Here is a 56911-nt window from a genome sequence, read left to right as displayed (position 1 = left end):
AACGGTCATCTCGGTGTTGTCACCGGGCATGACCATCTCGGTGCCCTCGGGCAGCTCGACCACACCGGTCACGTCGGTGGTGCGGAAGTAGAACTGCGGCGAGTAGTTGGAGAAGAACGGCTTGTGACGGCCACCCTCCTCCTTGTTCAGGACGTAGACCGAGCCCTCGAAGTCGGTGTGAGGGGTGGTCGAACCCGGCTTGATGACGACCATGCCGCGCTCCACGTCCTCCTTCTTGGTGCCACGGAGCAGCAGGCCGACGTTCTCACCAGCGCGACCCTCATCGAGGATCTTGCGGAACATCTCGACACCGGTGATGGTGGTGGTCTGCTTGTCCTCGCGGATGCCGACGATGTCGACGGTCTCACCGGTGCGGACGATGCCGCGCTCGATACGACCGGTGACAACGGTGCCACGGCCGGTGATGGTGAAGACGTCCTCGACGGGCATCAGGAAGGGCTTGTCGGTCTCGCGCTCGGGCTGCGGGATGTACTCATCCACGGCATCCATGAGCTCGACGATCGAATCGGCCCACTTGGCATCGCCATTGAGGGCTGGGAAGGCGGCAACGCGGACGACGGGGCAGTCGTCACCGTCGAACTCCTGGGAGGACAGCAGCTCGCGGACCTCCATCTCGACGAGCTCGATGAGCTCCTCGTCGTCAACCATGTCGCACTTGTTCAGGGCAACCACGATCGAGGGCACGCCGACCTGGCGGGCGAGCAGGACGTGCTCGCGAGTCTGCGGCATCGGGCCATCGGTGGCGGCCACGACGAGGATCGCGCCGTCCATCTGGGCAGCACCGGTGATCATGTTCTTGACGTAGTCGGCGTGGCCGGGGCAGTCAACGTGCGCGTAGTGACGCTTCTCGGTCTGGTACTCGATGTGCGAGATCGAGATGGTGATGCCGCGCTGACGCTCCTCGGGAGCCTTGTCCACCTTGTCGAAGGGGGTGGCCTCGTTGAGGTCGGGGTACTTGTCGTGGAGCACCTTCGAGATCGCCGCGGTCAGAGTGGTCTTGCCGTGGTCGATGTGCCCGATGGTGCCGATGTTGGCGTGCGGCTTGGTCCGCTCGAACTTGGCCTTTGCCACTGGGGCTCCTTCTGGATGTAGCCCACGCCGAGTGCGCAGGCTTCGATTTCTCTGGCGGGACCTGTTCCCGACAGCGGTTTGTGGACGTACTCCTGCCTCGAACATCAAGGCAGGGTCACCCGCCCCATTCTTCCGGGGCGGTGGCCGCGAGTCAAACCCGTACGGTTCGACCCGCGCATCCGGGCGTGTCGGACGCCCCACTGCTGCGTCCGATGTGCTCTGCCCATTCTGTCAGGGGGAGGCAAAAGGGCCGCTCCCCCGCTGGGGAACGGCCCTCTGTCGGCCTCTCAGCGCAGCTCTGCCCCACGGAGATGTACTCGGGACAGAAGCCGCAGGCATCCGATCACTCGGTGGCGCCGCCTCGTGCCTTGGCGACGATCTCCTCGGAGACGTTCCGCGGCACCTCGTTGTAGGAGTCGAACTCCATCGAGTAGGAGGCCTGACCCGAGGTCTTCGAGCGCAGGTCACCGACGTAGCCGAACATCTCCGACAGCGGGACCAGGGCGCGGACCACGCGGTTGCCGTGCTCCTCGTCCATCGACTGGATCTGGCCACGACGACCGTTCAGGTCACCGATGACGGTGCCCAGGTAGTCCTCGGGGGTGGTGACCTCGACGGCCATCATCGGCTCGAGCAGCGCAGGATCAGCCTTGCGCGCGGCTTCCTTGAAGACCATCGAACCGGCGATCTTGAAGGCGAGCTCGGAGGAGTCGACGTCGTGGTAGGCGCCATCGAGCAGGGTGACCTTGATATCCTCAACCGGGTAGCCGGCCAGCACACCGCTGGTCATCGCGTCCTTGATGCCGGCGTCGACGGCCGGGATGTACTCCTTGGGGATGCGTCCACCGGTGACGGCGTTCACGAACTCGTAGCCGTGGCCCGCGGGCATCGGCTCCAGATCGATGATGACGCGACCGTACTGACCCGAACCACCCGACTGCTTCTTGTGGGTGTACTCGATCTTGCTGACCGGGCGACGCAGGGTCTCGCGGTAGGCCACCTGGGGCTTGCCGATGTTGGCCTCCACGTTGAACTCGCGCTTCATGCGGTCGATCAGGATGTCGAGGTGCAGCTCACCCATGCCGGCGATGATGGTCTGGCCGGTCTCCTCGTCGGTGTGGACGCGGAAGGTCGGGTCCTCCTCGGCCAGGCGCTGGATGGCGACACCCAGCTTCTCCTGGTCGGACTTGGTCTTGGGCTCGATGGCCTGCTCGATCACCGGGTTCGGGAAGTCCATCGACTCCAGCACGACGGGGTTGGCGGGATCGCAGAGGGTCTCACCGGTGGTGGTGTCCTTGAGCCCCATGACCGCGCAGATCATGCCGGCGCCCATGGACTCCTTCTCTTCGCGCTTGTTGGAGTGCATCTGGTAGATCTTGCCGATGCGTTCCTTCTTGCCCTTGACGGAGTTGAGCACCTGGGTTCCGGCCTGCAGGACGCCGGAGTAGACGCGCACATAGGTCAGCTTGCCCAGGTGCGGGTCAGCGGCGATCTTGAAGGCAAGGGCCGACAGCGGCTCGTCATCGCTGGGGTGGCGCTCGATCTCAACCGACTCATCACCAGGCTTGAAGCCCTGGATGGCGGGGATGTCGGTGGGGGCGGGCAGGTAGGCGATCACTGCGTCCAGCAGGGGCTGGACGCCCTTGTTCTTGAACGAGGTGCCACACACCACGGCGTTGCCCTTGCTGGCCAGCACGACGCGACGGATCGCGTGCTGGATCTGGTCCACGGTGATCGCGTCCTCGTCCTCCAGGTACAGCTCGGCGAACTCGTCGTCCAGGTCGGCCAGCTGGGTCAGCAGCTCCTCACGGGCCTCGGCGGCGGCGTCAGCCATGCCGGCGGGGATCTCCTCGACCTCGTAGTCCTCGCCCACCTTGGTCTCACCGCGCCAGGTCAGGGCACGCATGCCGACCAGGTCGACGACACCGATGAAGTCGGATTCGGCGCCGATCGGGAGCTGGATGACCAGGGGGGTGGCCTTGAGGCGCTCACGGATGGTCTTGACCACGTAGGAGAAGCTCGCACCGGTACGGTCCAGCTTGTTCACGTAGCAGATGCGGGGCACGCCGTACTTGTCGGCCTGGCGCCACACCGTCTGGGACTGCGGCTCGACACCGGCCACACCGTCGAACACCGCCACGGCACCGTCGAGCACGCGCAGGTTGCGCTCCACCTCGACGGTGAAGTCGACGTGCCCGGGGGTGTCGATGATGTTGAGCTGGTGGTCCTTCCAGAAGGCGGTGGTGGCAGCGGAGGTGATCGTGATGCCACGCTCCTGCTCCTGCTCCATCCAGTCCATGGTGGCCGACCCCTCGTGGGTCTCACCGATCTTGTAGTTGATACCGGTGTAGAACAGGATGCGCTCGGTGGTGGTGGTCTTGCCCGCGTCAATGTGGGCCATGATGCCGAAGTTGCGCACCTTGCCCAGGTCGGTGGTCTTGGCCATTGGCCTGCTACCTCAAATCTTGTAGGTGGAGAGTCAGTTCAGAGACTAGTGGGGACGCGCAAGGAGCGCGAAAAAGCCCCCTCGTCGGCCACTCCGGGCGTCCGAACGAGGGGGCGGGATGTCACCAGCGGTAGTGGGCGAAGGCGCGGTTGGCCTCAGCCATCTTGTGGGTGTCCTCGCGGCGCTTGACCGACGCACCCAGGCCGTTGGAGGCGTCCAGGATCTCGTTCATGAGGCGCTCGGCCATGGTCTTCTCGCGACGGGCGCGGGCGAAGGTGACCAACCAGCGCATCGACAAGGTGGTCGCGCGAGCCGGCTTCACCTCGATCGGGACCTGGTAGGTGGCGCCACCCACGCGGCGGGACTTGACCTCGAGCGAAGGCTTGATGTTGTCGAGGGCCTTCTTCAGCGTCTGGACGGGGTCAACGCCGGTCTTGGCGCGGGTGCCCTCCATGGCGGTGTAGACGATGTCCTGGGCAACGGACTTCTTGCCGTCGACAAGGATCTTGCTCACGAGTTGGGAAACGAGGGGCGAGCCGTAGACCGGATCGACCATGACCGGGCGCTTCGGCGCCGGACCCTTGCGAGGCATTACTTCTCCTTCTTCGCGCCGTAGCGGCTGCGGGCCTGCTTGCGATTCTTGACACCCTGGGTGTCGAGAGCGCCGCGGACAATCTTGTAACGGACACCCGGCAGGTCGCGCACACGACCGCCACGCACGAGCACCATCGAGTGCTCCTGCAGGTTGTGACCCACACCGGGGATGTAGGCGGTGACCTCGATACCCGAGGAAAGGCGCACACGGGCAACCTTGCGCAGGGCCGAGTTCGGCTTCTTGGGGGTGGTGGTGTACACACGCGTGCACACCCCGCGGCGCTGGGGCGAACCCTTCAGCGCAGCGGACTTGCTCTTGCTGACCTTGTCAGTGCGGCCCTTGCGGACCAGCTGCTGGATGGTAGGCACCGGCTGGTATCTCTTTCGTTTCTGAGGGGAGGGCCCCTCATGAGGATTGAATTCCCTGGCTGTGCGCGTTCTGATCCCCGACGAGGGCCACCGTTTACCCGTCAGTCGTGGACGCTGAACACGCCGTGCGAGCACTCCGCACATCCCGGGCCATCCCCTGCAACGTGGGGGCCGCGAGCATGCCAGGGCACGCACTGCTGCTCGGGCAACTCCGAGCACACTGGTCAAGACTAGTTCACGGCTGCACAGAGGGCAAAATGCGGTCGCTTCAGGCGATCTGTCCACCGACGGTCGCCACCCTCCCACATTGGACGCCCTGAGCCCGCCGCACGGAACATTTCGCTCTCTGGCGACAGTTTCCGGTCCTTCGGGCCCAGGCGGCGGAATGTCTCGCCGCTGTGCGGAAGTTTCCGTTGGCCTGTGGGGGGGCCGGGCAGCGAGCGCTGTCCACAGGGGGCGCCCAGGTCGCCTCCAGGGGCAGAGTTATCCACAGCCCCTGCCCTGGGGCGTCCCCTCGGAGGCAGCATGGGCCACATGCCACCCATGACTCGCGCGATGGCCGCCCAGGCCGGGATCACCAAGCACCAGCTGTACGGTCCGAAGTATCGACGACTCTTCTATGGAGTGTTCGTGGAGAGGGACGTGCTGCCCAGTCTGGGCGTCCTGGTTGAAGGTGCTCGGCTGCTCTATCCGGACGCGATGGTCACCGGGGTCACCGCTCTGCGCCTGAGGGGCGTCCCGCTCGGGCAGGACTCCCCCATCACCCTCGCCACCGAGTCACGAGTCGAAAGGGCCGGGATTCGCACGATCCGAGTGAAGCGGAACTCGCCCGGTGGGATCGCGTCCATCGCGCAAGCGATCGCTGATGCCGAACTCGGCCTCGTCGAGGAGGTGTGCGTCCTGGATGACCTGCTGCGACGTGAGGAACTTTCTGAGCGCGAGCTGGCGGAACTGCAGTCGGCGCGCAGCGATGCATGGCAGTTCGCCCATTCCGGCGCCGCGAGTTGGCAGGAGTCCCGGACGCGGATGGTATTGGTCAGCTCCGGCCTGCCCAGCCCGGCCCTGCAGCACGAGATCAAGGGACCCGATGGGAAGTTCCTTGCTCGTGTAGACATGGCCTGGGTGGAGCACAAGGTGATCGTGGAGTACGAGGGACAACAGCACCTGACCAATGCCCAGCAATGGGAGAAGGACATCCACCGCTACGAGCAGCTGGAGGCGATGGGGTGGACGGTGATCCGGGTGACCGCTGCCAGCCTGCGGGAGCCGGCCGCGCTCGTGCTGCGAGTCCACCAGGCGCTGAGGACGAACGGCTGGCGTGGTCCCGCCCCACGCCTGGACGCCGGATGGCTGGCGCAGGTGGCATGAAGGGAACCTGGCGCCGGAAACTTTCGCACGGGAGCAGAAGAGTCGGGCTCCCTCGGCCAAGGCACCGGAAACTTCCGCACGGGGGCGGAAGAGTCCGGGTTCCGGGACAAACCGACCGGAAACTTTCGCCCGATGGCAGAAGAGTCCGGTCACATGCACAGACCAGCCGGAAACTTTCGCACTCGGGCGAAGAGTTCCGCGGCGACCACCCCCAGCGCCCCACCAACGACAACTGGCCGCCCCCCGAGGGGACGGCCAGTCATCACATCAGAACGTTCAGCGCATGTCGCCGAAGTCCATCTCGTCCAGCGGAACCGCGGCGCCCGAACCCATCCCGAAGTCGTAGTCGAACGGGTCGTAGTTCATCGAGTACGCACTCGCCTTGGCATCCGCGGTCGGCTCGACACGGATGTTGCGGTAACGGTCCAGACCAGTGCCGGCCGGGATCAGCTTGCCCAGGATCACGTTCTCCTTCAGGCCCACCAGGGAGTCCGACTTGCCGTGGATGGCAGCGTCGGTCAGGACCTTGGTGGTCTCCTGGAAGGAGGCCGCCGACAGCCAGGACTCGGTTGCCAGCGAGGCCTTGGTGATGCCCATGAGCACCGGGCGGCCCTCAGCGGGACGCCCACCCTCGGCCACGGCCTTGCGGTTCTGCGACTCGTAGGTCTGGCGATCGACGAGCTCGCCGGGCATCATCTGGGTGTCACCGGACTCGATGACGGTGATCCGGCGCAGCATCTGGCGAATGATGATCTCCAGGTGCTTGTCGTGGATCGGCGCACCCTGGGTGGCGTACACCTTCTGGACCTCGTCCACCAGCAGCTCCTGGACCTTGCGCAGGCCCTGGACGCGCAGGACGTCCTGCGGGTCGAGGGTACCGGCGGCCAGCTGCTGACCGGCCTGGACGCGCATGCCGTCGGAGATGACCACGTGGTTGCCATGGACATCCTCGAACTCGAGGCGGGCGCGACGCGGCATCGGGTAGGCGATGTCCTCACCACCGTCAGAACGCTTCAGGGTCAGAGTGCGACGACCGCTCTCCTCGCTGATCTCCAGGATGCCCTCGGCATCGGCGATCGGAGCCTTGCCCTTGGGGGTGCGGGCCTCGAAGAGCTCGATGACACGGGGAAGACCCTGGGTGATGTCGTCACCGGCCACACCACCGGTGTGGAAGGTACGCATCGTCAGCTGGGTTCCTGGCTCACCAATCGACTGGGCGGCGACGATACCGACGGCCTCGCCGACGTCCACCAGCTTGCCCGAGGCGAGCGAGCGTCCGTAGCACATGGCGCAGGTACCGGCAGCGGCGTCACAGGTCAGGACCGAACGGACCTTGACCTGGGTGATGCCGGCCTCGATGAGCTGCTTGATGTGCTCGTCACCCATGTCGGTGCCGGCAGCCACGACCACATTGCCCTTGTCGTCGACCACATCGGTGGCCAGGGTGCGGGCGTAGATCGCAGTCTCCACGTTCGGGTGGATCACCAGCGCACCGGATTCGTCGGCCTCGGCGATCGGCTTGTTCAGGCCGCGCTCGGTACCACAGTCCTCCTCGCGGATAATCACGTCCTGGGAGACATCGACCAGACGGCGGGTCAGGTAACCCGAGTCGGCGGTGCGCAGGGCGGTGTCGGCCTGACCCTTACGACCACCGTGGGTGGAGATGAAGTACTCCAGCACCGACAGGCCCTCACGGAAGTTGGACTTGATCGGGCGGGCGATGATCTCGCCCTTCGGGTTGGCCACCAGACCTCGCATGGCGGCGATCTGGCGCATCTGGGTCATGTTCCCTCGAGCGCCGGAGTTCACCATCATGAATATCGGGTTGGTGGCGGTGAAGTTCTTCTCCATCGCCTGGGTCAGCTCGGCAGTCGCGTCGGTCCAGATCTGGATGAGCTCCTGACGACGCTCGTCCTCGGTCACGGCACCGCGCTCGTAGAGCTTGTCGATCTTGGAGGCCTTGGCGTCGTAGCCGGCCAGGATCTCCGGCTTGGAGGCCGGGGTCTGGACGTCACCGATCGAGACCGTCACACCCGAGCGCGTACCCCAGCGGAAGCCGAGGTCCTTGAGCTTGTCGAGGGTCTCGGTGACCACCGACATCGGGTACTGGTCGGCCAGGGTGTTGACGATCGCGCCGATCTGCTTCTTGCCGACGTGCAGGTTGACCCACGGGTAGTGAGTCGGCAGCGCCTCATTGAACAGCACCTGTCCCAGGGTGGTCTCGAGCACTGCGGTGCCGTCGGGGCGGACGCGCTCCTCGGTACCGGGGCCGGGGGTGAAGTCCTTGACCTTGATGGTGACCTTGGCGCGCATGTCGATCTCGCCGGCGTCGTGGGCCATGATCGCCTCGGCCACCGAGCTGAACACGCGACCCTCACCCTTCAGCCCGTCGAGCTTCTGGGTCAGGTAGTACATGCCGATGATCATCTCGTGGCTCGGCAGGGCAACAGGACGCCCATCAGCCGGCTTGAGGATGTTGTTCGTCGACAGCATCAGGATGCGTGCCTCGGCCTGGGCCTCGGCGGACAGCGGCAGGTGAACGGCCATCTGGTCGCCGTCGAAGTCAGCGTTGAAGGCGGCGCAGACCAGCGGGTGGAGCTGGATGGCCTTGCCCTCGATCAGCTGCGGCTCGAAGGCCTGGATGCCGAGGCGGTGCAGGGTGGGTGCACGGTTCAGCAGCACGGGGTGCTCGGAGATGACCTCTTCGAGGACGTCCCACACGACCGGGTACTGGCGCTCGACCATGCGCTTGGCCGACTTGATGTTCTGGGCGTGGTTCAGGTCGTCCAGACGCTTCATCACGAACGGCTTGAACAGCTCCAGGGCCATCGCCTTGGGCAGGCCGCACTGGTGCAGTTTCAGCTGCGGGCCGACCACGATGACCGAGCGGCCCGAGTAGTCGACGCGCTTGCCCAGCAGGTTCTGGCGGAAGCGGCCCTGCTTGCCCTTCAGCATGTCCGAGATGGACTTCAGCGGGCGATTGCCCGGTCCGGTCACCGGACGTCCCCGACGGCCGTTGTCGAACAGTGAGTCCACGGCCTCCTGCAGCATGCGCTTCTCGTTGTTCACGATGATCTCGGGCGCACCGAGGTCGAGCAGGCGCTTGAGGCGGTTGTTGCGGTTGATCACGCGGCGGTACAGATCGTTGAGGTCGGAGGTCGCGAAACGACCACCGTCCAGCTGCACCATCGGGCGAAGGTCCGGCGGGATGACCGGGACGGCGTCCAGGACCATGCCCATGGGCGAATTGCGGCCATCGAGGAAGGCCGACACCACCTTCAAGCGCTTGAGGGCTCGGGTCTTGCGCTGGCCCTTGCCGGTCTGGATGGTGTTCTTGAGGTTCTCTGCCTCGGCCTCCAGGTCGAAGCTCGCGAGGCGCTTCTGGATCGCCTCGGCGCCCATGTAGCCCTCGAAGTACTTGCCGAAGCGAGCCTTCATCTCGCGGTAGAGCACCTCGTCGCCCTCGAAGTCCTGGACCTTGAGGCTCTTGAAGCGGCTCCAGACGGCGTCCAGGCGATCCAGCTCGCGCTGGGCGCGGTCACGGATCTGCTTGGTTTCCTTCTCGGCACCGTCTCGCACCTTGCGCTTGATGTCGGCCTTGGCGCCCTCCTCCTCGAGCTGGGCCAGGTCCTCTTCGAGCTTGGCCATGCGCGCGTTCACGTCGGAATCGCGACGCTTCTCCAGGTGTCCCTTCTCGGTGAGGACCTTCGCCTCCAGGGAGGACAGGTCGCGGTGGCGGGCGTCCACGTCAACGTGGGTGATCATGTAGGCCGCGAAGTAGATGACCTTCTCCAGGTCCTTCGGGGCGATGTCGAGCAGGTAGCCCAGACGGCTGGGGACGCCCTTGAAGTACCAGATGTGGGTCACCGGGGCGGCGAGCTCGATGTGGCCCATGCGGTCACGACGGACATTGGAGCGGGTGACCTCCACGCCACAGCGCTCACAGATGATGCCCTTGAAGCGGACGCGCTTGTACTTGCCGCAGGCGCACTCCCAGTCGCGGGTGGGGCCGAAGATCTTCTCGCAGAAGAGGCCGTCGCGCTCGGGCTTCAGGGTGCGGTAGTTGATGGTCTCGGGCTTCTTGACCTCGCCGTGGCTCCACTCACGGATTTGCTCGGCCGTCGCCAGGCCGATGCGGAGTTCATCGTAGAAGTTCACGTCCAGCACGTTGCTTCTCTTTCCCCTGTGGTGCAGGTGGTGGTGGGGAGGGTCTCAGCCTCTCCCCGGGTGACGATCGTCTGGGTTTCGGGGTCTGGGTCCGGACGCCCGCAGCGAACTGTTTCCAGCAATTCGCCGCAGGCGTCCGAGAAGAACTCAGACTTCGTCGACGACAGCGAACGAGTCGCTGCCAGGACGGCGGGACAGGTCGATGCCGAAGTCCTCGGCCGAGCGGAAGTCGTCCTCGGAGTCACGAAGCTCGACCACGGTGCCGTCACTGGAGAGGACCTCCACGTTCAGGCACAGCGACTTCATCTCCTTGACCAGAACCTTGAACGACTCCGGGATGCCCGGCTCAGGGATGTTCTCGCCCTTGACGATCGCCTCGTAGACCTTGACGCGCCCGGGGACGTCATCGGACTTGATGGTGAGCAGCTCCTGCAGGGCCCAGGCGGCGCCGTAGGCCTCCAGTGCCCACACCTCCATCTCACCGAAGCGCTGGCCACCGAACTGCGCCTTGCCACCGAGCGGCTGCTGGGTGATCATCGAGTACGGACCGGTCGAACGGGCGTGGATCTTGTCGTCGACCAGGTGGTGCAGCTTCAGCATGTACATGTAGCCCACGCCGATGCGCTCGGGGTACGGCTCGCCGGAGCGACCGTCGAACAGCCGTGCCTTGCCGTCCCTGTCGATGAGGCGGTCCCCATCGCGGGTCGGCAGGGTGTTGGCGAGCAGACCGGTGATCTCCTCCTCCTCCGCGCCGTCGAAGACCGGGGTCGCCAAACGCGAGTCGGCGTCCACATGGCCGAGACCGACGTCGCGCAGGCGCTCGGCCCAGGCCTCCTGGACGCCATCGACATCCCAGCCGGTCTTGGCGATCCAGCCAAGGTGGTTCTCCAGTACCTGGCCCACGTTCATGCGCGAGGGAACACCGAGCGGGTTCAGCACGATGTCGACCGGGGTGCCGTCCTCCAGGAAGGGCATGTCCTCCACCGGCAGGATCTTGGAGATGACGCCCTTGTTGCCGTGACGGCCGGCGAGCTTGTCACCGTCGGAGATCTTGCGCTTCTGAGCCACGTACACGCGGACCATCTGGTTGACGCCGGGGGCCAGCTCGTCGCCCTCCTCGCGGTCGAAGACGCGGACGCCGATGACGGTGCCGGTCTCGCCGTGGGGCACCTTCATCGAGGTGTCGCGGACCTCGCGGGCCTTCTCACCGAAGATGGCACGCAGCAGGCGCTCCTCGGGGGTCAGCTCGGTCTCGCCCTTGGGGGTGACCTTGCCGACGAGGATGTCGCCAGCGCCAACCTCGGCACCGATGCGCACGATGCCACGCTCATCCAGGTCGGCGAGCATGTCCTCGTTCACATTGGGGATGTCGCGGGTGATCTCCTCCGGCCCCAGCTTGGTGTCACGAGCGTCGACCTCGTGCTCCTCGATGTGGATCGAGGTGAGCACGTCGTCCTGCACGAGACGCTGGGAGAGGATGATCGCGTCCTCGTAGTTGTGGCCCTCCCAGGGCATGAAGGCGACCAGGAGGTTGCGGCCGAGGGCCATCTCGCCGCCGTCGGTGCAGGGACCGTCGGCCAGCGGGGTGCGGACCTCGACGCGCTGTCCCGGCTCCACCAGCGGGCGCTGGTTGGTGCACGTGCCCGCATTCGAGCGCTCGAACTTGCGCAGCTTGTACACGGTGGTGGTGCCATCGTCGTTGCTGACCTCGATCAGGTCGGCCGAGACGGAGACGACCTCGCCGGCCTTGGCGGCCAGGGTGACGTCGCCGACGTCGGTCGCGGCGCGGTACTCCATGCCGGTGCCGACCAGCGGGGCCTCGCTGCGCAGCAGCGGAACGGCCTGGCGCTGCATGTTGGCACCCATGAGTGCTCGCGAGGCGTCGTCGTGCTCGAGGAAGGGAATCAGGGCGGTGGCCACCGACACCATCTGGCGCGGGGACACGTCCATGTACTCGACCTCGTCAGGGAGCACCGAATCGACGTCACCGTGCTTGATGCGCACCAGGACGCGCTCTTCGACCAGGTTGCCCTCCTCGTCAACGGCGGCATTCGCCTGCGCGATGACGTAGCGGTCCTCCTCGTCGGCGGTGAGGTAGTCGATCTGGTCGGTGACGCGGCCACCCACAACCTTGCGGTAGGGGGTCTCGATGAAGCCGAAGGCGTTCACGCGGGCGAAGGAGGCCAGCGAACCGATCAGGCCGATGTTGGGGCCTTCAGGGGTCTCGATGGGGCACATGCGGCCGTAGTGCGACGGGTGGACGTCACGGACCTCCATACCGGCGCGGTCACGGGACAGACCGCCGGGGCCCAGCGCCGAGAGACGACGCTTGTGGGTCAGGCCGGCCAGCGGGTTGTTCTGATCCATGAACTGCGACAGCTGCGAGGTGCCGAAGAACTCCTTCAGCGCAGCGGTCACCGGACGGATGTTGATCAGGGTCTGCGGGGCGATCGCCTCGATGTCCTGGGTGGTCATGCGGTCGCGGACCACACGCTCCATGCGTCCCAGGCCGGTGCGCAGCTGGTTCTGGATCAGCTCACCCACGGTGCGCAGGCGACGGTTGCCGAAGTGGTCGATGTCGTCGGCCTCCACGATGGCACCGTTCTCGAGGGTCTCCTTGCCCTCGTGCAGCGCGCACACGTAGTGGATGGTGGCGACGATGTCCTCCTCGGTCAGCACCTGCTGGTCGAAGGGCAGGTCAAGACCGAGCTTCTTGTTCACCTTGTAGCGTCCGACCTTGGCCATGTCGTAGCGCTTGGGGTTGAAGTAGTAGTTGTCCAGCAGGATCTGGGCGGCGTCACGTGCCGGGGGCTCACCCGGGCGCAGCTTGCGGTAGATGTCGAGCAGGGCCTCGTCCTGGGACTTGATGTTGTCCTTCTCGAGGGTCTGGCGCATCGACTCGTACTGGCCGAACTCCTCGGTGATGCGGTCACGGCTCCAGCCCAGGGCCTGCAGCAGGACGGTCACGTTCTGCTTGCGCTTGCGGTCGAGGCGGACGCCGACGAGGTCGCGCTTGTCCACCTCGAACTCCAGCCAGGCGCCGCGGGAGGGGATGATCTTGGCGGTGAACAGGTCCTTGTCGGAGGTCTTGTCGGGGGTCTGCTCGAAGTAGACGCCGGGCGAACGGACCAGCTGGGACACAACGACACGCTCGGTGCCGTTGATGATGAAGGTGCCCTCGGGGGTCATCAGCGGGAAATCGCCGATGAACACGGTCTGGGACTTGATGACGCCGTCGATGTCGCTCATGAACTCAGCGGTGACGAACAGCGGAGCGGCGTAGGTGACGTCTCGGTCCTTGCACTCCTCGATGGTGTGCTTGGGCTCCTCGAACCGGTGGTCGCGCAGGGTCAGCGACATGGTGTCGGCGAGGTCGGTGATCGGGGAGATCTCCTCGAAGATCTCCTCCAGCCCGGACTTCGGGTTGATATCGGTGCGTCCTTCGGCCAGGGCCTCCTCGACCCTCGCCTTCCAGACATCGTTTCCAATGAGCCAGTCGAACGAGGCGGTCTGGACCTCAAGAAGATCGGGAACCTGGATGGGTTCGGCGATCTTGGCAAAGGAGATTCGTCCGCTCTCAGAGATGACGTTGGTGTTCTTCGACGCAGTGCGCGAGGCGGCCAAGATGCGTTCCTTCCGAGAACTACAAAACGCGAGATCTGCACGGGATGCGTGCATGCCGAAGGGCCCGTGTCAAGACACGGGACGATCCAGCAATGGGGCAAGAGATCACACTACGCCAAGGCCTGCCACGGTGCAAGTCCGGCGGCCTACTATTTTCGCCCCGTGCGGGCGCCTCGGCAACTCGCCACGCCGGTTCTGCCGGGGTGGAGAGTGCGTGTTGGCCGGCGGCGTCGCGGGGTCACACGTCCGGACGCCGGGACATGACACGTGGGCGGCTCCCCGAAGGGAACCGCCCACTGAGGTGTCAGGTCTGTCGACCCGTCAGTTCAAGCAGGGATCACTTGAACGAGACGGTGGCGCCAGCAGCCTCGAGCTGCTCCTTGGCCTTGTCGGCGGCGTCCTTCTTGACCTTCTCCAGGATCGGCTTGGGAGCGGCCTCGACCAGGTCCTTGGCCTCCTTCAGGCCCAGGCTGGTGAGGGCGCGCACCTCCTTGATGACCTGGATCTTCTTGTCGCCAGCGGACTCGAGGATCACGTCGACCTCGTCGGAGGCCTCCTCAGCACCGGCGTCGTCGCCACCGGCACCGCCGGCAGCAGGAGCACCAGCGGCAGCGACGGCCACGGGGGCGGCAGCGGTGACACCGAAGGTGTCCTCGAACTGCTTGACGAACTCGGAGAGTTCGATGAGGGTCATTTCCTTGAAAGCGTCGAGCAGCTCTTCGTTGGTGAGCTTGGCCATGATTGGCGTCCTTCCTTACTCGGTTTCAGCCGCGCCAGCGGCATCTTCACTGGGTGCCGCGGCTGCGGCGGTGTCGGCAGCGTCGCTGCCAGGCTCCTGGGCATCAGCGGGAGCGTCAGCGGGGGCAGCCTGACCGGCGCCTCCGATGACCGAGGGGTCTGCCTGGGCGGCAGTCTCCAGGGCGCCCAGGGCGCGAGCGGCCTGGGAGAGCGGAGCTGCGAGCAGGAAGACAGCCTTCTGCAGGTTGGCCTGCATGCCACCGGCGAGCTTGGCGAGAAGGGTCTCGCGCGACTCGAGGTTGGCCAGCTTCTTGACCTCGTCGGCGTCCAGGACACGACCGTCCATGACACCGCCCTTGATGACCAGAAGCGGGTTGGCCTTTGCGAAATCACGCAGGCCCTTGGCAACCGTGGCCACGTCACCGGAGATGAAGGTGAGCGCGGTGGGGCCGGTGAGCTGGTCGTCCAGCCCCTCGATGCCCGCATCCTTGGCGGCGATCAGGGTCAGAGTGTTCTTCGCAACGGCGTAGGTGGCGTCCTCGCCGAGGGACCGACGAAGGTCCTTCAGCGACGCCACGGTGAGTCCGCGGTACTCGGTCAGCACGACGGCATTGGAGCTGGTGAACTTCTCCTTCAGCTCCTCGACCGCAGCTACCTTGTCAGGCCTCGCCATTGGGTCTCCTTCCCACTTCTTGGATGGTGTTCCCAAGACCGGCATGAAAAAAGCCCCGGCGCATGTGGCGCGGGGCATCCATCAGCACGTGAGCGTGCTCAAGTCTTCCTCGTGTCACCTGCGCAGGCGGTCGAGCGGTGTTTCCACCGACCCGGCCCTTCGGAAATCTTCACCGGCGGTCTTCGGTACCTGACGAACTGTACGCGACGGGAACCAACCAACCAAATCGCCCACCGTGGACGCCGGGCAGTCAGCTGTTGAAGCGGTTCTGTGCCGCCTGCAGCCCCTCGGTGATGAGGACCTCGATCGCATCGCAGGCCCGGGACGCCTCGACCAGCACGTCCTCGCGAAGCCCCGCGGGGAAGGGCTTGAGCACGTAGTCAGAGGTGGGTTGACGACCGGGCGGACGTCCGATGCCGTAGCGAACTCGGAAGAACTCGCCGCTGCCCAGATGCGCGCGGATGGACTTCAGGCCGTTGTGGCCGTTGTCCCCTCCCCCGAACTTGAGGCGAAGCTGGCCGAAGTCGATGTCGAGCTCGTCGTGCACGACCACGACCTGCCCCACAGGGATCTTGTGGAAGGCACACAGGGCCCTCACGGCACGACCCGAATCGTTCATGAAGGTCTTCGGCTTCGCCAGCACGACCTTGATGGCGTCCCCCACTGCCCCGAAACCGGACGCCCCGAGCCTGCTCTCGGCGACTTCTGCCTGCATCCCACGGGGGGACGAGAAAGACACCCGGCCACGGCCGGCCGCCTCGTCCACGACGATGAAGCCAGCATTGTGCCGGGTGCCGGAGTAGGTGGGGCCCGGGTTCCCGAGCCCCACCACAAGCCAGGGAGCGGTCAAGCTCAGGACTCCTCGGCCTTTGCCTCATCCTCGGCGCCCTCGGCGGGAGCCTGCTCAGCAGCTGCCTCGTCCTCGGTGGGCTCGATGCCCAGCTCAGCCTCTGCCTCGGCCAGCTCGGCGTCCAGCGCCTCCTGGGAGATGGCCTGGGTGATGTTGACGACCAGGGCCTCGGGGTCGCCGGCGACGGTGACACCCTCGGGCAGCTGCAGGTCGCCCAGCAGGATCTGGGTGCCGGCCTCCAGGCCCTCGATGGAGACCTCGATCTCGGTGGGGATGTTGGTGGCAGAAGCCTCCACCGACACGCTGGAGGACTCGACCATGACGACGGTCTCGGCGGCAGCCTCGCCGGTGGTCACCAGCGGAACCTCGACGATGACCTTTTCGCCGCGCTTGACGATCAGCAGGTCGACGTGCTCGATGAAGCCCTTGATCGGGTCGCGCTGCACCTGCTTGGGCAGGGCCAGCTGTGCCTTCTCGCCAGGGATGTCCAGCTCGAGCAGGGCGTTGGCCGCACGCAGGGCCAGCAGGGTCTCGTGGCCGGGCAGGGCCAGGTGAATCGGCTCGGTGCCGTGGCCGTACAGGACGGCAGGAACCTTGGCGTCGCGGCGCAGGCGTCGGGCAGCGCCCTTGCCGAACTCGGTGCGAACCTCGGCGGACAGCTTGATCTCAGCCATGTTTTCTCCTCAACCTCGGGCTGTGTGGTGCAAGTGGGCTCACGAGGGAGGGCGATCAGGATGAACCTGTTCGGGCCAGTCGATCACGGACGCCAGCGTCCCTCGCCAAGCAGCCCAGTGAGTCTAGCCGCCCACGGCCAGGGTCACAAGCTGCGCGTGGTCCGCCCCTCCCTCAGGCGTTGCCGTCGAACAGGCTGGTCACCGAGCCGTCCTCGAAGACCTCGTGGATCGCCTTGGCGATCAGCGGGGCGATCGAGAGCACGGTGAGGTTGTCGATCTTCACCTCCACGGGCAGGGTGTTGGTGACGATGACCTCCTCGAAGGGGGACGCATTGAGCCGGTCCGCGGCCGGGCCCGACAGCACCGGGTGCGTCGCGGCGGCAATCACCTTCTTGGCACCGCGCTCCATGAGCGCTTCGGCAGCCTGGCAGATGGTGCCGGCGGTGTCGATCATGTCGTCGACCAAAAGGCAGGTCTTGCCCTCCACGTCGCCGACCACCTCATGCACAGCCACGGTGTTGGCCTTGTTCGGGTCACGGCGCTTGTGAATGATCGCCAGCGAGGCGTGCAGCCGGTCGGTCCACATGTCGGCCAGACGAACACGGCCGGCGTCTGGGGAGACGACGACGATGTCATCATCGGCGTACTTGTCCATCACGTACTCGGCCAGTACCGGCAGCGCCCACAGGTGGTCGACCGGTCCATCGAAGAAGCCCATGATCTGGGCGGCGTGCAGGTCCACCGACATGATGCGGTGGGCGCCGGCGGCCCTGAACATGTCGGCGAGCAGGCGGGCGGAGATGGGTTCGCGCCCGAGGTGCTTCTTATCCTGGCGGGCGTAGGGATAGAAGGGGGCGACCACCGTGATGCGCTTGGCCGAGGCCCGCTTGAGGGCGTCCACCATGATCAACTGCTCCATGATCCACTCGTTGACAGGAGCGGCGTGGGATTGGATGACGAAGGCGTCCGAGCCGCGCACCGATTCCTCGAAGCGGACGTAGATCTCGGAGTTGGCGTAGGCCAGCGCGCGGGTCGGCACCAGCGGGACGCCCATCAGCTCGGAGATCTCCTGGGCGAGCTCGGGGTAGGCCCGGCCCGAGAAGAGCTTGATCTCCTTGTCGTTGGGACGCTTCACGCCGCTGCTGCTCACTGGTTGTCCTCCGCTTCCTGGCCCGGCTGCTGGGCGTTCACATGGATGGTCTGGTTGTCGATGAGGATGGCGCCCGGCTGGAGGGCCGAACCATCCTCGACATCGGCGCCGATGTAGCTCAGCGGGGCGATGGTGGCGCCGGATCCGACGGTGGCATTGCGCACGGCAATGAAGCCGGTGGCCTGGGCACCGGAGTTCACCTGGGCACCGGGGCGAAGCTGCGCCCAGGGGCCGACGGTGGCGCTCGCGCCGACGACGGCCAGCTCGCCGTGGGTGCGGATGATGGTGGCGCCCTCCCCCACCTCGACGTCACGCAGGGTGGTGTCCGGGCCGATGGTGGCACCGGTCGCGATCGAGGTGGCGCCCTGCAGTTGGGTGTTGGGGAGGATGGTGACGTCGCGGGCCAGGTCGCAGCCCTGTTCGATCCAGGTACTGGCCGGGTCCTGCACGGTGACGCCGGCGCGCATCCACTTCTCGACGACGCGTCGGTTCATCTCGGCATTCATCCGGGCCAGCTGGACGCGGTCGTTGACGCCCTCGGTCTGCCACAGGTCCTCGATGACGTGGGCGCCGACCAGCTTGCCCTCGCGGTTGGCGACCGTGATGACATCGGTGAGGTACAGCTCGCCCTGGGCGTTGTCGGTGTCCAGGTTGGCCAGGCCGTGGCGCAACACCTCTGCGTCGAAGACGTAGATGCCGGAGTTGATCTCGGTGACGGCCGCCTCCTCGGGGGTGGCGTCCTTCTGCTCGACGATGCGCGAGACCCGGTCACCCTCGCGAATGATGCGTCCATAACCGGTCGGGTTGGGCACCTGGGCGGTCAGCACGGTGATCGCAGCGGACGCCGCCCTGTGGGCGTCCACGAGGCCTCGCAGCGTCTCTCCGGTGAGCATGGGGACGTCACCGTAGGTCACCACGACCTCACCGGTCAGGTCGCCGAGGTCGCGCACACCACACTCGACCGCATGCCCGGTGCCCTTCTGCTCCTCCTGGACCGCGGTGGTGACCTCGGGGGCGATGTCGGCCAGGTGCTGCAGGACCTGCTCACGGGCGTGACCCACGACCACGACCAGGTGCTCGGGGTCCAGCGACTCGGCAGCGGAGACGGCGTAGCTGAGCATGGACTGACCGCACACCTTGTGCAGCAGCTTGGAGGTGGAGGACTTCATCCGGGTGCCGCCACCGGCGGCGAGGACGACAACTGCGGCGACGCGGGTGTCGGTGGGGTTCTGGGTCACGATTCCCTCAGCTTCACGATCGACCGGGCGGGCTGTGCCACCACTCTAGTGGTCAGGACGCGGGGCTGCTCACGCGGTGAGGGCCTCCTTGCCGGGCGCAGAGAGGCTGACGATGGCCAGTTCGACCATGGGGTGTTCCATCAGCCGGTCCTCCAGCGCCTGGAGTCGGCCCTGCAGCACCGTTTCGCGTTCGTCGCCGCTGAGGTCCACCGCCGCGACCAGCAACACACGGGAGGGACCGACGTATTCCAGGTGCAGGAAGGTCACCCGATCGACCGAGGGGTGTTCCAGCAATTCGCGCAGCACCCGTGCGCGTACGACCGGACTGACCGACTGCCCGACCAGGAATTGCAGGTTCCGCCAGATCAGGATGATCGCCACCACGCCCAGCAGGATGCCGACCAGGATCGAGCCGATGGCGTCGTAGACGGCATTGCCGGTGAGCTGGTGGGCCCACAGCCCCCCGCCGGCGAGCAGGATGCCCAGCAACGCAGCGAAGTCCTCGAAGAAGACCGCCCGCAGCGTGGTCTGGGAGGTGTCCATGATGAACCGCAACGGTCGCAGGTTCGCCCGTTGCGCGGCGGTGCGCGTCTGGCGGACCGCCTGGGCGAAGGAGATTCCCTCCAGCACGAAGGCGATGGCGAGCACGATGTAGCTGATGGTGTAGTCCTCGCCCCCACCCTCGGCGCGCAGTTCGCTGATGCCGTGGGTGATGGAGAGGATCGAACCGGCGGTGAACAGGCCGAAGGCGGCGATCATGGACCAGACATAGGCCTCGCGTCCATAGCCCAGCGGGTGGCTGGCGTCCTTTTCCTTCTGCGCCCGCTTCTCGGCGACCAGCAGCAGCATTTCGTTGCCGGTGTCGGCCCACGAGTGCGAGGCCTCGGCCACCATGGACGCCGACCCGGACAGCATCGCCGCCACGGTCTTCGCCACGGCGATGAGCGCATTGGCAGCCAGGGCGATCAGGACGGTGAGCAGGCTTTCCCCGCCTTGACTCTCGGACGCTTCGGCCTTCTTCTCCACGAGGTCACGCTAGCCCGCCCGCCGGGGCGCCATGGCGGTTCAGCGCAGGTAGGCCAGCTCAGGGAAGGTGTCGACCATGCCCTGCAAAAGTGTGCGGGCCACGGCCCAGGAGTCGACCAGCGGGTGCTGCAACAGCGCAAGCAGCGCTGCCTCCCGGGACGCGGTGGTCGCCGCCTCGATGGTCTTGTGCTCGACGTACTTGGCGTTGGTGACCAGCCCACGGGCATGCGCGGGCAAGGTGCTGACCGGGAGCGGGTGGAAACCCTCGGCGTCCACAGTGCAGGGCATTTCGACGATGTCATCGCCGCCGAGCTCGGGGATGGCGCCGCGGTTGGGGACGTTGAGCACCAGTTCGGCGGGGACGTCGTTGGCGATGGCGTGCATGATCGCCAGCGCGACCTGGTCGTAGCCGCCGGTCTGCAGGTCGGCCTCGTCGCGTTCGAAGCCCCCCGACGCCTCCCGACTGCTGGCCATGTAGGTCTTCTCCCGTTCCCTGCGGGTCGCCTCCCACAGGTCGTGGGCGCCGGGTTGCCCCTCGAGCGCGGCAACGGCGGAGTAGAAGCCGCCCTGCTGCCTGCTGAGGAAGGCGCCACGCGGGCTCTCGCTGGCGAGGTCGGCGGCGAGGGCTTCGCGCTGGAAGTAGTAGTAGTGCAGGTACTCGTTGGGTACCGAACCCAGTGCCTGGATGAGGGGGGAGCCGAAAAGCCTGCCCTCCTCGAAGCTTTCGATGAGGTCCGGGCGCTGGAGGAGCTCCGGGAGGACGTCCTCGCCGTCGACGTGGAGGCCCTGGAGCCAGCCGAGGTGGTTGAGGCCGAGGTAGTCCATCCTGATACCGGAGCTGCCGAGCCCGACCGCACCGGCGTCGGGGTTGACCAGACCGGCCTGTTGGAGAGTCGTCAGGACGCGGCGGGCCAGGCCGACCGGGGAGTCGCAGATGCCGACGATGCGTTCGCCCAAGCCCTGGCGCATGACCTGGGTGATGACGCCGGCGGGGTTGGTGAAGTTGATGACCCACGCCTCGGGAGCGTGTGTCTTGATCTGTTCGACGAGGTCGAGGGCGACCGGGATACCCCGGAGGGCATAGGAGATGCCGCCGGCGCCGACGGTCTCCTGGCCGATGACGTGGTGACCCAGACAGAGGGATTCATCGGCCGCACGGGCGGCGGTGCCGCCGACCCGAATCGCGGAGAAGATGAAGTCCGTGCCGGCCAACGCCGTGGGCAGGTCCGTGGTGGCGATGACCTGCGGCGCGTCCGGGCGGCCCGTGGAGAGCTCGCCGAGCACCTGGCTGATGGCGTCCAGTCGCTGCTGGTCGACGTCGTGGAGCCTTACCTCGGTGACCCGCTCGCGCGAGCGGTCGGCCATGAGCGCCTTGTAGACCAGGGGGACGCGGAACCCGCCGCCTCCAAGCAGGGTGAGCTTCATGGGTTCCAACCTATCCCGCGGTATCCCCCTGCTGCCTGCAGCGTTCCCTGAACGAGCAGCTCACCGTCTGGTCAAAAATACTCGACGTAATGTCTTGCCTACGCGACACGATGTCAGGTGTGACCCATGACGCCAGTCGACACATCACGTGAGGGCCCGAACCTCCGTATGAAGTCCTTGCGGGCCTCGCTCGGGCTCACCCAGGTGGAACTCGCCGCCCGGGTGGGCGTGAGCCGACAAACAATCAGCATGATCGAGGCGGGCACTCACAACCCCACGATCAATCTCTGCTAGTCGATCTGCAAAGCACTGCAGACCGATCTGAACTCACTCTTTTGGGAAGAAGGCGAACGGTAATGGACGAACGGCAGCAACTGACAGCAGGCAAGGCAGCACTCGGCGCACTCTTCTGCGTCATGATCGGCGCGATCGCGGTTCTCGGCTGGGAATATGTCACCACCAAGGAGGTGACGAACACCGCAGCCATCATCACCGTGCTGGGCGCAGGCGGCCTGTTCTGGGTTTTCCAGAGCATGTTTGGCGCTGAGGCGCCCCGCTCAATGTTCGGCAAGGAATTGCCCACAGGACGCACCCCTGCGGAACGGCGCACCCGCACTGTGGCCTACCCGGTCGACTCGCTGGCCTTCACCGTCGCGATGACAGTTCTGGCATTGGGCGGGTATTTCCTCGTCGGCGACAAGACAGCGGCAGGTGACATTGCAGGAATGCCGTTTCCCGCCGCACTCGCTCTGGGAGCCATTGCGTTGTTTGCCATCAGCTTCGCGTTGACGTGGGCGCTTGGTGAAGCAGAGTCGCGTGCGGTCGAGCGTCGCATCGCGCGTCTGGAGGCCTGACCTCCCCTGAACGCAGCGCCGTCCATCCCCCACGGGATGGACGGCCCTTGTGTTGTTGAGTCAGCTCGGGCGTAGGGGTGACTGGCGGAGAAGCATGCTCTCCAGCGTGTGCTGCGACGCTGCCATCTCGCGGACGGTCGCATTCAGGGACCCGGTGATCGGAGTGAGAACAGGAGGATTCATCATTTAAACCAGGTCAAGGACGACCCCCGCCACTTCACGACAGGACGTCATCATGCACAAGCCCTCCATGGGACGCGGCCGGTTCCGCTCCCCGAACCCCGCACCCCCGCCACCCCATCCCGGGCAGCAGTACCCCCTGCACCAGACCACGCCGCCACGTGCTCCTTTCGACATGCCAAGAACGGCGCCTGCGTGGGAGCAGCCCCGACCACACGCAGGTGAGCCGACGGCCTTCCTGCCTGTCCCGCCTCCACACACGAAGGGGAAGTGGTTCACCAGCAAGCCCGTCGTCGGCATCGGCGCCGGCCTGCTGGGGCTCACGATCGGTCTGGGCGGAGGAGGAGCGGATGGCGCCGGAGCCCCCGCGTCCACGGTGACGGTGACGAACCAGGCCACGGTGACCGCCAAGCCCAGCGCCGCGCCCACGGTCACCCAGGAGGCCACCGTCACGTCAATGGCAACGGTGACCGCCAGCACAACCGTGACAGCCAGCACGACCGTGACAGCGAGCGCGACCGTGACGCAGAAGTCCACGGTGACTGTCACCTCCATCAAGCCGTTCGCGAACCTGCCCGCGAAGAAGCCGGTGGCGACGAAGCCGGTCGTTAAGAAGCCCGTCGAGAAGAAGCCGGAGGCCGACACACCTGCCGGCGATGGCGGCGGCTACGTCTACTACAAGAACTGCTCGGCGGTGAAGGCGGCCGGCAAGGCGCCCATCCACCGCGGGGATCCCGGCTACGCCAAGCATCTGGATCGTGACAACGACGGCGTGGGGTGCGAACGCTGACCGAGCGTTCCGACGCCCGCCTGTCCATCGGGATCTGGGCAGCACTCGCCCGCTGACGCTCCGTCAGCACACAACCAGTCACTCGCGCAGCTACTGGCGTCCCTGCCGGTCAAGGGACGTGCCCCGAAGACCGGCTACACCCGGGGGCAGTTCGGGCAGGCGTGGTTCGACGCCGACCGGAACGGGTGCGACACACGAAATGACGTGCTCCGGCGCGACCTGCGTGATGTGGCACTCAAGCCGGGGACGCGTGGTTGCGTCGTGCTCACCGGGACGCTGGTCGACCCCTACACCGGCACGATCGTCCCGTTCGAGCGCGGTCCGCGCAGTGGCGTCGTCCAGATCGATCACGTCGTTTCGCTGTCGGACGCCTGGCAGAAGGGTGCGCAACAGCTTTCCGCGGACCAGCGGCAGGCATTCGCGAACGATCCGCTCAACCTGCTGGCTGTCTCGGGTAGCGCGAACGCGCAGAAGGGTGACGGGGACGCGGCGACCTGGCTGCCGAAGGCGAAGTCATTCCGCTGTCGCTACGCTGCGACGCAGATCACGGTCAAGGCGCGGTGGGGGCTGTGGGTGACCGGTGCGGAGGAGAATGCTCTCCAGCGTGTGTTGCGAAGCTGTCCGACGGAACCCGTTCCCCAATGATTAGTCCGAGTCCGTCAGAGGCCTTCGTCAGTACTAGCGCTTGTTGGACTTGCTCTGATGGCACCGCCAGCAGAGTGTCTGGAGATTCTGGTGGTTCGTCAGGCTACCCCGCAACACGGGGACGATGTGGCCCACCTCCAGCGCGCCCAGGACACCCTCGGCGGCTTGACGCCCATTGAGTTCGAAGCCAAGAAAGCCGAGCTTCTCCCATCGTAAGACCCATGCATCCGTCTTGTGACATCATGCTTCCTATCCACCTCGACAAAGGAGACGAGCAAAGATGGCTTTCGAGGACGCCCTCGCCGATACCGCGAAGAAGCTTTCGGACTACGGGGATTCACTCCTGACGGAGGAGGCAACCAAGAATGCCCTCGTTATGCCCTTCATCTCACGGGTGTTGGGCTACGACGTGTTCAACCCTCAGGAAGTTGTCCCCGAGTTCGTCGCCGATGTCGGAAGCCGCAAGGGCGAGAAGATTGACTACGCCATCATGCGCGACGGCGTCATTCAGATGTTGATCGAAGCCAAGCAGGTTGGCGCTCCGCTGTCCCTGGAGAACTCCTCTCAGCTCACCCGCTACTTCACCGTGTGCTCCGCCAGAATCGGGGTGCTGACCAACGGGCGCCACTGGCTCTTCTACACCGACCTGGACAAGCCAAACGTCATGGACTCGAAGCCTTTCCTGCGGCTGGATCTCTCAGAGATCGATCCGAACACATTGCCGGAGCTCAAGAAGCTCACCAAGGACACCTTCGATCTTGAATCTGTCATGGCAGCTGCTGAGGAACTCAAATATGTCTCAGCGGTCAAGGCCGAAGTGGCTCGGGAATTCGCCACGCCGAGCACCGACCTCGTCCGGCTGCTGACAAAGCGCGTGTACGAGGGCTCCATCACCGCGAAGGTGCAGACCACATTCGAGGGCGTAGTCGCCAAGGCACTTCGGCAGTACATCAACGACCAGGTCAATGCCCGACTGAAGACCGCCTTGGACGGGCAACCGGCCGCAGCTGCTACCACTGCGGGAATTCCCAGCGAGGAGGTCGCCGAAGCCGTCAGCGACTCCCCCATCCAAACGACAGCGGAAGAGGCTGAGGCTTTCCTCATCGTTCGCGCGATCTTGGCGTCCGAGGTAGAGGTCGATCGCGTGGTGGCTCGAGACCGGCAGAGCTACTTCGGAGTGCTACTGGACGACAACAACCGCAAACCGATCTGCCGCTTCCATTTCAACAGCCAGTCCGTGAAGTACTTGGGCACTTTCGATCAGGACAAGGTCGAAACTCGGCACCAGCTGTTCAGCGCAAACGACCTCTACAAGTACGCGGATGTCTTGCGAAGCACCGTCCGCAACTATCTCTAGAGATTAACGAAATGCATTCGTCCACTGAATCTAGGGAGGTCTTGCCACCCGAGAGGGAACAAGGTCTCTCTGGACTAATCGAAGATTGCCCTCCCGGCCGTTTCGCAAGACAGGATGCGAAGCCACATTGCCCTTGCTGATTCAAGTGGCCGCAGCTCCAGACTGCTTGATCGTCAATCTCAGCGGTATTCATAATCCTAATCTTGCAGTTCTGGTGCCGACTTGTGCACCGTTCCGGAACAGGCCGTTCATTCCACCGCCGGTCGTGGCTGCTCTGGAGCATGGGCTGACATGGCGATCCCTTGGCATAATGGGGGCGCGAACGAGCGGAGCCGAGCCCGCCTGAGACAGCTGGCGATCTCGCTGCAGCATGGCCAGTTAACGCGCTCAGATGTGACGGCCCTATTCATCCTGCTTCGCGGCAGCGCGACGAAGGGCTCAATCACCCGCGACATAGGCGACTGTGTGGCGCACGACGTGCGTGATCGCGGCAACCTGTTCTCATTCGCGAATCAGTTCGTCCGCAGCGTTCGACGGACCATCGCTCTCGCCGCCGCTAGCGTGCTCGATGGCGTCAAGGTCGAAGTCCGCGCGCCGCATGTCGCTTGTCGGCTCTCAGGCGGCCAACAACCCGCGTTTGCTATCGATCTTCTCCGAGGAATGCCGGATGGAGTCCTTCAGATCCCTTCTCCCAAGACCCTTCTCTTTCCCATGTTGCGCGACTACTCGTTGGGGGGAACGGACAACAACAACGGTAGTTCTGTGGGTTGAGCATGCAAGACTGCGGCTGCTGGACGAGAGCAACATCATGCGCGTCGGCACTGCTCGCGACGAAGTCCTTGCGGCCAGCAATCAGGTATGGCTCTGCTCGGTAGGCTGGAGAGCGCCACCACCACGTTCGCTTGGCGAGGCGTTCCCCCAATCGCTCCCCAGGTAGGAGTCGAACCTACGTCGCTAATCCTGATTCAAAGACCATCGAACATGACCAATAGAGTTCATTCCTCTAGGAGTTTGGCGGCATACGTAGAACCGAATGCCGCCGTGTGGTCTCCCGTACCGTGCTGATTGAGAGTGGGTTTGCGAGCGACCGTCGAGCCCGTGCGGAGCACGCGAGCCCGGGTCTGAGATGCTTCTCGGACCGGCCAACGACGGCCGGGTGATGGACCAGGGGGTCGGCGTTGTTCGTCTTGGCAAGGCTTGTGATTGTTCTACTCGGGATCGCCGTCGGGATCGGCGTCGCCGTCGGTCTCGGCAGCGAGGGCGCCGGGCTCCTAGGCGGGGTCCTAGGGCTGGTGATCTTCATCGGCTCGTGCGAGGCAGCGAACGAGCTCCAGTCCAAGAAGAAGACCGGGGAGGCGGCATGAGCAACTGGAGAGCGTGGGGCGCGGGGATCGTCTGCGTCGCCCTCGCTGGGTGCGGCGGCGGCGAGTCGGCCGCTCCGGTGACCGTGACGGTCACGGCCTCGGAGTCGACGAGCTCGTCGCCGGAGACGACCACGGCCCCGGCGCCCTCCCCGACCGGCCCCGTGAGGGTGTCGACGGTCGAGGAGCTGATCGCGGAGGTCGAGAAGGTCGGCGTGACCTGCAAGGGCGGATGGGAGTCCGGCTTCGACGAGTACCGCTCCTCTTGCGACGATCCCGAGGTCCGGCTATTCCTCGATCCCCGCCCCGACCTCGAACCCGACGTGAAGACCAGCACTTGCACTCTCTGGACCACGATGGGGCTCACTGCCTTTCGCGGACCGAACTGGGTCGCGGCCGGGGATTGGTTCGCTGGTGTGGCGATTGAGGACCTCGGCGGTGAGCCCTGCAAGTGACGCGGACAAATGAAACCGGACCGCCCCATGGAGGGGCCTAGGCCCGAAGCTTCTCCAATCGCTCGACGAGCCGTTTACTCGGCTCCCGGGAGAGCTCGATGTAGCGCTCCAGGACCTCTACCTCGGCCTCGCGGTTCTTGAGCTTCCGGTAGATGATCGCGGCGTGCTCGAAGTAGTGGGGGGCGGGACGGCCCGGGTCCTCTCTAGTCGTGGCCTGCTGGCACTCGCTCAAGAGTTGGAGAGCCTCCTCGTACCTGCCCTCACGTTTGAGGTCCGCCACGGTGGATACCCACTCCGTGTAGTGCCGACCCCGCACGAGGGTGTCGCGGTGCCTGCGGCGAATGGCGTCGGCATTCTTGGCATCCTCAAGCTCGTCGCGCTGGCGAAACCAGGCGTCCGCGATCGACTTAAGTCTCGCCGCCTCGTCGGGATCGGTTGCCATCTTGTAGGCCCTCCACCAAACCCGGCCGACCTCGTCCGCGTCCACTCCGGGCACGAGCCGGGCGGGCGGAATGTCCGGAAACCCTGCCGGAGCCTGCGAGGCCACGCGCCCGACCGGATGCCCTGCTTGGGCGAGCATCATTCGCAGCCATTCCCGAGGAGCTCTTTGCGCCTCGTCGAGCTCCGCCTGAGTGACCAATCGAAGGACGCTCTTCGCCTCGTGACCTTCTAGGTCGGCCCTAGTGCCAAGTCCCCTAACAACTGCCGTGCTCGGACCGTCATAGCCGGGGACCCAGACCCGCATCCCGGGTTGAGGCGGGACTGAGAGGTTCCAGAGGTAGGCGTAGGCGTGACGAGTTCCGTCATCGTCGCGCTGATCGTGCAATTCCCGGAAGACGACGCCGACGATCAACGCTTCGGACTTAGCCAGACCGGCGCCCGACCCCCGGGCGGCGATTGCCTGGCCCTGACGTGGGGCGAGCCCCTGCCGACGGAGCATCACTCGGTTCACCACCACGGCGACGGTGCCCACTAGGACCATGAACGATGCCAAACCCTCCGACCAAGAGAACAGCCCGGAAACGACCACCAGCATGGCGAGCCATGCCCACCAAGGGTGTCGGGCGGCCCAAGAACGCAGTCGGATCATGTCTCCAACCTCCATCGCTCGGCACGAACGCTGTGCCGTTTGAGGCAGCGTACCGGGGCGTCCCCCGGCACGCTGCACCCTCCTACGGGTTAGATACCGTCCCGGCGGCGAGGGTCGTCCCACGCCCCGGTGACGCCGAGGATCGGGCAGGCGCCGCCCGGCAGGGTGGGAGCGTTTCGGGCCCGGGCGCGGATCTCGGCCATGTGGAAGGGCGACCCGACCGAGGGGCGCCGCTTCGTGGGGACCGACGTCGGGAGGGCCAGCGGACGGTGCCTGTGGCGTAGGCGATCGAGCCTCCCCCCGACCGGGGAGTCGGCCAGCTCGGCGACCAGCATTCCGACGGTCGTGGGAATGTCGTCGTGGTGCCCGACCGGGTTCGCCAGCTTCACCACTCCCGGGGAGGTCTCCACGAGCCGGGTCGTGAGGAACTGCTCTCGGGTCGTCGCGCCGTCGGGCAGTTCCAGAGCGCGGTCCCGTAGCACGTTGAACAGTCCCCGGGTGAGCTTGTTCGCCCCGGCAGCGGAGAAGACGAACTCCCTCACGGTGACGCCCTGCCGGGAAAGGTTCTGCGAGCTGCTCGGCCTGCATCCGGTCGAACGCCAGACGAGAGACCCGGTACTCCCGGCAGACGCGCAGCGCGGAGGCCTCGACCTCCGCCAGATCCACGCGCCTGTCGGTCGAGGCGTCCGGTACCACGACAGAACCCGGTCCACCACGACCACGCGCCCGGCCGGGCGCGTGGTCGACGTCGCCGATCGACAGCGCCGTGAGGTCGCGGCGGGTGCCCACGTCGAGGGCCGCGACGTAGCGATGGACCTGGTCGGGCGGCAGCACGGCGACCCCGGAGCGGATCGCGGCCTCCACTTCTTCGGCGCTGGTGAGCGCGTCGTCGCTCTCGGCCCATTGGCAGAGGATCAGTCGAGCCCATTCGCTGTAGGCGAGGCTGGCGCGGGTCGCCGCAACGTCCTGCGGGGTCCACCACGGGGAGGGCCCGGGCCGGACCGCCGTCCTCCAGTGGTCCGGGTTGTCCAGGGCGGTATCCCACCCATGACCTCGGCGACGTGCAGGCCCGGAAGCTGACCCCCAGGCGCAGTGAAACGGCGCTGAGGGCCCTCGCAATGGACGGCGGGATCAAGGGCAAGCCCTTGTCCCTCGCTCCGTCCGATACGCCCGCGTGACGCTGAGGGTCGTCCACAAGTACGGGCAGCGGGAGGGGTGGGTGAAGGAGAACCACGCACAGTTCGCCAGCGCCCCGCTCCAGGTGCATACGCCCAAGCCCCAGAAGGAGGACCAGCGGGTCGACATCTGGTCCCCCGAGCAGACGAGGAAGTTCATCACCACCTTGAACGACTACCCGCTCGGCGGGGAGCCATGGCTGAGGGTCGCTCTCCGTCTGGTGCTTTGTGGGTTGCGGCGCAGCGAGGCGGCGGGACTCGACTGGAGATCTGTCGACTTCGAGTACGGGACCGTCTTCATCTGTGCATCGCGCGTCAAGACGGGGCGCGGGAGCGAGACCGCAACCGGTCCCGTGAAGGTCGAGAACTCCCTTCGTCACGTGGAGGTCGAGCGGGTCCAGCCGGGCACCGTGAATGCCCTCCGCGAGCTATGGCTCTCGCAGGGTCGGCCCTCCTCGGGACTGGTCCTCGTCGATGCCGCCGGGCAGGAGATCCAGCCGGACGCGATCACGCGGCGGTTCGCAAGGGTGACGAAGGCCGCCGAGCTCCCGCAGCTCGTGAGCATCCACAACACCCGGCACAGCATCGCGACCCTCCTCGACTTGCGCGGCTTCTCCCGTACCGACGCCGCAGAGTTGCTCGGGCACGACGTGCCGACCTTCGAGCGGTTCTACGTGAAGGGCGACGGCAAGGGGGCGAACGCGCGGCAGCCGAACTGGGGAAGGCCTACGGGGAGGTCTCGCAGTAGGTTTCTGACCGGTTGTGAGCGGTCACTCACAAATCAACGAGGAAGGGCCCGTCAAGTGGAAGTTAGCGGGGCCCTCATTCTTGGTTTGACTAGGCGTCTCACCGCTCCCCAGGTAGGAGTCGAACCTACGTCGCTAATCCTGATTCAAAGTCAGGCGGGCCCTGCCGGCAGACCAACTGGGGAACGCTGCCTCTCTCCGCCGGACGCGCCGACCAAGAGGACAACACGTCCACTCTACGGGCCTGGACGCATGGAGTCACCTCGCACCTACCCCGCCACCCGCAGCTCGTTTGAACCGCTCGGAGGGCTTTGCCAGACTTGGGCCTGTGCCATTGTCCCCGCAGACCCCGCCCCGCGCAGCCGTCGACAGCGGCCACCCAGCCCGAGCGCGGCGCGGTCGCGTCAGGATGACCAGCACGGAGCGACGCGAGCAGCTGATCGATGTCTCGCGGATCCTGTTCGCGTCCCATGGCTTCGAGGGCACCTCGGTCGAGGAGATCGCCGTGAGCGCGCAGGTCTCCAAGCCCGTGGTCTACGAACACTTCGGTGGCAAGGAGGGCCTCTACGCGGTGGTGGTGGACCGGGAGTCGCGCCGCCTCCACGACACCATCCGCAAGGCGCTCACCGACCCGACCGCCAGCCCGCGCCAGCTCATCGAGCGGGGCGCCCTGGCCCTCCTGGACTACATCGACGAAGAGCCTGAGGGCTTCCGGATCCTGGCGCGTGACTCCTCGGTGGGCTCCAGCGGCGGCTCCTTCGCCAGCATCCTCTCCGACATCGTGGTGAACGTGGAAGACCTGCTCGCCGTCCCGTTCCAGCGTCGTGGTTACGACCCTGACTACGCGGGTCTCTACGCCCAGGCCCTTGTTGGGCTGGTCGCACTGGCCGGCCAGTCCTGGCTCGAGGCACGCCAGCCCGCCAAGGAGGTCGTCGCCTCCCACCTGGTCAACCTGGCCTGGAATGGCATGAGCAACCTGGTCCGCGAACCCACCCTCATCGAGCGCGAGATGCCGCCTGCACCCTCCAAGCCGGCACGCCGCAGCGGCGAGTGATCGCCTAGCTCGCCTGCTCCGCCTGCGCCACCAACAGCGTGCGCAGGTCGTCGGCCAGCCGGTCCCGCCTCTCCGGGGAGAACCGCTGCAGCAGCGACTCCTCAGTTGCCAGCAGAGAGTCCAGGGCCGCGTCGACCCGCTGGCGTCCGGACTTCGTCAGCACCACCAGCACCCCCCGGCCATCGTCGGGATGGCTCTCACGGGTCACGAATCCGCGCTCGACAAGGCGATCCACCCGATTCGTCATGGTCCCCGAGGTCACGTGGGTCTGCTTCAGCAGCTGTCCGGGCGTCAGCCGGTAGGGCTCCCCCGCCCGCCGCAGTGCCGCCAGGACGTCGAACTCCCACACCTCCAGGCCGTGCTCGGCGTAGGCGCTGCGCCGCGCCATGTCGAGGTACTGGTCAAGACGCTTGATGCGCGACCACAGTTCCATGGGCCCGATGGCCAGGTCTGGGCGCTCGCGCTTCCAGGCGGCCAGGATCTCGTCCACTTCGTCGTGCATGGGGTCCAGTGAAAACCACGGTATCCGTTGACGTCAAGATACTTGGCTACTTCACGGGACGAGCACCAGGAACCGGCCCTTGCGCTCTTCGTACTGCCCTCACCTGGGGCAGCGCATTCAGCTCGGCCGCCAGGTCCATCGCTGCGGACTCCCCACGCGCCAGGAAGGCACAGGTCGGGCCCGAGCCCGAGAGCAGGCCTCCGACCACGCCGGTCGCCGCGCGTCCAGTGTCGAGCACTTCGACCAACTCGGGACGCAGGGAACACGCGGGGGCCTCGAGGTCATTGCACAGCGCACCTCCCAGTGCGGCCACGTCCCCGGTCGCCAGCGCGTTCATCACGCCTTGCGGGACGTCGGTTGACCCCACCATCTCGCCCGCCTCCACCATCTCGTCGAAGCGGCGGAAGACTGCCGGCGTGGAGAGCCCTTCATGGGCCAGGGCCAGGACCCACTGGTAGTTCCCGCGGGTCAGCATGGGCGCCAGCTCAGTCCCCCGACCGACCCCGCGAGCCGTCCCACCCATCAGCGCGAAGGGGACATCCGAGCCCAGTCGCGCGGCGAAATCGTGCAGGTCCTCGGGCTGGGTGTCCAGGTCCCAGAGCATCGAACAGGCCAGCAGCGCGCCGGCCGCGTCCGCCGAACCTCCGGCCATTCCCCCGGCGATGGGGATGTGCTTGCGGATGCGCAATTCCACCCCCTCGGACACCCCGTAGTGCTCGCGCAGGAGCTCGGCAGCGCGCACGGCGAGGTTGCGACCATCGACTGGGAGCGACTCGGCCCCCTCACCGCGCATGCTCAGCTGCACACCCTCGTCACAGGGCAGCGCCTCGACCTCGTCGATGAGGGAGACGGCCTGGAACACGGTGCCGAGCGGGTGGTAGCCGTCGTCCCCGAGGGGCCCCACGCGCAGCGCAAGGTTGATCTTGGCGGGCACCCGGACGCGGATGCTCGCGCCGACTGTCTGGTTGTCCACGCGCTCAACCTAGCCCAGCGGAATCTGCTCGGCGATGGCCGCAAATTGCTGGACGTCAAGGGTCTCCCCGCGCGCCATCGGGTCCACCCCGGCACGCTCGATCGCCGCAGCGGCGGCCGTTGAACCGCCACACAGGCCAGCCAGCGCGGCCCGCAGCATCTTGCGGCGCTGGGCGAACGCGGCGTCAATCACGGTGAACACCTGCTCGCGACTCGCAGTGGTCTGTGGCGGGTCGCGTCGCTCAATCCGCACGAGCCCGGAATCGACGTTGGGCACCGGCCAGAAGACCGGCGGCGGGACGGTCCCCACCCGAGCTGAGCTCGCATACCAGGCCAGTTTCGCCGAGGGCACGCCGTAGACCTTCGAGCCGGGCTTGGCGACCAGACGGTCGCAGACCTCCAGCTGGACCATCACCAGCCCAGTGCGCCAGGTCGGGAATCGTTCCAGCAGGTGCAGCAGGACCGGCACCGACACGTTGTAGGGCAGGTTCGCGACCAGGGCGGTCGGCTCGGGGCCGGGCAGTTCGGTCACCAGCATGGCGTCAGATTCGACCACCCGCATCCGGTCGGTCGCCTGCGGCATCCGCTCGGTGATGGTCCGCGGCAGCTGGCCGGCCAGTCGGTCGTCGATCTCGATGGCGGTCACCTCCGCGCCCACCTCGAGCAGGCCCAGGGTGAGCGACCCCAGCCCGGGCCCGACCTCGATCACCACGTCATCGGCTCCCACGCCTGACAGTGCCACGATGCGCCGGATGGTGTTGGCGTCGATGACGAAGTTCTGCCCCCGCTGCTTGGTCGGAGTCAGGTCAAGGCCGGCCGCGAGTTCGCGCACTGAGGCAGCCCCCAACAGCCCCGAGGTGTTCTGCTCCCTCATGCGCTGGCCTCCCATTCCCCGCCGAAGGCCTCGACAGTGTTTGCCACCAGTTGGTCGCAGAGCTCCCCGACATCCCAGCCTCGCTGCTCGGCGATGAAACGGATCGTGTGCGGCAGCAGGTAGGGCGCATTCTTCTTGCCGCGCTCGGGCTTGGGGGTCAGGAAGGGTGCGTCGGTCTCCACCAGCAGCTTCTCGACCGGCACCACGGCCAGCGCCTCGCGCAGTTCTCCGGCGCTCCCGAAGGTCACCACCCCGGGGAAGCTGAGCCACGCGCCCCGGTCCAGGCAGTCGCGGGCGAACGCGGCGTCGCCGGAGAAGCAGTGCATCACCAACCGATTCGGGACGCCGACGCGGTCCACGACCGTCAGCACATCGGCGTGGGCGTCACGGTCGTGCACCACGACGGTCAGGTCGTTCTCGGCCGCAATGTCGAGGTGCCGGGCGAAACTGTGCTTCTGGAGCGCCTGGGCGTCCGCGTCGCGGGTTCGGTAGTAGTCCAGGCCGGTCTCCCCCACGGCCCGCACATGGCGACCTGCCCGCGCGAGAGTGGCGATGTGGTCGATGTGGGCGTCCAGCTGGTCACCCAACCGGCCGGCCTCATTGGGGTGCAGCGCGACGGCAGCGACCACGCCCGGGTTGGTGCGGGCGACCTGTTCGGCCCAGCGGCTGCCCTGGACATCGCAGCCGATCTGCACGAACCCCTGGACGCCGACGGCCCGCGCGGTGGCGAGGTTGTCGGCCAACGACAGGCCGGAGTACTCGAGGGTCGTGTCGGCGTGGGTGTGGGAATCGATCACCGGACGCGGCAGCGGTTCGGGCAGCGATGGCAGGCCCAGGTCCTCCAGCACGGTGCTCATGGCTTCTCCTCCCTGGTCTGGTCGCGGTCGGCGAGCGCGGCGGCGTAGAGCTGCTTGCGGTTGGTGCCGGTAGCAGCGGCCACCTCGGCGACGGCCGCCGACAGCTTCTCACCCTGCCCGATCCGGACGCGAACCAGCTCCACCGGGTCAACGTCCTCTGCACCATCGTCGGGGGCCCCGGCAATCACCACCGTGACCTCGCCGCGGGCATGCTCGCGGGCCCATTCGGCCAGCTCGCCCAGCGGCAGCCGCACCACTTCCTCATGGGTCTTGGTCAGCTCACGGCAGACCGCTCCGGGGCGGTCTGCACCCAGCGCGCCCGCGGCATCGTCGAGGAACTCGGCCAGCCGATGCGGGGCTTCGAAGAAGACCATCGTGCGCGGTTCGTGCGCCAATTCCTCCAGCCGGCGCCGCCGCGGGCCCTCCTTGCGGGGCAGGAAGCCCTCGAAACAGAACCGATCCGTGGCAAGGCCAGACACCGCCAGCGCGGTCAGCACCGCTGAGGGCCCTGGCACCGCCGTCACCGGCACCCCCACCGCCAGGGCGGCCTGCACCAGTCGATAGCCGGGGTCGGACACCAGCGGCATCCCGGCATCGGTCACGACCAGCACGTCGGTGCCGGATTGCAGTGCCTCGACCAGCTCGGGCGTCCGCTCGGATTCATTGCCTTCGAAATAGCTGACGATGCGCGCCGACGTGGTGATGCCCAGACGGCGCAGCAGGTCGTGGAAGCGGCGAGTGTCCTCGGCGGCAACCAGGGCGGCGTCCTCAATCGCGCGTCGCAGGGCCGGGGAGGCGGAGTCCTTGTCGCCGATCGGGGTGCCGGCCAGGATGACGCGCCCGCTCTGTGTGCTCACCACCCCATCTTGCCCGAGAGCCCGAACCCCCGCACCGCCTACGATGGGGCGCGTGACTCACACTCCTGACCTCGGCGACGCCTCAGCGCCCGCGACCGACGAAGCCGTGATCTACGGGCCGGTCACCGACGATGACGTCGAGGCCGAGTCGCTGCAGCCGCTACCGGTCGGCCAACCGCTGGTCCCCCGCCACACCCTCCAGAGCACGATTGAACGCCTCCAGGACGGGCCACCGAGGGATCGTCTGACCAGCTGGGTTGTCACCCTGGCCATCACCCTGTTCGCCTTCGGCCTGCGCCTGTGGCACCTCGACTTCCCCAAGAAGGTCGTCTTCGACGAGACCTACTACCCCAAGGACGCCTGGGGCCTGCTGCACAAGGGGTTCGAGTACGACCTGGTCGAGAAGTCCAATGACCTGCTCGCTGCCGGGCAGACCACCGCGCTGTTCAAGCAACCACCCTGTGGACGCAGCAATGCCATCGACGGCATCTGCTCGGCCTACGTGGTGCATCCGCCGCTGGGCAAATGGCTCATCGCCTCCGGGGAATGGCTATTCGGCATGAACTCGTGGGGTTGGCGGGTGCCCTCGGCGGTCTTCGGCTCGCTGATGATCCTGCTGGTGATCCGGCTGGCGCGACGCCTGGGCCGTTCCACGATGGTCGGTGCGATCGCCGGCATCCTGCTCTGCTTCGACGGGCTGCAGTTCGTGATGAGCCGCATCGGTCTGCTCGACATCTTCCAGGCAACCTTCCTGGTGGCCGCCGTGGCGGCGATCGCCGCCGACCGCGACTGGTTCCGCCACAAGCTGGCCGACCACCTGATCGCCACCGACCAGGCCGACCTGGGGGGACGGTACGGGCCGAGCCTGTGGGTGCGTCCCTGGCGCATCGTCGCCGGAGTGATGTTCGGCTGCGCGACCGCTGTGAAGTGGAACTCGATCTACGCCCTGGCCGCGTTGGGGGTGCTGACCGTACTGTGGGATGTCTCGGCCAGGCGCCTGGCCGGTGCCCGCCGCAAGTCCTGGTGGGCGCTGCTGGGTGACGGCCTGCCCGCCTTCCTGTGGATGGTCATCCTGGCGGTCCCGGTCTACATGGCCAGCTGGATCGGTTGGTTCCGCACCGCCGGAGGCTGGGACCGGCAGTGGGCCGTGAACCCGGACAATGCCGGCTCGGTGCTGTCCACCCTGCCGAACTGGCTGGGGTCCTGGCTGCAGTACCACCGCGAGGTCTACCAGTTCCACACCGGTGACTTCATCAACAACGCCAAGCACACCTACGAGGCGCACCCGGCTGGGTGGCTGATCATGGCGCGCCCCATCGGCATTGATGCCCAGAATGGCATCAAGCCGGGCGAGCAGGGCTGCGAGGCGGTCAACGACACCTGCCTGCGCGTGATCTCCGGGCTGGGGACGCCGATCCTGTGGTGGCTCTGCCTGGCGGCCCTGATCGCGGGGCTCATCTACTGGGTGGCCGAGCGCGACTGGCGCTTCGGGCTCCCCGCCACCGCAGCACTGGCGATGTACCTGCCCTGGTTCCAGTACACCGAGCGGCCGCTGTTCTTCTTCTACGCGATCTGCATCATCCCCTTCACCACCATCTGTCTGGCGTTGTGTCTGGGCAAGCTGATCGGATCGGCCGGGGACCCGCACCGAAAGCGAAACTCGTGGATCGCCTCCAGCCTGGTCGGCGCAGTGGCGTTGAACTTCGCCTTCTTCTTCCCGATCTACACCGACCAGCTGATCACCCGCAAGCAGTGGCAGCTGCGGATGTGGTTCGGGTCCTGGATCTGATCATCCGGAGCCATCTGGTTCAATTCAGGGCGTGATCTGGAAGCTCCACAACAACGGGACCCTCGAGCCGGGCGCAGTCGTCGCCCCTGATGAACGACTGGGGTGGGGCAAGACCATCGGCCTGGGCGCCCAGCATGTGGTGGCCATGTTCGGCGCCACCTTCGTCTTCCCTCTGCTGATGGGGCTGAACCCGCAGCTCGCGGTGATGATGAGCGGTTTGGCGACCCTCGCCTTCCTGGCGGCCACGCGGAACAGGATTCCCAGCTACCTGGGTTCCTCGGCGTCCTTCGTGGGCGTGGCGACCACGATCTACGCCCATGGTGGCAAGCCCAATGACCTCACCGGCGCCCTGCTCTGCGTCGGGCTGGCCCTGTTCATGGTCGGCCTGGTGATCCACTTCGCGGGGGCGCAGGTGATCCATCGCGCGCTGCCGCCGGTGGTGACCGGGGCGGTGGTGATGTTGATCGGTTTCAACCTGGCCCCCGTCGTTGCTGCGGAGTACTGGCCCCGTGACCAGTGGACCGCGCTGATCGTGATGGTGGTGGTCGTGATCCTGTCGGTCGCCCTGCGCGGCTTTCTGGGACGCATCGCGATCTTCCTGTCGCTGGTCCTGGGCTACCTGTTCAGTGCGGTGCTCGACCGGGTCCTCGGGCCGCTGACCACGACCGTCCACGGTCAGACCCAGACCGGCTACCGCGTCGACTGGAGCGGCGTCCGCCAAGCCGACTGGTTCGGGCTGCCGCCGGTGACCAACCTGGACACCTGGGCGCTGGGCGCCAGGACCAATGTGGTCGGCTTCCACTGGCCTGCTTTCCACCCCGCGTTCATCCTGTTGGCGCTCCCGGTGGTGATCGCGCTGATCGCCGAGAACACCGGGCACGTCAAGGCCGTTGCGGAGATGACCGGCCACAACCTGGACCAGCAGATGGGCACCGCCATCGCCGCCGACGGCGCCACCTCGACCATCGCCTCACTGGCGGGCGCCGGGCCGACCACCACCTATGCGGAGAACATCGGCGTCATGGCGGCAACCCGGGTCTATTCAACGGCCGCCTATGTGGTCGCCGCGGTGGTGGCAATCCTGTTCGGGCTCTCCCCCAAGTTCGGCGCCATCGTCTCGGCCACCCCCGGCGGAGTGCTGGGCGGGATCACCGTCGTGCTCTACGGCATGATCGGCCTGCTCGGCGCCAAGATCTGGAAGGAGAACAACGTCGACTTCGGCAACCCGGTCAACCTGGTGCCGGCTGCCGCAGGGATCATCATCGGCATCGGCAATGTGTCGCTGACGTTCTCCAAGGACTTCACCCTGGGCGGCATCGCGCTTGGGACGATCGTCACCATCGCGGTCTACCACCTCGCCCACTGGTTGGCCCCCCACGAGTTGTCCGATGCCGCCGGGGGTACCAACCTCGTGCTGGATGCGCCCGGCATGTACCGTGATGAGGACTGAGCCCAGATCGACGCTCGGGGGACGCAAGGAGGTCGCAGCCCGATGAAGCTTCGTGACGATGCCCGGTGGGCACTGGTGGTTCCGACGTCCATGGGGGTGCGGATCACCCCGGAGAACCGGCAGCCGGTGCACACCTCGAACCGTTACCTGATGCAGGCCACGTCGGCGGAGTCGAATGTGGCCTCCATCCCTTCCCACCTGGGTCTGCCGGTCAAGGTGTTGACCCGCTTCGTGGAGGACTCCCCCATCTCGGCCTTCATCAAGGCCGACCTGCGCGCCCGTGGCATGGACTACGAGGGACCGGATGTTCCCCAAGGGGATGCCTGGGGCAATCGCCACCAGTTCAACATCGCCGACTCCGGCTACGGCGGTCGGGCTCCGCGCGTCTGGAACGACCGCAGCGGTGAGGTCGGCCTCGACCTGGACATCGCCGACTACGACCTGGAGCTCCTCTTCGGCGAGGAGGGTGTGAAGATCCTGCACCTGTCGGGGCTGGTGGCGGCGCTGTCACCGAAGACCTCGACCTTCTGCGTCGAACTGGCCCGCACGGCCCGCGAGCACGGCACCGTGATCAGCTTCGACCTCAACTACCGCAAGTCCTTCTGGCAGGGACGCGAGGAGGAGCTGCGCCAGGCCTTCCACGACATCGCCGAACTCTGCGACATCCTCTACGGCAACGAGGAGGACTTCCAGCTCTGCCTGGGCATCCAGGGCCCCGAGGCCGGTGGCAAGAGCATCGAGGAGGAGACCGAGCTCTTCAAGGAGATGATCGGACGCATCCGCGAGGCCTTCCCCCAGACCCACTACATCGGCACCTCCCTGCGTGAGGTGGTCTCGGCCAACCAGCACCGCTGGGGCATGATCCTGTGGGGCGAGGGCGACTTCAACGTCGCTCCGCTACGCGAAATCGACGTCCTCGACCGCATCGGCGGTGGGGACGGCAGCATCGGCGGCGTCCTCTACGGCCTGCTGCGCGGCTGGACGACCGAGCAGTGCATGCAGTTCGGCTGGGCGACCGGTGCGCTGGCCGCCACCTCGCTGCACGACTACGCCGCCCCCGCCGACGAGGCCCAGGTCTGGTCGATCTGGGAGGGCAACGCCCGCGTCCAACGCTGACGTTCTCCCCGCCCGCCTTCCCGCGTTTGCACGTCATTCATGTTCCTGCCCGCGATATGTCGCAGGCAGGGGCATGAGAAGCGTGCAAACGCTGAAGGGGGCGGCGGGGGCTGGGGCGGCGAGGGGCGGGGGCTGGGGCGGCGGACGAGCACCGCTGCAATCCATGGCAACCGGCTGCATCCGAGACGCCCAGAGGTCGGCGGAGGGTACCTTCATCGGCATGACCACCCTCTACCCGGGGCTCGAGGACGCCGCCTCCGTCGGCGGACCGAACCAGACCCTGACCGAAGGCCAGATCCGCGAGTTCGTCCTCGACCAGCTCGGCGGCTATGACTTCGACGGCAGGCGGGTGACCCTGGTCGTCCCCGACGGGACCCGCCACGCCCCCGTGGCGCAGGTCGCCAAGCTCATCCACGAAGCCCTCGGGAGCCGCCCTGTGGGCGTCCGCGTGGTGATCGCGCTGGGCACCCACGACTACATGGACGACGAGGCGATCGCCAAGCTGATGGGCTGCCAGCCCGGTCGATTCGAGGAGACCTACCCCGGGTGGACCATCACCAACCATGACTGGCGAAATGAGACAACCTTCACCAACCTGGGCACCATCCCTGCCGAACGCATCGCCGAACTCACCGAGGGTCGGCTGACCGACCGCCCGATGACGGTGCTGGTGAACTCCCTGGTCGTGGACACCGACATCTCGCTGGTGCTGGGGCCGGTGCTCCCCCATGAGGTGGTCGGCATCTCGGGGGGCAACAAGTACTTCTTCCCCGGTCTGTCCGGGCACGACGTGATCGACATGTCCCACTGGGTGGGAGCCCTGATCACCAGCTACGAGATGATCGGCTCGGTCGGCATCACGCCCGTGCGGCAGATGATCGACGCTGCTGCCGAACTGATCCCCTCCACCAAGCTGCTGCTGGGCATGATCGTGAAGCCGGGGACCAACGACCTGGAGTTCCTGTCCTTCGGTGACACCCGCTCCTCCTGGGAGGCCTGCGCGGAGGTCTCGAGCCAGGTCCACGTGAAGTACGTGCCCGGCCCCTACAAGCGCGTCCTCTCGATGATCCCCCCGATGTATGAGGACATGTGGACCGGCGCCAAGGGCTTCTACAAGCTCGAACCCGTCGTTGCTGACGGAGGCGAGCTCATCATCTACGCCCCCCACATCACCCAGGTCTCGGTCATGCACCCGGGGATCGAGGAGATCGGCTACCACAACCGGCAGTACTTCGTCGGCCAGTGGGATCGCTTCAAGGACCATCCCTGGGGCGAGCTCGCCCACTCAACGCACCTGCGCGGGCTCGGCGACTACGACCCGCAGACCGGGGAGGAGACCCATCGCGTCACCGTCACCCTGGCCACCGGCATCCCCCGCGAGGTCGTCGAGAAGATCAACCTGCGCTACCTCGACCCCGCTGAGGTCGACATCGCCGCCCTGATGGACGACCCGGACACGCTGGTGGTCCCGAATGCGGGTGAGCTGCTGCACCGCACCGACGACCAACGGGGACGCCTGCCAGCCTGAGCGCCGCCGGTGACCGGCGGGGATGAAGGCAGGGCCGGGACTTCGGGAACGATCCCGGCGAATGCAACTCACGGCAACCCAGACTGTGGCACGGTATCCACAGGTTCAATGAGGATGCGCGAGCAGCAGGGCAACTGACAGGACATCCCATGCAGCAGATCGAAGTCGACACCCCGCTCCCCAGCGAACTCCAGGCCATCGCCGACGCCGTCGCGCGTGACCTGGTGGACGCCGGAGCCGGGCGGGTGGGTGTGGCCTACTCCGGTGGAGTCGATTCGACGGTGCTCGCTGCCCTGGTCTCGCGCGCAATCGGGGCGCAGAACACCGTGCTGCTGCTGGGGGTCTCCCCGTCACTGGCCCGGCGTGAGCGGCGCCTTGCCCACCGGCAGGCCGACCAGCTCGGCCTGCCGCTGATGGAGGTCGCCACCGACGAGCTGTCCAATCCCTCCTATGCCAGGAACCCGGTGGACCGCTGCTACCACTGCAAGGACGAGCTCTTCACCATCCTTGGCACCCGCGTCGTCCGGGAGTTTGGGCTCGACGCCATCGCCTACGGCGAGAATGCTGATGACCGCCAGCGCCCCGACCGGCCCGGAAGTCGGGCTGCCGCCGAGCACCGGGTACTGCATCCCCTGGCCGCCGCCGGAGCCAGCAAGGCCCAGGTGCGCGCCATCGCCTCCGCGCTGGGCCTGGCCAGCGCCCTCAAGCCTGCCGCCCCCTGCCTGGCCAGCCGCATCCCGCATGGCCAGGAGGTGACCGCCGACAAGCTCCACGCCATCGACCTGGCTGAGGACGCCGTGCTGGACGCCGGTTTCTCCGACTGCCGCGTCCGCCACCATGGCTCGATCGCGCGCATCGAGGTGCCGATCGACGAGTTCGCCCTCCTCAGCGACGCGACCCGCCGTCAGGAATTGCTCCAGCGGGTCCGCGCCGCCGGATTCGACCACGCCACCCTCGACCTGGCCGGCATCCAGTCCGGGACCTTCACCCTCTCCCTCCTGTCCCGCCAGCCGGAGGCGCAGTGATGTTCACCCTCGACTTCGACCGCTTCCAGCGCCGCGGCTACCCCGAAGCCGTCTTCTGCCCCGGCAAGTCCGTCGAGCAGGTCCGTGCCATCGCCCATGCCTGGGCTGACAAGGCCAGGGACGCCGACAGCCCGCTGGGCACCGTCTTGTTCACCCGCGCCTCCGCCCAGCAGTTGGACGCCCTCGGCCAGGAGCTCGACTCCCCCTTCATCGATCACACCGCCGGCCTCGCGGCCTGGCCCGCCGAGCCGCCCACGACCACCGGTGGCCGGGTGACCGTCGTCTGCGCGGGCACCTCCGACCTGCCGGTGGCCCGCGAGGCGGCCCACACTGCCCGCTACCTGGGTCGGGAGGTCACCGAGATCGTCGATGTCGGCGTGGCCGGGCTGCACCGCATCCTGTCCCGGGTCGAGGACCTGCGCAGCGCCGAGGTCATCGTCGTGGTCGCCGGCATGGACGCCGCCCTGGTGCCCGTCGTCGCCGGTCTGGTCAGCTGCCCGTTGGTCGCGGTCCCCACGTCAGTGGGCTACGGCGCCGCCTTCGAGGGCGTCTCGGCACTCCTGTCCATGCTCAATTCCTGCGCCCCCGGGGTGGGCGTGGTCAACATCGACAACGGCTACGGTGCCGGCCACCTCGCCGCCCAGATCGCGGCCCCCAGGAGCCACCATGCATGACCCGGCGGCCCACTCCTTCACCACCGCCGACGGCCAGCAGGTCCCCCTCGGCGAACGCATCACACCTACCTCCATTGCCCCCGACCGGCCCACCGACCGCCACCTGTGGATCGACGCCTCGCAGGGCGCTGCCGGCGACATGCTGCTCGCCGCGCTCATCGACGCCGGCGCCGACGCGGGGTCGGTGGCGGCTGTCCTCGAGCTGGTCGCTCCCGGAGCCCTCCACCTCCAGACCCGTCAGGTGATGCGCGGACCCTTTCGTGCCCTCAAGGTCGACGTGATCGCCGACGAGCCCCATCCGCCGACTCGCCACCTCAGCGACGTGGCCGAGTTGCTGCACGCCGAGGGCGTCCCGGAGGTGACCAGCGCACTGGCTCTCACGGCCTTCACCGCCATCGCCCAGGCCGAGGCTGCCGCGCACGGCACCAGCGTCGAGGCAGTCCACTTCCACGAGGTCGGCGCCCTCGACTCCATCGGCGACATTGTGGGTGTCGCCGAGGCCGCCCGGACGCTCGGAGTCGGCCGGGGCTCCAGTTCTGTGGTCGCCGTCGGCACCGGTACCATCACCACCCAGCACGGGGTGCTGTCCGTGCCTCCACCGGCCGTGATCGAACTGGCCCGCGGCTGGCAGGTCGAGTCCGGCGGCCCACCGGAGGCCGGCGAGCTCACCACCCCCACCGGCATGGCCCTCATCCGCGCCCTGTGCGACACCGTCGAGGCGCTCCCCCCGCTCACCGTCGAATCGATCGGCACCGGCGCCGGGAGCCGCCTCCGCCAGGACCGCCCCGGGGTGGTCCGGGTGGTCCTCGGCACCCCACCCGCCGCAGAAGCCACGGCCCCCGGCCCCCACGAGGTCGCAGAGGTCTCGGCCAATGTGGACGACCTCGACCCGCGGCTCTGGCCCGACGTCCTCGATCGCCTGCTGCAGGCCGGCGCCGTCGACGCCTGGCTGACCCCGATCATCATGAAGAAGGGTCGCCCCGCCCACACCGTCACCGCGCTCGTCGCCCCGGCCACCGCCGAGGCCGTGGCCCGCGCGATGGTCGAGCACACGTCCACCATTGGGGTCCGCATCGCCCAGCCCGCACACCGCCACGTCCTGGACAGGGCCTGGGTGCCGGTCGACCTCGACGGTCACCGGGTCCGCATCAAGGTCTCCGGCGACGGGGCCCGAATCCAGCAGGCGACCCCCGAGTTCGTCGACGTCGCCGCTGTCGCCACCGCACAGTCCCAGCCACAGCGCTACGCCCTGGCCCGTGCGAATGCTGCCGCCTGGGCGGCGGGGTTGCGTCCCGGGGCGCCCTGGCCCACCACCGACGGGGGCCAGGGGTCATGACCGCACCGAAGCGGCGCAAGCAGGTGACCATCTACGACGTGGCGGAGGCCGCCGGAGTCTCGCCCTCGACGGTGTCGCGCACCTTCTCCCGCCCCGGGCGGGTCAATACCCAGACCTCGGCGCTGATCCGCGAGACCGCCGCCCGGCTGGGCTACCGCAGCAAGCCGGTCATCGCCCCGGAGATCGGCGTGACGAAGCATTCTCTGGCGCTGGTGGTGGCCGACATCACCAACCCGGTCTACGCCCACATCATGCGGGGCTTCCAGCAGGAGGCCAGCGAGGCGGGCTACACCGTCCTGCTCCTGGACACCCAGGAGGACGGGCAGGCCGAGTACGACCAGATCCAGTCCATCCTGCCGCTGGTGGACGGTCTCGCGCTGTCGGCCTCCCGGCTCACCGATTCGGCGATCAACCAGGTGGTGAAGATCGTGCCGGTGGTCGCGACCAATCGCGTCGTCACCGGCGTCCCCTCCGTGATTCCCGATTCCGGACGCGGCATGCGGCGGGCGGTCGAGCACCTCGCCGAACTCGGCCACAGCCGCCTCACCTACCTCCCGGGCCCGGAGGCCTCCTGGGCCAATGGCGTGCGCTGGCGGGCGGCCGCGGACGCCTGCCACGAGCTGAGCATCCCCCTGCGTCGCACCGGTCCGGGAGCGCCCTCGGTGCAGGGTGGCGTGCAGGCGGCCGAGCAGTGGCGAGCGCACCCGACCACCGGCGTCATCGCCTTCAACGACATCATGGCGATCGGTTTCATGAAGGCCGTACAGGCCATGGGCCTGCGCATCCCCGAGGACGTCTCGGTGGTCGGCGTGGACAACTCGATCTCCTCGGTGCTGACCAGCCCCACCCTGACCACGGTCTCACCCCAGCCCAGCCTGATCGGGGCACGCGCTGCGAAGGCCCTGCTCCACCAGCTGCGCCATCGCAGCTCCTCCATCCCCGAAACGATCGTGGTGCCCATGGGTCTCATCCCACGGGAGTCCTCCGGACCTGCCACCGCACAGCCACCAGTCATTCCCAACGAAAGGTAATTCCATGCCAGCGGCCCCCCTCTCCCCGCATCCTGACCGGCTGCTGCCGGCAGAGCCCGCTGTCCGCGAGATCGCGCGCGAGCTGTACCGGTCTGTGGCGGGGCTCCCGATCATCTCCCCGCATGGCCACGTCCCGGCCGAATGGCTCGCGGACAACGAACCGTTCTCCGACCCGACCAGCCTGCTGCTCACCCCCGACCACTACACCAACCGGATGCTGCACTCCGCGGCCGGGGTGGACCTGGCCGAGCTGGGCGTCCCGGTCGGTAGCCCGATGGGTGAGGAACAGTCGCGGGCGGGCTTTCGCGCACTCTGCGAGAACTGGAAGGTTCTGCGCGGCACCCCGGTCCAGTTCTGGTTCGAATCGGAGTTCCACGATGTCTTCGGCGTCCGGGTGCGGCCCTCCGCGGAGACCGCCGATGAGATCTATGACCAGATCGCGGACTGCCTGGAGCGTGACGAGTTCCGGCCCCGCGCCCTCTACGAACGCTTCGGCATCGAGGCCATCGCCACCACCGATGACCCCTGCTCCGACCTGTCCGCGCACCAGAAACTCGCCGCCGACCCGACCTGGCAGGGACGCGTGATGCCGACCTTCCGACCCGACGCCTACCTGGAACCCGCCCGCCCCGCCTGGCGCCAGCTCACTGCCGATCTGGCCCGGGCCACTGATGTTGACATCGTCGACTATGCCTCCCACCTCGAGGCGATGCGCACCCGCCGCCAGTTCTTCAAGGACAACGGCGCGGTCTCCACCGACCACTCCCATGCCGATGCCGGCACCGAGCGGCTCTCCGACGTGCGCGCGGAGGAGCTGTTCACCCAGGCCATGGCCGGAACCATTGCCAGCGCCGATGCTGACGCGCTGCGACGCCACATGCTCAATGACCAGGCCCGCCTGGCGGTCGAGGACGGGCTGGTGATGACCCTGCACCCCGCCGTCCACCGCAACCACGACCGGGCCACCTTCGAGCGCTTCGGCGCCGATGTGGGGGGCGACGTGCCCCAGGCGGTGGAGTTCACCCGAGCGCTGCAGCCCCTGCTGTCGGCCTATGGCAACGCCGAAGGATTCCACCTGGTCGTCTTCACCATGGACGAGACCGTCTTTTCCCGTGAGCTCGCGCCGCTGGCTGGCTGGTATCGCGGCATGTTCGTCGGCGCCCCGTGGTGGTTCATCGACGAGGCCGACGCGATCATGCGTTTCCGCCGTTCGGTCACCGGTTATGCCGGTTTCGCCAAGACGTCCGGGTTCATCGATGACACCCGTGCCTTCTGCTCCATCCCTGCCCGCCACGATGTCTCCCGACGGGTCGACGCGGCCTTCCTGGCCAGTCTGGTGGCCGAGCACCGCCTCGCCATGGACGAGGCGCTCGACACCATCGTCGACCTCACCATCACCCAGCCCAAGGAGGTGTTCAAGCTGTGACCGCCCTGACCCGTGCCGATTTCGGACGCCCCGCAGCCCCCGTTCGTATCGTCCACCTCGGGCTCGGCAACTTCACCCGGGCCCACCAGGCCTGGTACACCGAGCACGCCCCGGACGCCCAGGACTGGGGCATCGCCGCCTTCACCGGCCGTCGCCCCACCATGTCGGACCTGCTCACCCCCCAGGACGGCCTGTACACCCTGATCACCCGGGGCGCCGATGGCGATGCCCTGGAGCTCATCTCCTCGGTGGTGCGGGTCCACCCGGCGCACGACAGCGCGGCGCTTCTGGGGTACTTCGCGTCCCCGGAGCTGGCGATCGTCACCTCGACGGTCACCGAGGCCGCCTACTACCGCCGCCCCGACGGCTCGCTGGACACCGAGGACCCGGCGATCGCGGCAGACCTGGCGACCCTGCGTGATGGCGAGGGCGAGCTGGCCGACCGTGACGTCACCACTCCCCCGGCTCGGATCGTCGCCGGCCTCCTGGCCCGACGCGCGGCTGGTGCCGGCGCGTTGACGGTGCTTCCCTGCGACAACCTGCCCGACAACGGTGCTGCCTTCGGCCGGGTGGTGCGCGAGGCCGCCCAGGCGGTCGACCCCACCCTGGTGCCGTGGCTGGAGCAGAACGTCTCCTGGGCCACCTGCATGGTCGACCGGATCACCCCGGCCACCACTGAGGAGGAGATCGTACTCGTCGAGCAGGCCCAGGGTTACCGCGATGCCGCCCCCGTCCCCACCGAGCCGTTCTCCGAATGGGTCATTTCCGGCGAGTTCCCCGCCGGGCGTCCGCAGTGGGAGGCCGCTGGCGCACTGCTGGTCGATGAGGTCGAGCCCTACGAGCAGCGCAAGCTGTGGCTGCTCAACGGAGCGCACTCCCTGATGGCCTATGCCGGGCCCATCCTGGGGTGCGAAACAGTCGCTGAGGGCATCAACAATCCGCTCCTGCGCAGCTGGGTGCAGCAGTGGTGGTCCGAGGCCGGGCAGGGGTTGCAGATCGGGTGGAAGGACTACGCCCACGCACTGCAGGAGCGTTTCGAAAACCCGAACATCCGCCACCTGCTTGCCCAGATCGCTGCCGACGGCTCACTCAAGCTGCCGGTGCGCATCGCCCCCACCGTGCGCACCTGGCGCGCCCGGGGCGAGATGCCGAAGGCTGCAGTGGTCGCGATCGCGGCCTGGTTGCTGCACCTGCGCGGTCTGGGAGCGCCGGTCAAGGATGCACGTCAGGACGAGGTCATCGCGATGGCAGCAGGTGAGCTGGCGGAAGCTGCCCAGAAGGTCGTGGGCTTCGTGGAACCCGAACTGGTCGACGACCACGAGTTGGTGGAGGCTGTCCTCACCGAGGCGGCCTCTCTGCAGCAGCGCTGAAGCTCAACCGCCCATCAGCAGCAGGGCTATCGCGATGCACGCCAAGCCCACCAGGACCAGCCCCCAGCCCGACCAGGCAGGCCAGGCGCCGATCCTGGTCAGGACGCCGCCGTTCGGCTGGGCAGCGATCCCCCCGACGAACTGCTGGGGGCGCGATGGCTGACCGAAGTGCCCACCTCGCGGCATCCCCGGTGGCGGCGGCGGCAACACCAACGTGCCGCCGGGGCCCTGGGTCGGCGGGTACATCGTGCCCGGGCTCTGTGCGTGCAGCGCTTGGGACGCAGACCGTCCGGTGCTGGGGCTGTTCTCCCCCCAGCCCGGGGCGGGGCGATGCTGGTTCTGGCCGGCGGTCGGCTGCATCGGGAACTGCTGGCCTGCGGGCAGGGTTGAGGCCGTCGCGCCCAGCGGGATGACGTCCGAACGCACCGTGGTGCGGTTGGCGTAGAGGTCGGGTCCGGCATCAGTCCAGCCCTCGGGCCAATCCGGGATGCGGTCGGGAATGACGATCGGTCGGGGAGCGGAGGGCGGCAACGGGGTGGCGAGCAACTTCTCACGGGCCTCGCGCGCTGTCTGGGGACGGCGGGTCTCCTCGTCGAGCAGCTGGGCAATGTACTGGCCCATCGGCAACGCGGCCGCCGCTGGCGGGATGGTCGGCACCCCCTCGGAGGGAGGGCGGCGTCCGGTCAGCATCTCGAGCAGGACCACGCCGACGGCATAGATGTCCTGCTGCGGCATCGGGTCGGCGCCGTACTGCGCCTCGGGGGACATGTAGCCGGGTGTGCCAATCACTTCGGACGCACGGGTCATCCGTGGGTCGCCGATCGGCGCGGCGATGCCGAAGTCCGACAGGTAGATGAAGGGCTCACCGCCGATGGAGGTGGCGGTCGGCTCCAGCAGGATGTTGGCCGGCTTGATGTCGCGATGCACGAGCCCCTGGTCGTGCACGGCCGTGAGGGCGTCCAGCAACTGCCTGGTGATGCTCACCGCCCAGGCCGGCGGCAGCGCGCCCTCCTCCTTGATGATCTGGGCAAGCGAACCACCACGGATCAGGGGCATGGTGAACATGACCTTGTCATCCTCACCGACCCAGCCCAGCGGAGTGATCACATTGCGGTGCTCAACTCGCCAGCTGGTCTCACGCATGAAGCGGAGCAATGAATCAGAGTGGGACTGCTTGAGGACCTTGCCAGCGCGATACTCCTTCTGGCGCTGGTCCCAGACACGCCAGATGACGCCGCCACCCCCGCTGGCCAGCGGGTCGACGAGCTCATAGCGACCCGCAAACACTTCACCCATCGAGCCCATACTGCCATCTTTCGAGGCCATCGCGCTTTTCCTGCTCCCTGATGAACCGGGACTGGACCGCGATTCCGTCTAGGATGAGGCGCATGACTCGACCGCTGGTGCCCGGATGGAGGCGTCCCCTCGCGGCAGCTGTGGCCGGAGCCCTACTGCTGCTGGGAGGCTGTTCGGGCGACGGCGACGACGAGAAGGAGGTCCTGGGCCCCCGCGTCAAGGGCACCAGCTCCTCCTCCGAAGCTCCGGTCCTGCAGAGCGGCGACAGCTGGGACAACCTCGGTGCCACCAACACCGACGACGGTGTGCGGAGTTACTCCATCGAGCGCGAGGCCGACAAGGAGTCGGTCCAGATCGCGGTGAACACCTTGATCGCGAATGGCTCAGAGGACGGCATCACCGTGGAGTTGAAGACTCCCACGGGCCACAGCTGCGGGACGGACTCCGATGAGTCGGCGAGCTACAGCAAAGCACTGCTGCTCAGCGCCGCTGCCGTGTCCGACACCGACGACGAAGAATGCCTGAACTCCAAGCGGCTCATCGCCACCGTCAAGCGAAACTCCAAGAACAGCTCCGGATGGCTGGACTTGCGCCTGCGGCTCTTCAAGGCCCCGCACGTCGATCCGGAGAGCTTCCCCGACCCGCCGGAGTCGACGGACGATGAGCCCCTCGCCTTCGGGGCGACTGTGGCCAAGGCCGGTGGCACCTGGATGTCTGACGCGGTGGACGTGAGCGGGCAGACCATCAATTCGGAGGTGGCCAACGGCGCCATCACCACCTACAAGACCGCCATCAAATGGGGCGAGGGCCTGAAGGTCCACGTCAATTTCCCGGATGTGCCACCGAGCATCATGCCGGAGGTGGAGAAGAACAAGGTGCGTGGCTTCGTGGTTCTGCTCGGCCCCGGCGGCTCACAGCAAGAGTCCGAGGATGTCGACCTGACCAGCCCCTCCAGCATCCCGATCAACCTCCCGATCGCCAGCATCAAGAAGCGCTCAGACAATGCGGCGTACCAGGGGACCTATACGATCGTCATCGGGGTGCGCAGCGAAACTCCTGCAGACGTGAAAATCCCGTTCTCCCTCGTCAGCAAGCCTTATGGCGAGGCAAACGGCGCCCTGGGGCCCGAGACACCGCTGGAGGTCGTGACCTCCACCAGCACACCGCAGCCGCTGCTCTGGGGCCTGTTGGCGACTGGAATCCTGCTGACCCTGGCCGGAGCCGCCCAGGTGGTGCTCCACCGCCGCCACGGGTGACGCCATGGTGGACCTGCCTCCCTGTGAACAGCGCGTGGTCCGCGCCAGCCGCGTGGTGAAGGCCGCGCCGGGGACGATCTTCGAGCTGATCGCCGACCCGAACCAGCAGCCCACCTGGGACGGCAACGACAACCTCCGTGCAGCCCACGACTCGGGACGAGTCCGCGGTGTGGGTGAAGCTTTCCTGATGGAACTCACCCATGACGGGTCACTGCGCGAGAACCACGTGGTGGAGTTCGAGGAAGGTCGGCTGATCGCCTGGATGCCCGGCGACGTCGGCGCCCCCCGTGCTGGCCACCTGTGGCGCTGGGAGCTCGAGCCGGTCGAGGGTGGCACCCTGGTCACCCAGACCTACGACTGGCGCGGTCTCGACGAGACACAGCGACGCCGCATCAAGCGTGCGCTGCGCACCACTCCGGAGATGCTGCAGGCCTCGGTCGACCGCCTGGCCGAACGCGCCGAACGCCGCTGAGAGTTGCTGCTTGAACCTGCTTCGTGGAGTTGCACCGACTGCAGTCGGTTCATCTGCACACAACAGGTTCGTCCAGGTCACACGAAGCGGACCCAGTTCGCGCCGGCACCCGACTCGGCACGGTCGATGAGCGTCCAGCTGCCGTCGTCAACGAGCTGGTACAGCCCCACCGCCCCGGACGCCTCTCCGGCCACCAGCAGGTGGCGTCCGTCGGGGGTGACGGCGAAGCCGCGGGGCTGGGATTCGGTGTCCGAGTCGGCCAGCACCCCACCCAACCCCCCCTCGGGACCCACGGAGACAGTCGTCAGGGTGCTTTCGGTGCGCTCCGAGCAGACCAGCAGCTGTCCGCCGTCGACCAGGTGCAGGTCTGCTCCCCAGATCAGGTGCTCTGCCTTCGGGTCAGCCCCATAGCGGCTGACCGTGAGCTCACGATGGGTGGCATGCCCCGGGACGCGTTCCTGCATCGTCAGGGTGCCGGTGTCAAGGTCGCGCGCGAACCGGATCGCCTCGCCGGTGAACTCGGTGAGCAGGTAGACATTGCGCTCGTCCTCGGAGATCACGAGGTGTCGCGGCCCGGCACCCTCCGGGGCCTCCACCACCGGCGGATCGAGCGGCTCGAAACTGGCGTCGGCGGCCAAGGCCACCTGGGCCACCAGGTCGTCGCCCAATGAAGCAAAGTAGGCGTGCTCCCCCGCGCGATCGGTGATGACGCTGTGCAGGTTGGCGTTCTCGATGCGCGACGGCGGGTTCCCGAGGACGCCATCGACCACCGGCCACGCGGATCCCCAGCCACCGTGGTAGCTGGCACCCAGCAGCACCGTTCCCTCGCGCGCCAGCCACAGGTAGGCCATGGTGTGCTCGACCTCACGGCGTCCCACTTCGGCCAGCTGGCCAGTGGATCGGTCGAGGCGCAGCGTGAGGATCGCCGGGCTCGGCTTCTTGGTGGCGCAGTAGACCAGGTCACGCTCGCGGTCGATGGCGAAAGTCGAGCAGCCCTCCCCGGCCTCTGACGTCGCACGCAGAGTGAGCCGATCATCCTCCACAGCGAAGGCGCTGATGGTGCCTGCCGTGGAGTTTCCGACCAGGGCGAGGTTCATGTCTGCCATGCAGCCACACTATGCGCCGCACCCTTGCGCGTCGCAGATTCGTGGCGCATGATTATCTCAACGAGCATTGAGGTAATCATGAGAGATCTGGCACTCCTGCACCGCGTCCTGAGCGAGCCCACTCGGCTGGCCATCGCCCAGCAGCTGCTGCGCGAGGATCTTGCCCCCGGCGAGATCGGCCAGCGGTTCGAGTTGTCGAGCAGTCTGGTGGCCCACCACGTGGCAGCCCTGGTCGACTCCGGTATCGCGCAGCGGCGCACCAGCGAGAACGATGCCCGACGAAGCTACCTTCGGCTCTCCCACCACGATCCCGCGGCCACCCAGCTGGTCACCGCCGGCCTGACCCACCACCTGCCGAATCGCATCGTCTTCGTCTGCACGAGGAACTCGGCGCGGTCCAAGCTCGCGGCCGCCCTCGGACGCCAGCAGTCGCTCCCGTGCATCGATGCCGGGACACGGCCCGCGCAAGCACCACACCCCCAAGCCGTTGCCCTCGCTGACAAGCACGACCTCGAGCTCGACGCACAAACGCACCACCTTGACGAGGTGCTGCAGGGCGACGACCTGCTCGTGGCCGTCTGCGACAACGCCCACGAGACCCTGCCCAGGTCCGCCCACCGCCTGCACTGGTCGATCCCCGACCCCGTCCCCCGGGGCAACGAATCGGCGTTCAGGGCAGCCCTCGACGAACTCTCCATTCGCCTACCCCACCTGTTGACCCTCCCACCCGACACCAGGAGCACCCGATGAACACCCAGTCACCCACCGTCCTGTTCGTGTGCGTCAAGAACGGAGGGAAGTCCCAGATGGCCGCCGCCCTCATGCGGCAGCTTGTCGGCGACCGCGTCACCGTCGAATCCGCCGGCATCCAGCCCGGCAGCACGATCAACCAGCAGTCAGCCGAGGCGATCGCCGAGATCGGTGGCTCGATGACCGAGTTCGCCCCTCAGCAGCTGACCGACGAGATGCTGCGCAAGGCTGACCGAGTCGTCGTGATCGGATCCGAGGCAGAGGTCACCCCTGTTGACGGCATGACGGCCCCCATCGAGGTGTGGGAGACCGATGAGCCCTCACTGCGTGGCATCGAGGGCATGGAACGCATGCGGCTGGTCCGCGACGACATCAACCGTCGGGTCCTCGAGTTGGCCATGGAGTTCACCGGCCAGCCCACCGACAACAGCGAGCGCTACCTGCGCATCGTGGAGGACCTGGGGCGCCAGTTCGACGGCACCTTCACCAACGACGAGGTGCGCCAGACCGTCCGGGACGCCCACGCGAAGCTGCTGACCAACCGCACCATCACCCTCCACCTGCCGGTTCTCGTGGAGCGCTTCGCCCGCGAGCAGCTGCTGGCCCGCGCCCGCAACGAGGGCAAGGAGCACTACCGCAAGCCTGAACTGGTTTTCGTCTGCGTCCAGAACGCGGGCCGCTCGCAGATGGCCGCAGCATTCGCCGAGCGTTTCTCCGAGGGACGCGTTCGCGTGCATTCGGCTGGCTCCCAGCCTGTTGACGAGTTGAACCCCGCCGTGGTCAGCGTCCTGGCGGAACGGGGCATTGAACTCACCGAGGCCTACCCCAAGCCGCTCACCGAATCCGTGCTGCAGGCTGCCGACGTCGTGGTCACTATGGGCTGCGGCGACTCCTGCCCGGTCATCCCCGGCCGGCGCCAGGAGGACTGGAAGGTGGCTGACCCCCACGGCGCCAGCCTTGATGAGGTTCGTACCATCGCCGATGACATCGAGGGACGGGTTCGCGGACTCCTGGGCGAGCTGCTGGATTGACCCGACCCCGGGCCTTGACCTGGAGTGCGCTCCAACTCCTAGCATCGGGGACATGACGAGGCAGCAACCCCTGGGGATAGCGCAGGTCTCGGCTCGAACCGGGTTGAGCAAGGACACCTTGCGCTGGTACGAGAAGGAGGGGCTGATCCCGGCCCTTCCCCGTGACTCTGCGGGCCGACGCGCCTTCGACGAGGCGTCAGTGCGGATCGTGGACCTGGTGGTGCGACTGAAGCGCACCGGCATGCCCATCGGTGCGATCCGGGAGTTCATCCAACTGGTGGGGCTTGGAGCCCAGTCCCATGGCAGACGCAGCCACTTGCTCCAGGCCCACAGAGATCGCATCCTGCAGCAGCAGCGGCAGCTCGCCGCCGATCTGGTGGCGGTGGAGGAGAAGATCCGTCACTACGAGGACCTGATCTCGGCTGGCCTGGACTGCGCGGGTGAGCCGGTGACCAACCACCGGGTCCTCGCGCTGCAACGTCTCCGCACCCTCGACCAGAAGGAGGACTTCTGTGACCACGCACCCGCTTCCTGAACCTCTCCCCCGCACCGAACTCAGCCGGGGCTTCACGGTGAGCGCCCTCGGCTTCGGCTGCATGGCCCTGAGCCATGTCTATGGCCCCACCGACCCGGACGAGGCAGTGCGTACCCTGCATGCGGCCATCGACCTGGGCGTCGCCTTCCTCGACACGGCGGATGTCTACGGCCAGCCACACACCGACGCCAACGGCGAGCCCATCCCGGGGCCAGCAGGCACGAACGAGGAGTTGCTGGCCCGCGTCCTCAAGGACCGGCGCGATGAGGTTCAGCTCGCCACGAAGTTCGGCATCACCGGTCGCATCGGCCCTGACGGGTCCACGGGCACTCGGGGTGACGCCGCCTATGTGCGCGAGGCCTGCGACGCCTCCCTGCGCCGGCTGGGGGTTGAGACGATCGACCTGTACTACATGCATCGTCGCGAGTTGGACCGTCCCGTCGAGGAGACGGTGGGGGCGATGGCTGAACTGGTCTCCGCAGGGAAGGTTCGCCACCTGGGCTTGTCCGAGGTCACCGGGGACGAGTTGCGCGCTGCAGCATCGGTCCACCCGATCGCGGCGGTGCAGAGCGAGTGGAGCCTGTGGTCGCGCGATGTCGAGGCCAAGGTGGTTCCGGCTGCCGCCGAGGTTGGCGCCGGCTTCGTGCCCTATTCGCCGCTGGGACGCGGTTTCCTCACCGGAACTCTCGATCGGGGCGCCGTGGCCGCAACCATGCTCAAGGGCGAGCCCCGCTTCGTGGAGCATTTCGACGCGAACCAGCAGGCGGTGGACGTGATTCGCGAGGTCGCCGCTCGGTACGGGGCCACTCCAGCCCAGATCGCACTGGCGTGGCTACTGGCACAAGGTCCTCGGTTCGGCCTGGGTGTGGTGCCCATCCCGGGGACGCGCCGCTCGGCGCGGGTGGCCGAGAACGCGGCCTCAGTCGCTGTTCGCCTGGACGAGGATGACCTCTCCCAACTCGACGCCGTTGCCGACCGCGTCCAGGGGTCGCGCAACCTCACCTTCACCAGCAAGGGATGGATCTCCGCCGACCGGGAGTGACCGCTCACTTCGACGTGCGCAGCATGGCGCGTCCCGCCAACCCGACGGCCAGCACGACCACTCCGGTGACGAGCACCCGCCAGGTGAGGGTGGCGACCAGCGCGAGGCACAGAATGACCCCGAGCACCTGCAGGAACTTCGGGTAGCGACGGTTCTCGCGCTGGTGCAGCGCGGAGATGTTGGCGACGGTGTAGTACAGCAGCACGCCGAAGCTGGAGAAGCTGATCACCTCGCGCAGGCTCCCGGCGAGCACGAGGACGCAGACGATTGCTGCCAGCACCACCTCGGCGCGATGCGGCACCTTGAACTTCGGGTGGGTGGCCGCCAGCCAGGTGGGCAGGTCGCGTTCGCGGGCCATCGCCAGGCTGGTGCGTCCGATGCCAGTCATCAGGTTGAGCAGGGCCCCCAGGCAGGCCAGGGCTGCTGCAGCGGTGACCACCCAGGGCAGGATGCCGCTCGGGTCGAGTCTGCTGGCGGCATCGAAGACCGGACGCGCGCTGCCTGCGAGGGCGTCCGGGCCGAGGCGGTCGAGCAGGGTGAGGCCGACAATCACGAAGGTGGTCAGCGCGATGCCCAAGGCGATGATGATGGCGCTGGGGATGGTGCGCTCGGGGTCGCGGACCTCCTCGCCCATGGTGGCAATGCGGGCGTAGCCGGCAAAGGCGAAGAAGAGCAATCCGGCGGCCTGCAGCACGCCCAGGGCGCTGGTGTCGCCGGTGAGGTGCAGGTCTGGCAGCTGGTGCGCACCGCCCCTGGCGAGGTTGGTGATCGCGAAAACCGCCAGAACGGTCAGCACGATGGCGACGATGATGCGAGTCGCGAGCGCGGTGCGGGTGACGCCCCGGTAGTTGATGGACGCGAGCGCCAGCACGGCGGCGACGGCGATCAGCCGCTGCACCCAGCCATGCGGTGAGACGTAGGCGGCAAAGGTGAGCGCCATGGCGGCACACGAGGCGGTCTTGCCGATCACGAAACACCAGCCCGCGGCAAAGCCCCACCACGGGCCGAGCTCCTCGCGTCCATAGACATAGGTGCCGCCGGCCTTCGGGTAGACGGCCGCGAGCTGGGCGGAACTCGTGGCATTGCAGAAGGCAACGATCGCTGCCAGCACGAGGCCGAGCAACAGGCCGGTACCCGCGGCGTGGGCGGCGGGGGCGAAGACGGCGAAGACTCCGGCGCCGACCATGGAACCGACGCCGATCGTGACGGCGTCGGGCAGACCGAGGCGGCGTTCGAGTGTGGAGGAGGTCACGGGCGCTCAGGCTAGGGCGCTCGGGTGTACGACGGGTGAACGGCGCACCCGAGCTGGGCCACTACGACCGGGCGGGCGTGGCGGGGGCGTTTTGGTCGGCCCCACTGGGTGGAGAGGCCCGGGGGCCGGGTGCTACTCTGGATGACGCTGCTAAGGCAGCAAGGGGCTATGGCGCAGTTGGTAGCGCGTCTCGTTCGCAATGAGAAGGTCAGGGGTTCGAATC

Annotated in this window: 51 protein-coding genes, 1 tRNA gene and 1 pseudogene (1 of these 53 cut by a window edge); 27 read left to right on the top strand and 26 right to left on the bottom strand. The window is 67.1% G+C overall.

Translation table 11 applies throughout. The features are described from left to right. From tuf to rpsL, 4 genes are all read right to left on the bottom strand, one after another. Positions 1-1092 carry the 5' portion of an elongation factor Tu gene (gene tuf / locus M3G03_RS11280; RefSeq protein WP_259809971.1) on the bottom strand. Its footprint begins 102 nt before the window's first position, so only the first 1092 of its 1194 coding nucleotides appear in the window; its start codon is at positions 1090-1092; its stop codon lies off the left edge, out of view. A gap of 343 nt (positions 1093-1435) precedes the next feature. After that, positions 1436-3538: an elongation factor G gene (fusA, locus tag M3G03_RS11275; RefSeq protein ID WP_259809969.1), complete on the bottom strand. Its 2103-nt coding sequence runs from the start codon at positions 3536-3538 to the stop codon at positions 1436-1438. Positions 3539-3659: 121 nt separating this feature from the next. After that, a complete protein-coding gene (rpsG, locus tag M3G03_RS11270) occupies positions 3660-4130 on the bottom strand; it encodes a 30S ribosomal protein S7 (protein ID WP_259809967.1) in 471 nt (156 codons plus the stop codon). Beyond that, positions 4130-4501, bottom strand: a complete 372-nt coding sequence (gene rpsL / locus M3G03_RS11265) for a 30S ribosomal protein S12 (RefSeq protein ID WP_259809965.1) — start codon at positions 4499-4501, stop codon at positions 4130-4132. Before rpsL ends, rpsG begins: the two co-directional genes overlap by 1 nt. A gap of 534 nt (positions 4502-5035) precedes the next feature. Between rpsL and M3G03_RS11260 the strand changes: the two genes are divergently transcribed. Then, complete coding sequence (locus tag M3G03_RS11260) at positions 5036-5869, top strand: endonuclease domain-containing protein (RefSeq protein ID WP_259809963.1); 834 nt, start codon at positions 5036-5038, stop codon at positions 5867-5869. A 276-nt stretch (positions 5870-6145) separates the two neighbouring features. Here the strand turns inward: M3G03_RS11260 and M3G03_RS11255 are convergent, their stop codons facing one another. The 10 genes from M3G03_RS11255 to M3G03_RS11210 form a co-directional block, all read right to left on the bottom strand. Beyond that, on the bottom strand, positions 6146-10036 hold the full coding sequence (locus M3G03_RS11255; RefSeq protein ID WP_259809961.1) for a DNA-directed RNA polymerase subunit beta': 3891 nt from the start codon (positions 10034-10036) through the stop codon (positions 6146-6148). 147 nt (positions 10037-10183) lie between these two features. Beyond that, a complete protein-coding gene (gene rpoB, locus M3G03_RS11250; RefSeq protein WP_259809959.1) occupies positions 10184-13660 on the bottom strand; it encodes a DNA-directed RNA polymerase subunit beta in 3477 nt (1158 codons plus the stop codon). A gap of 337 nt (positions 13661-13997) precedes the next feature. Next, positions 13998-14399 carry a 50S ribosomal protein L7/L12 gene (rplL, locus tag M3G03_RS11245; protein WP_259809957.1) on the bottom strand — a complete coding sequence of 134 codons (402 nt, stop codon included), beginning with the start codon at positions 14397-14399 and terminating at the stop codon, positions 13998-14000. Positions 14400-14414: 15 nt separating this feature from the next. Beyond that, positions 14415-15071: a 50S ribosomal protein L10 gene (rplJ, locus tag M3G03_RS11240; RefSeq protein WP_259809954.1), complete on the bottom strand. Its 657-nt coding sequence runs from the start codon at positions 15069-15071 to the stop codon at positions 14415-14417. 250 nt (positions 15072-15321) lie between these two features. Continuing rightward, the gene (pth, locus tag M3G03_RS11235; RefSeq protein ID WP_259809951.1) at positions 15322-15921 is read right to left on the bottom strand and encodes an aminoacyl-tRNA hydrolase; all 600 of its coding nucleotides are present in this window, start codon (positions 15919-15921) and stop codon (positions 15322-15324) included. 2 nt (positions 15922-15923) lie between these two features. Next, a complete protein-coding gene (locus M3G03_RS11230) occupies positions 15924-16595 on the bottom strand; it encodes a 50S ribosomal protein L25/general stress protein Ctc (protein ID WP_259809949.1) in 672 nt (223 codons plus the stop codon). 172 nt (positions 16596-16767) lie between these two features. Beyond that, positions 16768-17745, bottom strand: coding sequence for a ribose-phosphate diphosphokinase (locus M3G03_RS11225; RefSeq protein WP_259809945.1), 978 nt, complete (start codon positions 17743-17745; stop codon positions 16768-16770). Beyond that, positions 17742-18983, bottom strand: a complete 1242-nt coding sequence (glmU, locus tag M3G03_RS11220; RefSeq protein ID WP_259809943.1) for a bifunctional UDP-N-acetylglucosamine diphosphorylase/glucosamine-1-phosphate N-acetyltransferase GlmU — start codon at positions 18981-18983, stop codon at positions 17742-17744. Before glmU ends, M3G03_RS11225 begins: the two co-directional genes overlap by 4 nt. 69 nt (positions 18984-19052) lie before the next feature. Further along, on the bottom strand, positions 19053-20009 hold the full coding sequence (locus tag M3G03_RS11215) for a cation diffusion facilitator family transporter (protein WP_259809942.1): 957 nt from the start codon (positions 20007-20009) through the stop codon (positions 19053-19055). 39 nt (positions 20010-20048) lie between these two features. Then, positions 20049-21434: a 6-phospho-beta-glucosidase gene (locus tag M3G03_RS11210; RefSeq protein WP_259809940.1), complete on the bottom strand. Its 1386-nt coding sequence runs from the start codon at positions 21432-21434 to the stop codon at positions 20049-20051. Between the two features lie 126 nt (positions 21435-21560). Between M3G03_RS11210 and M3G03_RS11205 the strand changes: the two genes are divergently transcribed. The 4 genes from M3G03_RS11205 (at position 21561) to M3G03_RS11190 (ending at position 23903) form a co-directional block, all read left to right on the top strand. After that, positions 21561-21728, top strand: a complete 168-nt coding sequence (locus tag M3G03_RS11205; protein WP_311197545.1) for a helix-turn-helix transcriptional regulator — start codon at positions 21561-21563, stop codon at positions 21726-21728. A 62-nt stretch (positions 21729-21790) separates the two neighbouring features. Beyond that, positions 21791-22288 (top strand): hypothetical protein, encoded by a 498-nt coding sequence (locus M3G03_RS11200; protein WP_259809938.1) that lies wholly within the window; start codon positions 21791-21793, stop codon positions 22286-22288. 235 nt (positions 22289-22523) lie between these two features. Then, complete coding sequence (locus M3G03_RS11195) at positions 22524-23258, top strand: excalibur calcium-binding domain-containing protein (RefSeq protein WP_259809936.1); 735 nt, start codon at positions 22524-22526, stop codon at positions 23256-23258. 93 nt (positions 23259-23351) lie between these two features. Then, on the top strand, positions 23352-23903 hold the full coding sequence (locus tag M3G03_RS11190) for an HNH endonuclease family protein (protein WP_396121953.1): 552 nt from the start codon (positions 23352-23354) through the stop codon (positions 23901-23903). A gap of 33 nt (positions 23904-23936) precedes the next feature. Here M3G03_RS11190 and M3G03_RS11185 read toward each other — a convergent pair whose 3' ends face one another. After that, positions 23937-24038 (bottom strand): HNH endonuclease, encoded by a 102-nt coding sequence (locus M3G03_RS11185; RefSeq protein WP_259809934.1) that lies wholly within the window; start codon positions 24036-24038, stop codon positions 23937-23939. A 145-nt stretch (positions 24039-24183) separates the two neighbouring features. Here M3G03_RS11185 and M3G03_RS11180 point away from each other — a divergent pair, with 145 nt between their 5' ends. From M3G03_RS11180 to M3G03_RS11165, 4 genes are all read left to right on the top strand, one after another. Further along, positions 24184-25260: a type I restriction endonuclease gene (locus tag M3G03_RS11180; RefSeq protein WP_259809931.1), complete on the top strand. Its 1077-nt coding sequence runs from the start codon at positions 24184-24186 to the stop codon at positions 25258-25260. A gap of 291 nt (positions 25261-25551) precedes the next feature. Further along, positions 25552-26031 carry a hypothetical protein gene (locus tag M3G03_RS11175; protein WP_259809929.1) on the top strand — a complete coding sequence of 160 codons (480 nt, stop codon included), beginning with the start codon at positions 25552-25554 and terminating at the stop codon, positions 26029-26031. A 428-nt stretch (positions 26032-26459) separates the two neighbouring features. Then, positions 26460-26624, top strand: a complete 165-nt coding sequence (locus M3G03_RS11170) for a hypothetical protein (protein WP_259809926.1) — start codon at positions 26460-26462, stop codon at positions 26622-26624. After that, positions 26621-27076, top strand: a complete 456-nt coding sequence (locus M3G03_RS11165; RefSeq protein ID WP_259809924.1) for a hypothetical protein — start codon at positions 26621-26623, stop codon at positions 27074-27076. The genes M3G03_RS11170 and M3G03_RS11165 overlap by 4 nt, the downstream gene beginning before the upstream one ends. A 37-nt stretch (positions 27077-27113) precedes the next feature. Here the strand turns inward: M3G03_RS11165 and M3G03_RS11160 are convergent, their stop codons facing one another. Then, positions 27114-28166, bottom strand: a complete 1053-nt coding sequence (locus tag M3G03_RS11160) for a hypothetical protein (RefSeq protein WP_259809921.1) — start codon at positions 28164-28166, stop codon at positions 27114-27116. Positions 28167-28255: 89 nt separating this feature from the next. After that, a complete protein-coding gene (locus M3G03_RS11155; protein ID WP_259809918.1) occupies positions 28256-28708 on the bottom strand; it encodes a hypothetical protein in 453 nt (150 codons plus the stop codon). Between the two features lie 632 nt (positions 28709-29340). On the opposite strand from M3G03_RS11155, the pseudogene M3G03_RS12960 reads away from it, so the two are divergent. Next, positions 29341-29982 (top strand): annotated as a pseudogene (locus M3G03_RS12960) (tyrosine-type recombinase/integrase); the annotation flags it as partial. Positions 29983-30193: 211 nt separating this feature from the next. Here the strand turns inward: M3G03_RS12960 and M3G03_RS11150 are convergent. Next, positions 30194-30272, bottom strand: a tRNA-Gln gene (locus M3G03_RS11150). 224 nt (positions 30273-30496) lie between these two features. Between M3G03_RS11150 and M3G03_RS11145 the strand changes: the two genes are divergently transcribed. After that, positions 30497-31141, top strand: a complete 645-nt coding sequence (locus M3G03_RS11145; protein ID WP_259809915.1) for a TetR/AcrR family transcriptional regulator — start codon at positions 30497-30499, stop codon at positions 31139-31141. A 4-nt stretch (positions 31142-31145) separates the two neighbouring features. Here M3G03_RS11145 and M3G03_RS11140 read toward each other — a convergent pair whose 3' ends face one another. From M3G03_RS11140 to rsmI, 5 genes are read right to left on the bottom strand one after another with little or no spacing between them, the layout of a single operon-like run. Further along, positions 31146-31643 carry a MarR family winged helix-turn-helix transcriptional regulator gene (locus tag M3G03_RS11140; RefSeq protein WP_259809914.1) on the bottom strand — a complete coding sequence of 166 codons (498 nt, stop codon included), beginning with the start codon at positions 31641-31643 and terminating at the stop codon, positions 31146-31148. A 46-nt stretch (positions 31644-31689) separates the two neighbouring features. Then, positions 31690-32616, bottom strand: a complete 927-nt coding sequence (locus M3G03_RS11135) for a 4-(cytidine 5'-diphospho)-2-C-methyl-D-erythritol kinase (RefSeq protein WP_259809912.1) — start codon at positions 32614-32616, stop codon at positions 31690-31692. A gap of 9 nt (positions 32617-32625) precedes the next feature. After that, positions 32626-33489 (bottom strand): 16S rRNA (adenine(1518)-N(6)/adenine(1519)-N(6))-dimethyltransferase RsmA, encoded by an 864-nt coding sequence (gene rsmA / locus M3G03_RS11130; protein ID WP_259809911.1) that lies wholly within the window; start codon positions 33487-33489, stop codon positions 32626-32628. Continuing rightward, positions 33486-34346 (bottom strand): TatD family hydrolase, encoded by an 861-nt coding sequence (locus tag M3G03_RS11125; protein ID WP_259809908.1) that lies wholly within the window; start codon positions 34344-34346, stop codon positions 33486-33488. The genes rsmA and M3G03_RS11125 overlap by 4 nt, the downstream gene beginning before the upstream one ends. Beyond that, positions 34343-35206 (bottom strand): 16S rRNA (cytidine(1402)-2'-O)-methyltransferase, encoded by an 864-nt coding sequence (gene rsmI / locus M3G03_RS11120; protein WP_259809905.1) that lies wholly within the window; start codon positions 35204-35206, stop codon positions 34343-34345. The genes M3G03_RS11125 and rsmI overlap by 4 nt, the downstream gene beginning before the upstream one ends. 205 nt (positions 35207-35411) lie before the next feature. Between rsmI and M3G03_RS11115 the strand changes: the two genes are divergently transcribed. The 10 genes from M3G03_RS11115 to M3G03_RS11070 all read left to right on the top strand — a co-directional run bounded on the left by M3G03_RS11115 (position 35412) and on the right by M3G03_RS11070 (position 47948). Beyond that, positions 35412-36992, top strand: coding sequence for a dolichyl-phosphate-mannose--protein mannosyltransferase (locus M3G03_RS11115; protein WP_259810000.1), 1581 nt, complete (start codon positions 35412-35414; stop codon positions 36990-36992). A gap of 31 nt (positions 36993-37023) precedes the next feature. Further along, positions 37024-38442 (top strand): uracil-xanthine permease family protein, encoded by a 1419-nt coding sequence (locus M3G03_RS11110; protein WP_259809902.1) that lies wholly within the window; start codon positions 37024-37026, stop codon positions 38440-38442. Positions 38443-38484: 42 nt separating this feature from the next. Next, positions 38485-39558 (top strand): sugar kinase, encoded by a 1074-nt coding sequence (locus M3G03_RS11105; protein WP_259809901.1) that lies wholly within the window; start codon positions 38485-38487, stop codon positions 39556-39558. A gap of 220 nt (positions 39559-39778) precedes the next feature. After that, positions 39779-41086: a lactate racemase domain-containing protein gene (locus M3G03_RS11100; RefSeq protein WP_259809900.1), complete on the top strand. Its 1308-nt coding sequence runs from the start codon at positions 39779-39781 to the stop codon at positions 41084-41086. A gap of 149 nt (positions 41087-41235) precedes the next feature. Next, a complete protein-coding gene (gene larE, locus M3G03_RS11095) occupies positions 41236-42111 on the top strand; it encodes an ATP-dependent sacrificial sulfur transferase LarE (protein WP_259809899.1) in 876 nt (291 codons plus the stop codon). Next, positions 42111-42785 carry a nickel pincer cofactor biosynthesis protein LarB gene (gene larB, locus M3G03_RS11090; RefSeq protein ID WP_259809897.1) on the top strand — a complete coding sequence of 225 codons (675 nt, stop codon included), beginning with the start codon at positions 42111-42113 and terminating at the stop codon, positions 42783-42785. The genes larE and larB overlap by 1 nt, the downstream gene beginning before the upstream one ends. Beyond that, entirely contained in the window at positions 42778-44121 is a 1344-nt protein-coding gene (gene larC / locus M3G03_RS11085; protein ID WP_259809896.1) for a nickel pincer cofactor biosynthesis protein LarC, read from the top strand. The genes larB and larC overlap by 8 nt, the downstream gene beginning before the upstream one ends. Continuing rightward, entirely contained in the window at positions 44118-45152 is a 1035-nt protein-coding gene (locus tag M3G03_RS11080) for a LacI family DNA-binding transcriptional regulator (RefSeq protein ID WP_259809894.1), read from the top strand. Before larC ends, M3G03_RS11080 begins: the two co-directional genes overlap by 4 nt. A 4-nt stretch (positions 45153-45156) precedes the next feature. Beyond that, entirely contained in the window at positions 45157-46578 is a 1422-nt protein-coding gene (uxaC, locus tag M3G03_RS11075; RefSeq protein ID WP_259809891.1) for a glucuronate isomerase, read from the top strand. After that, positions 46575-47948: a mannitol dehydrogenase family protein gene (locus tag M3G03_RS11070; RefSeq protein WP_259809889.1), complete on the top strand. Its 1374-nt coding sequence runs from the start codon at positions 46575-46577 to the stop codon at positions 47946-47948. The genes uxaC and M3G03_RS11070 overlap by 4 nt, the downstream gene beginning before the upstream one ends. Positions 47949-47951: 3 nt before the next feature. Here the strand turns inward: M3G03_RS11070 and M3G03_RS11065 are convergent, their stop codons facing one another. Then, on the bottom strand, positions 47952-49244 hold the full coding sequence (locus tag M3G03_RS11065) for a serine/threonine-protein kinase (protein ID WP_259809888.1): 1293 nt from the start codon (positions 49242-49244) through the stop codon (positions 47952-47954). Positions 49245-49336: 92 nt separating this feature from the next. Between M3G03_RS11065 and M3G03_RS11060 the strand changes: the two genes are divergently transcribed. Next, complete coding sequence (locus M3G03_RS11060) at positions 49337-50500, top strand: hypothetical protein (protein WP_259809887.1); 1164 nt, start codon at positions 49337-49339, stop codon at positions 50498-50500. A 4-nt stretch (positions 50501-50504) separates the two neighbouring features. Further along, positions 50505-50972, top strand: a complete 468-nt coding sequence (locus tag M3G03_RS11055; protein WP_259809885.1) for an SRPBCC family protein — start codon at positions 50505-50507, stop codon at positions 50970-50972. Between the two features lie 77 nt (positions 50973-51049). Here M3G03_RS11055 and M3G03_RS11050 read toward each other — a convergent pair whose 3' ends face one another. Further along, positions 51050-52078, bottom strand: a complete 1029-nt coding sequence (locus M3G03_RS11050; protein WP_259809884.1) for a lactonase family protein — start codon at positions 52076-52078, stop codon at positions 51050-51052. A gap of 78 nt (positions 52079-52156) precedes the next feature. Here M3G03_RS11050 and M3G03_RS11045 point away from each other — a divergent pair, with 78 nt between their 5' ends. From M3G03_RS11045 to M3G03_RS11030, 4 genes are read left to right on the top strand one after another with little or no spacing between them, the layout of a single operon-like run. Beyond that, positions 52157-52828 carry an ArsR family transcriptional regulator gene (locus M3G03_RS11045; protein WP_259809882.1) on the top strand — a complete coding sequence of 224 codons (672 nt, stop codon included), beginning with the start codon at positions 52157-52159 and terminating at the stop codon, positions 52826-52828. Then, a complete protein-coding gene (locus M3G03_RS11040) occupies positions 52825-53859 on the top strand; it encodes a low molecular weight phosphatase family protein (protein ID WP_259809880.1) in 1035 nt (344 codons plus the stop codon). The genes M3G03_RS11045 and M3G03_RS11040 overlap by 4 nt, the downstream gene beginning before the upstream one ends. 52 nt (positions 53860-53911) lie before the next feature. Continuing rightward, on the top strand, positions 53912-54394 hold the full coding sequence (locus tag M3G03_RS11035) for a MerR family transcriptional regulator (protein ID WP_259809879.1): 483 nt from the start codon (positions 53912-53914) through the stop codon (positions 54392-54394). Next, positions 54372-55436, top strand: a complete 1065-nt coding sequence (locus tag M3G03_RS11030) for an aldo/keto reductase (RefSeq protein ID WP_259809878.1) — start codon at positions 54372-54374, stop codon at positions 55434-55436. The genes M3G03_RS11035 and M3G03_RS11030 overlap by 23 nt, the downstream gene beginning before the upstream one ends. Before the next feature lie 4 nt (positions 55437-55440). Here M3G03_RS11030 and M3G03_RS11025 read toward each other — a convergent pair whose 3' ends face one another. Beyond that, positions 55441-56688: an APC family permease gene (locus tag M3G03_RS11025; RefSeq protein WP_259809876.1), complete on the bottom strand. Its 1248-nt coding sequence runs from the start codon at positions 56686-56688 to the stop codon at positions 55441-55443. Positions 56689-56911: the final 223 nt, after the last annotated feature.

The organism is Aestuariimicrobium sp. p3-SID1156 (assembly GCF_025144225.1).
Lineage (GTDB): Bacteria > Actinomycetota > Actinomycetes > Propionibacteriales > Propionibacteriaceae > Aestuariimicrobium.
Note: the sequence above shows the minus strand (reverse complement) of the source record. Positions and strands in the feature narration are given on the sequence as shown.

What these genes read in the sequence shown, in the direction of transcription:
- fusA (WP_259809969.1), bottom strand. Translation starts at nt 3,538, where the DNA reads ATGGCCAAGACCACCGACCTGGGCAAGGTGCGCAACTTCGGCATCATG.
- rpsG (WP_259809967.1), bottom strand. Translation starts at nt 4,130, where the DNA reads ATGCCTCGCAAGGGTCCGGCGCCGAAGCGCCCGGTCATGGTCGATCCG.
- M3G03_RS11260 (WP_259809963.1), top strand. Translation starts at nt 5,036, where the DNA reads ATGCCACCCATGACTCGCGCGATGGCCGCCCAGGCCGGGATCACCAAG.
- rplL (WP_259809957.1), bottom strand. Translation starts at nt 14,399, where the DNA reads ATGGCCAAGCTCACCAACGAAGAGCTGCTCGACGCTTTCAAGGAAATG.
- rplJ (WP_259809954.1), bottom strand. Translation starts at nt 15,071, where the DNA reads ATGGCGAGGCCTGACAAGGTAGCTGCGGTCGAGGAGCTGAAGGAGAAG.
- M3G03_RS11230 (WP_259809949.1), bottom strand. Translation starts at nt 16,595, where the DNA reads ATGGCTGAGATCAAGCTGTCCGCCGAGGTTCGCACCGAGTTCGGCAAG.
- M3G03_RS11210 (WP_259809940.1), bottom strand. Translation starts at nt 21,434, where the DNA reads ATGAAGCTCACCCTGCTTGGAGGCGGCGGGTTCCGCGTCCCCCTGGTC.
- M3G03_RS11205 (WP_311197545.1), top strand. Translation starts at nt 21,561, where the DNA reads ATGACGCCAGTCGACACATCACGTGAGGGCCCGAACCTCCGTATGAAG.
- M3G03_RS11200 (WP_259809938.1), top strand. Translation starts at nt 21,791, where the DNA reads ATGGACGAACGGCAGCAACTGACAGCAGGCAAGGCAGCACTCGGCGCA.
- M3G03_RS11195 (WP_259809936.1), top strand. Translation starts at nt 22,524, where the DNA reads ATGCACAAGCCCTCCATGGGACGCGGCCGGTTCCGCTCCCCGAACCCC.
- M3G03_RS11180 (WP_259809931.1), top strand. Translation starts at nt 24,184, where the DNA reads ATGGCTTTCGAGGACGCCCTCGCCGATACCGCGAAGAAGCTTTCGGAC.
- M3G03_RS11175 (WP_259809929.1), top strand. Translation starts at nt 25,552, where the DNA reads ATGGCGATCCCTTGGCATAATGGGGGCGCGAACGAGCGGAGCCGAGCC.
- M3G03_RS11165 (WP_259809924.1), top strand. Translation starts at nt 26,621, where the DNA reads ATGAGCAACTGGAGAGCGTGGGGCGCGGGGATCGTCTGCGTCGCCCTC.
- M3G03_RS11160 (WP_259809921.1), bottom strand. Translation starts at nt 28,166, where the DNA reads ATGATCCGACTGCGTTCTTGGGCCGCCCGACACCCTTGGTGGGCATGG.
- M3G03_RS11145 (WP_259809915.1), top strand. Translation starts at nt 30,497, where the DNA reads ATGACCAGCACGGAGCGACGCGAGCAGCTGATCGATGTCTCGCGGATC.
- M3G03_RS11140 (WP_259809914.1), bottom strand. Translation starts at nt 31,643, where the DNA reads ATGCACGACGAAGTGGACGAGATCCTGGCCGCCTGGAAGCGCGAGCGC.
- rsmA (WP_259809911.1), bottom strand. Translation starts at nt 33,489, where the DNA reads ATGAGGGAGCAGAACACCTCGGGGCTGTTGGGGGCTGCCTCAGTGCGC.
- M3G03_RS11125 (WP_259809908.1), bottom strand. Translation starts at nt 34,346, where the DNA reads ATGAGCACCGTGCTGGAGGACCTGGGCCTGCCATCGCTGCCCGAACCG.
- M3G03_RS11105 (WP_259809901.1), top strand. Translation starts at nt 38,485, where the DNA reads ATGAAGCTTCGTGACGATGCCCGGTGGGCACTGGTGGTTCCGACGTCC.
- M3G03_RS11100 (WP_259809900.1), top strand. Translation starts at nt 39,779, where the DNA reads ATGACCACCCTCTACCCGGGGCTCGAGGACGCCGCCTCCGTCGGCGGA.
- larE (WP_259809899.1), top strand. Translation starts at nt 41,236, where the DNA reads ATGCAGCAGATCGAAGTCGACACCCCGCTCCCCAGCGAACTCCAGGCC.
- larB (WP_259809897.1), top strand. Translation starts at nt 42,111, where the DNA reads ATGTTCACCCTCGACTTCGACCGCTTCCAGCGCCGCGGCTACCCCGAA.
- larC (WP_259809896.1), top strand. Translation starts at nt 42,778, where the DNA reads ATGCATGACCCGGCGGCCCACTCCTTCACCACCGCCGACGGCCAGCAG.
- M3G03_RS11080 (WP_259809894.1), top strand. Translation starts at nt 44,118, where the DNA reads ATGACCGCACCGAAGCGGCGCAAGCAGGTGACCATCTACGACGTGGCG.
- uxaC (WP_259809891.1), top strand. Translation starts at nt 45,157, where the DNA reads ATGCCAGCGGCCCCCCTCTCCCCGCATCCTGACCGGCTGCTGCCGGCA.
- M3G03_RS11065 (WP_259809888.1), bottom strand. Translation starts at nt 49,244, where the DNA reads ATGGGTGAAGTGTTTGCGGGTCGCTATGAGCTCGTCGACCCGCTGGCC.
- M3G03_RS11060 (WP_259809887.1), top strand. Translation starts at nt 49,337, where the DNA reads ATGACTCGACCGCTGGTGCCCGGATGGAGGCGTCCCCTCGCGGCAGCT.
- M3G03_RS11055 (WP_259809885.1), top strand. Translation starts at nt 50,505, where the DNA reads ATGGTGGACCTGCCTCCCTGTGAACAGCGCGTGGTCCGCGCCAGCCGC.
- M3G03_RS11050 (WP_259809884.1), bottom strand. Translation starts at nt 52,078, where the DNA reads ATGGCAGACATGAACCTCGCCCTGGTCGGAAACTCCACGGCAGGCACC.
- M3G03_RS11045 (WP_259809882.1), top strand. Translation starts at nt 52,157, where the DNA reads ATGAGAGATCTGGCACTCCTGCACCGCGTCCTGAGCGAGCCCACTCGG.
- M3G03_RS11040 (WP_259809880.1), top strand. Translation starts at nt 52,825, where the DNA reads ATGAACACCCAGTCACCCACCGTCCTGTTCGTGTGCGTCAAGAACGGA.
- M3G03_RS11035 (WP_259809879.1), top strand. Translation starts at nt 53,912, where the DNA reads ATGACGAGGCAGCAACCCCTGGGGATAGCGCAGGTCTCGGCTCGAACC.